The sequence below is a fragment of the Streptomyces sp. NPDC001920 genome (genome assembly GCF_053594495.1).
Window position 1 is genome coordinate 111,625 of the sequence record NZ_JBSFEP010000014.1, and the last position, 57,671, is coordinate 169,295.

General features: G+C 71.1%; 43 protein-coding genes and 5 pseudogenes (2 of these 48 only partly in view). 31 read left to right on the top strand and 17 right to left on the bottom strand.

What is annotated here, in order from left to right; all coding sequences use genetic code 11:
* Together ACWCPI_RS24495 and ACWCPI_RS24500 are read left to right on the top strand one after the other, a co-directional pair.
* On the top strand, positions 1-595 hold the 3' portion of the coding sequence (locus ACWCPI_RS24495) for a carbamate kinase (protein ID WP_451040126.1). 329 nt of this gene lie to the left of the window's left edge; 595 of the gene's 924 nt are visible here — the last part of the coding sequence; its start codon lies off the left edge, out of view; it ends in the stop codon at positions 593-595.
* A gap of 320 nt (positions 596-915) precedes the next feature.
* Positions 916-1,914: an Acg family FMN-binding oxidoreductase gene (locus ACWCPI_RS24500; protein ID WP_451040127.1), complete on the top strand. Its 999-nt coding sequence runs from the start codon at positions 916-918 to the stop codon at positions 1,912-1,914.
* A 15-nt stretch (positions 1,915-1,929) separates the two neighbouring features.
* Here the strand turns inward: ACWCPI_RS24500 and ACWCPI_RS24505 are convergent, their stop codons facing one another.
* The gene (locus ACWCPI_RS24505; protein WP_451040128.1) at positions 1,930-2,061 is read right to left on the bottom strand and encodes a hypothetical protein; all 132 of its coding nucleotides are present in this window, start codon (positions 2,059-2,061) and stop codon (positions 1,930-1,932) included.
* A 182-nt stretch (positions 2,062-2,243) separates the two neighbouring features.
* On the opposite strand from ACWCPI_RS24505, the gene ACWCPI_RS24510 reads away from it, so the two are divergent.
* The 4 genes and pseudogenes from ACWCPI_RS24510 (at position 2,244) to ACWCPI_RS24525 (ending at position 4,128) form a co-directional block, all read left to right on the top strand.
* Positions 2,244-2,684, top strand: coding sequence for a pyridoxamine 5'-phosphate oxidase family protein (locus ACWCPI_RS24510; RefSeq protein WP_451040268.1), 441 nt, complete (start codon positions 2,244-2,246; stop codon positions 2,682-2,684).
* 24 nt (positions 2,685-2,708) lie between these two features.
* Positions 2,709-3,106 (top strand): annotated as a pseudogene (locus ACWCPI_RS24515) (universal stress protein); the annotation flags it as partial.
* A 141-nt stretch (positions 3,107-3,247) separates the two neighbouring features.
* A pseudogene (locus ACWCPI_RS24520) lies at positions 3,248-3,355 on the top strand (phosphoketolase family protein); the annotation flags it as partial.
* A 149-nt stretch (positions 3,356-3,504) separates the two neighbouring features.
* Positions 3,505-4,128, top strand: a complete 624-nt coding sequence (locus tag ACWCPI_RS24525) for a hypothetical protein (protein ID WP_451040129.1) — start codon at positions 3,505-3,507, stop codon at positions 4,126-4,128.
* A 335-nt stretch (positions 4,129-4,463) separates the two neighbouring features.
* Here ACWCPI_RS24525 and ACWCPI_RS24530 read toward each other — a convergent pair whose 3' ends face one another.
* The 3 genes from ACWCPI_RS24530 to adhP all read right to left on the bottom strand — a co-directional run bounded on the left by ACWCPI_RS24530 (position 4,464) and on the right by adhP (position 9,137).
* A complete protein-coding gene (locus ACWCPI_RS24530; protein WP_451040130.1) occupies positions 4,464-5,126 on the bottom strand; it encodes a DUF4389 domain-containing protein in 663 nt (220 codons plus the stop codon).
* 211 nt (positions 5,127-5,337) lie between these two features.
* Positions 5,338-8,022, bottom strand: coding sequence for a pyruvate, phosphate dikinase (gene ppdK, locus ACWCPI_RS24535; protein WP_451040131.1), 2,685 nt, complete (start codon positions 8,020-8,022; stop codon positions 5,338-5,340).
* A gap of 104 nt (positions 8,023-8,126) precedes the next feature.
* Positions 8,127-9,137: an alcohol dehydrogenase AdhP gene (adhP, locus tag ACWCPI_RS24540; RefSeq protein WP_451040132.1), complete on the bottom strand. Its 1,011-nt coding sequence runs from the start codon at positions 9,135-9,137 to the stop codon at positions 8,127-8,129.
* A 557-nt stretch (positions 9,138-9,694) separates the two neighbouring features.
* On the opposite strand from adhP, the gene ACWCPI_RS24545 reads away from it, so the two are divergent.
* From ACWCPI_RS24545 to ACWCPI_RS24555, 3 genes are all read left to right on the top strand, one after another.
* Positions 9,695-10,387, top strand: coding sequence for a response regulator (locus tag ACWCPI_RS24545; protein WP_451040133.1), 693 nt, complete (start codon positions 9,695-9,697; stop codon positions 10,385-10,387).
* Between the two features lie 128 nt (positions 10,388-10,515).
* The gene (gene gap, locus ACWCPI_RS24550; RefSeq protein ID WP_451040134.1) at positions 10,516-11,544 is read left to right on the top strand and encodes a type I glyceraldehyde-3-phosphate dehydrogenase; all 1,029 of its coding nucleotides are present in this window, start codon (positions 10,516-10,518) and stop codon (positions 11,542-11,544) included.
* Positions 11,545-11,620: 76 nt separating this feature from the next.
* Positions 11,621-12,202 (top strand): NifU family protein, encoded by a 582-nt coding sequence (locus tag ACWCPI_RS24555; RefSeq protein WP_451040269.1) that lies wholly within the window; start codon positions 11,621-11,623, stop codon positions 12,200-12,202.
* Here the strand turns inward: ACWCPI_RS24555 and ACWCPI_RS24560 are convergent.
* Genes ACWCPI_RS24560 through ACWCPI_RS24580 form a run of 5 tightly spaced genes read right to left on the bottom strand, consistent with a single transcriptional unit; the run spans position 12,181 to position 19,648 of the window.
* Positions 12,181-12,816, bottom strand: coding sequence for a vitamin K epoxide reductase family protein (locus ACWCPI_RS24560; protein ID WP_451040135.1), 636 nt, complete (start codon positions 12,814-12,816; stop codon positions 12,181-12,183). The genes ACWCPI_RS24555 and ACWCPI_RS24560 overlap by 22 nt on opposite strands.
* Positions 12,817-12,821: 5 nt before the next feature.
* Entirely contained in the window at positions 12,822-13,595 is a 774-nt protein-coding gene (gene narI, locus ACWCPI_RS24565; RefSeq protein WP_451040136.1) for a respiratory nitrate reductase subunit gamma, read from the bottom strand.
* Complete coding sequence (gene narJ / locus ACWCPI_RS24570) at positions 13,592-14,383, bottom strand: nitrate reductase molybdenum cofactor assembly chaperone (RefSeq protein ID WP_451040137.1); 792 nt, start codon at positions 14,381-14,383, stop codon at positions 13,592-13,594. The genes narI (ACWCPI_RS24565) and narJ (ACWCPI_RS24570) overlap by 4 nt, the downstream gene beginning before the upstream one ends.
* The gene (gene narH, locus ACWCPI_RS24575; RefSeq protein ID WP_451040138.1) at positions 14,380-15,948 is read right to left on the bottom strand and encodes a nitrate reductase subunit beta; all 1,569 of its coding nucleotides are present in this window, start codon (positions 15,946-15,948) and stop codon (positions 14,380-14,382) included. The genes narJ (ACWCPI_RS24570) and narH (ACWCPI_RS24575) overlap by 4 nt, the downstream gene beginning before the upstream one ends.
* 1 nt (position 15,949) lies before the next feature.
* Positions 15,950-19,648, bottom strand: a complete 3,699-nt coding sequence (locus tag ACWCPI_RS24580) for a nitrate reductase subunit alpha (RefSeq protein ID WP_451040139.1) — start codon at positions 19,646-19,648, stop codon at positions 15,950-15,952.
* A 404-nt stretch (positions 19,649-20,052) separates the two neighbouring features.
* On the opposite strand from ACWCPI_RS24580, the gene ACWCPI_RS24585 reads away from it, so the two are divergent.
* The 6 genes from ACWCPI_RS24585 (at position 20,053) to ACWCPI_RS24610 (ending at position 27,697) form a co-directional block, all read left to right on the top strand.
* On the top strand, positions 20,053-20,886 hold the full coding sequence (locus ACWCPI_RS24585; protein WP_451040140.1) for a DUF2249 domain-containing protein: 834 nt from the start codon (positions 20,053-20,055) through the stop codon (positions 20,884-20,886).
* Positions 20,887-20,979: 93 nt separating this feature from the next.
* Entirely contained in the window at positions 20,980-21,483 is a 504-nt protein-coding gene (locus ACWCPI_RS24590; RefSeq protein WP_451040141.1) for a hypothetical protein, read from the top strand.
* A 307-nt stretch (positions 21,484-21,790) separates the two neighbouring features.
* Complete coding sequence (locus ACWCPI_RS24595; protein WP_451040142.1) at positions 21,791-23,065, top strand: TIGR04053 family radical SAM/SPASM domain-containing protein; 1,275 nt, start codon at positions 21,791-21,793, stop codon at positions 23,063-23,065.
* On the top strand, positions 23,046-25,676 hold the full coding sequence (locus tag ACWCPI_RS24600; RefSeq protein ID WP_451040143.1) for a multicopper oxidase domain-containing protein: 2,631 nt from the start codon (positions 23,046-23,048) through the stop codon (positions 25,674-25,676). The genes ACWCPI_RS24595 and ACWCPI_RS24600 overlap by 20 nt, the downstream gene beginning before the upstream one ends.
* Positions 25,676-26,122 carry a hypothetical protein gene (locus tag ACWCPI_RS24605; protein ID WP_451040144.1) on the top strand — a complete coding sequence of 149 codons (447 nt, stop codon included), beginning with the start codon at positions 25,676-25,678 and terminating at the stop codon, positions 26,120-26,122. The genes ACWCPI_RS24600 and ACWCPI_RS24605 overlap by 1 nt, the downstream gene beginning before the upstream one ends.
* A gap of 555 nt (positions 26,123-26,677) precedes the next feature.
* Entirely contained in the window at positions 26,678-27,697 is a 1,020-nt protein-coding gene (locus ACWCPI_RS24610) for an Acg family FMN-binding oxidoreductase (protein WP_451040145.1), read from the top strand.
* A gap of 91 nt (positions 27,698-27,788) precedes the next feature.
* On the opposite strand, the gene ACWCPI_RS24615 is transcribed toward ACWCPI_RS24610, so the two are convergent.
* Positions 27,789-28,211, bottom strand: coding sequence for a pyridoxamine 5'-phosphate oxidase family protein (locus ACWCPI_RS24615; protein WP_451040146.1), 423 nt, complete (start codon positions 28,209-28,211; stop codon positions 27,789-27,791).
* 289 nt (positions 28,212-28,500) lie between these two features.
* Here ACWCPI_RS24615 and ACWCPI_RS24620 point away from each other — a divergent pair, with 289 nt between their 5' ends.
* From ACWCPI_RS24620 to narI (ACWCPI_RS24645), 6 genes and pseudogenes are all read left to right on the top strand, one after another.
* Positions 28,501-29,784: an MFS transporter gene (locus ACWCPI_RS24620; protein WP_451040147.1), complete on the top strand. Its 1,284-nt coding sequence runs from the start codon at positions 28,501-28,503 to the stop codon at positions 29,782-29,784.
* A 51-nt stretch (positions 29,785-29,835) separates the two neighbouring features.
* On the top strand, positions 29,836-30,309 hold the full coding sequence (locus ACWCPI_RS24625) for a hemerythrin domain-containing protein (RefSeq protein ID WP_451040148.1): 474 nt from the start codon (positions 29,836-29,838) through the stop codon (positions 30,307-30,309).
* A gap of 309 nt (positions 30,310-30,618) precedes the next feature.
* A pseudogene (locus ACWCPI_RS24630) lies at positions 30,619-34,303 on the top strand (nitrate reductase subunit alpha).
* A complete protein-coding gene (narH, locus tag ACWCPI_RS24635; protein WP_451040149.1) occupies positions 34,303-36,033 on the top strand; it encodes a nitrate reductase subunit beta in 1,731 nt (576 codons plus the stop codon). The pseudogene ACWCPI_RS24630 and the gene narH (ACWCPI_RS24635) overlap by 1 nt, the downstream one beginning before the upstream one ends.
* Complete coding sequence (gene narJ, locus ACWCPI_RS24640) at positions 36,030-36,701, top strand: nitrate reductase molybdenum cofactor assembly chaperone (protein ID WP_451040150.1); 672 nt, start codon at positions 36,030-36,032, stop codon at positions 36,699-36,701. The genes narH (ACWCPI_RS24635) and narJ (ACWCPI_RS24640) overlap by 4 nt, the downstream gene beginning before the upstream one ends.
* Positions 36,698-37,467, top strand: a pseudogene (gene narI, locus ACWCPI_RS24645) (respiratory nitrate reductase subunit gamma). The gene narJ (ACWCPI_RS24640) and the pseudogene narI (ACWCPI_RS24645) overlap by 4 nt, the downstream one beginning before the upstream one ends.
* Before the next feature lie 312 nt (positions 37,468-37,779).
* On the opposite strand, the gene ACWCPI_RS24650 reads toward narI (ACWCPI_RS24645), so the two are convergent.
* Entirely contained in the window at positions 37,780-39,528 is a 1,749-nt protein-coding gene (locus ACWCPI_RS24650; protein ID WP_451040151.1) for a GAF domain-containing protein, read from the bottom strand.
* Between the two features lie 222 nt (positions 39,529-39,750).
* On the opposite strand from ACWCPI_RS24650, the gene ACWCPI_RS24655 reads away from it, so the two are divergent.
* On the top strand, positions 39,751-40,239 hold the full coding sequence (locus ACWCPI_RS24655; protein ID WP_451040152.1) for a GNAT family N-acetyltransferase: 489 nt from the start codon (positions 39,751-39,753) through the stop codon (positions 40,237-40,239).
* 617 nt (positions 40,240-40,856) lie between these two features.
* Here the strand turns inward: ACWCPI_RS24655 and ACWCPI_RS24660 are convergent.
* Entirely contained in the window at positions 40,857-41,063 is a 207-nt protein-coding gene (locus ACWCPI_RS24660; RefSeq protein WP_451040270.1) for a MerR family DNA-binding transcriptional regulator, read from the bottom strand.
* A 419-nt stretch (positions 41,064-41,482) separates the two neighbouring features.
* Here ACWCPI_RS24660 and ACWCPI_RS24665 point away from each other — a divergent pair, with 419 nt between their 5' ends.
* Entirely contained in the window at positions 41,483-42,898 is a 1,416-nt protein-coding gene (locus tag ACWCPI_RS24665) for a DEAD/DEAH box helicase (RefSeq protein ID WP_451040153.1), read from the top strand.
* A gap of 208 nt (positions 42,899-43,106) precedes the next feature.
* On the top strand, positions 43,107-43,349 hold the full coding sequence (locus ACWCPI_RS24670) for a DUF5302 domain-containing protein (RefSeq protein WP_053663526.1): 243 nt from the start codon (positions 43,107-43,109) through the stop codon (positions 43,347-43,349).
* Between the two features lie 348 nt (positions 43,350-43,697).
* Here ACWCPI_RS24670 and ACWCPI_RS24675 read toward each other — a convergent pair whose 3' ends face one another.
* Both ACWCPI_RS24675 and ACWCPI_RS24680 read right to left on the bottom strand, forming a co-directional pair.
* Positions 43,698-45,383 carry a ribonuclease J gene (locus tag ACWCPI_RS24675; protein WP_451040154.1) on the bottom strand — a complete coding sequence of 562 codons (1,686 nt, stop codon included), beginning with the start codon at positions 45,381-45,383 and terminating at the stop codon, positions 43,698-43,700.
* A 396-nt stretch (positions 45,384-45,779) separates the two neighbouring features.
* A pseudogene (locus ACWCPI_RS24680) lies at positions 45,780-45,851 on the bottom strand (spherulation-specific family 4 protein); the annotation flags it as partial.
* 257 nt (positions 45,852-46,108) lie between these two features.
* Between ACWCPI_RS24680 and ACWCPI_RS24685 the strand changes: the two are divergent.
* The 4 genes from ACWCPI_RS24685 (at position 46,109) to ACWCPI_RS24700 (ending at position 49,737) form a co-directional block, all read left to right on the top strand.
* On the top strand, positions 46,109-46,312 hold the full coding sequence (locus tag ACWCPI_RS24685; protein WP_014670069.1) for a cold-shock protein: 204 nt from the start codon (positions 46,109-46,111) through the stop codon (positions 46,310-46,312).
* Between the two features lie 619 nt (positions 46,313-46,931).
* Positions 46,932-48,227, top strand: a complete 1,296-nt coding sequence (gene pcaDC / locus ACWCPI_RS24690) for a bifunctional 3-oxoadipate enol-lactonase/4-carboxymuconolactone decarboxylase PcaDC (RefSeq protein WP_451040155.1) — start codon at positions 46,932-46,934, stop codon at positions 48,225-48,227.
* A gap of 38 nt (positions 48,228-48,265) precedes the next feature.
* On the top strand, positions 48,266-48,901 hold the full coding sequence (locus tag ACWCPI_RS24695; protein ID WP_451040156.1) for an MBL fold metallo-hydrolase: 636 nt from the start codon (positions 48,266-48,268) through the stop codon (positions 48,899-48,901).
* A gap of 56 nt (positions 48,902-48,957) precedes the next feature.
* The gene (locus ACWCPI_RS24700; protein ID WP_451040157.1) at positions 48,958-49,737 is read left to right on the top strand and encodes an exodeoxyribonuclease III; all 780 of its coding nucleotides are present in this window, start codon (positions 48,958-48,960) and stop codon (positions 49,735-49,737) included.
* Positions 49,738-49,790: 53 nt separating this feature from the next.
* Here the strand turns inward: ACWCPI_RS24700 and ACWCPI_RS24705 are convergent, their stop codons facing one another.
* Positions 49,791-51,557 carry an SGNH/GDSL hydrolase family protein gene (locus tag ACWCPI_RS24705; protein ID WP_451040158.1) on the bottom strand — a complete coding sequence of 589 codons (1,767 nt, stop codon included), beginning with the start codon at positions 51,555-51,557 and terminating at the stop codon, positions 49,791-49,793.
* A gap of 216 nt (positions 51,558-51,773) precedes the next feature.
* Between ACWCPI_RS24705 and ACWCPI_RS24710 the strand changes: the two genes are divergently transcribed.
* Both ACWCPI_RS24710 and ACWCPI_RS24715 read left to right on the top strand, forming a co-directional pair.
* Entirely contained in the window at positions 51,774-52,181 is a 408-nt protein-coding gene (locus ACWCPI_RS24710; protein ID WP_451040159.1) for a DUF6278 family protein, read from the top strand.
* Between the two features lie 161 nt (positions 52,182-52,342).
* Complete coding sequence (locus ACWCPI_RS24715; RefSeq protein WP_451040160.1) at positions 52,343-53,086, top strand: amino acid ABC transporter ATP-binding protein; 744 nt, start codon at positions 52,343-52,345, stop codon at positions 53,084-53,086.
* A 225-nt stretch (positions 53,087-53,311) separates the two neighbouring features.
* Here the strand turns inward: ACWCPI_RS24715 and ACWCPI_RS24720 are convergent, their stop codons facing one another.
* The gene (locus ACWCPI_RS24720) at positions 53,312-54,877 is read right to left on the bottom strand and encodes a CocE/NonD family hydrolase (RefSeq protein WP_451040161.1); all 1,566 of its coding nucleotides are present in this window, start codon (positions 54,875-54,877) and stop codon (positions 53,312-53,314) included.
* 115 nt (positions 54,878-54,992) lie between these two features.
* Positions 54,993-55,757, bottom strand: a complete 765-nt coding sequence (locus ACWCPI_RS24725; protein ID WP_451040162.1) for a hypothetical protein — start codon at positions 55,755-55,757, stop codon at positions 54,993-54,995.
* A gap of 119 nt (positions 55,758-55,876) precedes the next feature.
* On the opposite strand from ACWCPI_RS24725, the gene ggt reads away from it, so the two are divergent.
* Positions 55,877-57,671: the 5' portion of a gamma-glutamyltransferase gene (ggt, locus tag ACWCPI_RS24730; RefSeq protein WP_451040163.1), read on the top strand. It continues 5 nt past the right edge of the window; the window shows 1,795 of its 1,800 coding nt (coding positions 1-1,795); it begins with the start codon at positions 55,877-55,879; its stop codon lies off the right edge, out of view.

The following is a 57,671-nucleotide window of genomic DNA, read 5'->3' on the forward strand; positions in this document are numbered from 1 at the left end:
ACGGGCCGACGATCCCGCCTTCGGCCGGCCCACGAAGTTCGTCGGCCAGGTGTACTCCCACAAGATCGCCGAGTCCCTCGCCCGCAGGCACGGCTGGCACATCGCCAAGGACGGCAGGGGCTGGCGACGCGTGGTCCCCTCACCGTCGCCCGAACGGATCCTGGAGATCGAGACCATCCACGAACTACTGGGCAGCCGCGCGCTGGTCCTGTGCGCCGGCGGGGGAGGCGTCCCCGTCATCGCCGACAACGACACCGGTGCGCTGACCGGCGTCGAGGCGGTCGTCGACAAGGACCTCACGGCTGCTCTGCTCGCCGAGGACCTCAAGGCCGACTTCCTGCTCATCCTCACCGACGTCCCGTGCGTCTACGCCGGTTACGGCACCCTCGACGCGCAGCCCGTCCTCGACGCGACCCCCGACGACCTGCGCCGCGGAGGCTACCCCGACGGCTCCATGGGCCCCAAGGCGGAGGCAGCCGCCCGGTTCGTCGAACGTACCGGAGGGCTGGCGGCCATCGGCGCCCTCGACGCGGCGTACGAGATCGTTCACGGGAGGTCGGGGACGCTTGTGCGTCCTGACTTCATCGTCGGCTGATATGCCGCCGACGAGTCTCGGCATGGGCCGACCAGGCAGCACGCGCGGGCGGCCTCGGCCCGTGGTCCGCCACCTCCGCCTGGTTGCGGCCACGCGTCGGCAGGGACCAACTCGCCGCCAGTGGTGGGCCGTTGCGCCCATGCCCGGACGGGGACCGGAGGCGGGAACCGCGAGGGTGCTCCCGCATGCCGCGCACTCGGTGAGGTATGGCCCGTCCGGGCCCGGCGGCAGGACCATCGGCCCCTCACAGGACCGTGGCCGGGCACCCACGCTCGTAGGGCAGCACCCCCTGTCCTACGCCGACGCGTGAGGAGGACATCATGCACAGCACAACCCTGGACGACGTGATTCCGGAGACCTGCGTGCCGGCTGCGGTCGCCGCACCCTCGATCCACAACACCCAGCCCTGGCGCTTTTGCCCGGATGCCGAGCCGGCCACGCTCCAGGTGCGTGCCGCCCCCGAACGCGGCCTGCGGTACACGGACCCGACCGGTCGCGCCCTGCACCTCTCGGTGGGGGCGTGCCTGTTGAACCTCCGGGTCGCGATCGCGCACTGCGGATGGTCGCCGGTCAGCCGCCTGTTGCCCGCCCCGGAGGACCCCGGCCTGCTCGCCATGGTGCGCTTGGCCGGGTCCGCTCCCCGCCCCACAGGGCACCGCGCCGACCTGTACGAGGCGATCTGGCGCAGGCGCAGCAGCCGTCTGCCGTTCTCGGGCCGGCCGCTGGCACCGTCTCAGCGCAGCGAACTCGGTGAAGCCGCCCGTGTGGAGGGCGCGCGGCTGTGGTTCCCCGACCCCGTCGAGACGGCGCGACTGCTCCGCCTGACCGCGGAGGCCGAGTGCCGCAACCGCATCGACACAGACCGCGCCGCGGAGAGCAACCGCTGGGTGCACCACGACCTGCAGCCGACTCCCGATGTGGGCCTGCCGCAGGCGGTGCTCGGCCCCCAGGACGCCCGTGAGCAGCTTCCCCTGCGGGACTTCACCGCGCAGCGGCACCCCGAGCGGCTGGTCGCCCGGCCCTTCGAGGCGGCACCCGTCCTTGCTGTGCTGATCACCGAGCACGACCGTCGCGCCGACTGGCTGCGGGCCGGACAGGCACTCCAGCACGTGTGGCTCCTCGCCACCGCTCACGGTCTGCGCGCCTCCCTGCTGCACCAGGCACTGGAGTGGCCGGATCTGCGCCGTTCCCTGAGCCCGACGCCCGGTCGGACCGGGCATGCGCAGATGCTCATCCGCCTCGGATACGGCCCCGGAGGCGCTGCGAGTCCGCGGCGCGCCCCGGGCGCGGTGCTCGACGGGGCGCTGCCGAGCCGGTAGGCCCCGATCCGGTCATCAGCCCGTGGCGACGACCGCGGACGTACCGGCCAGGGCGTCGTTCAGGCTGGAGTGCAGCTCGCAGACACCCGCCAGGCCCACGGCGCGAAGGATCCGCCGGAAGCCGGCGCTGTCGGTGACCAGCCGCAACCGGCCGTACCGTGACTCGGCTCGGGTCCGTGCCCGGCCCAGGATGCCCGGGCCGGTGCAGCGGCGTGACGCAGGTCGTTCTCCGGGGAAGCCGGGACCGATGGCCCCTCGTCTGCGGTCTCACCCGGCTCAGGATGGAAGAGACGCAGTACCGCTGCACCCGGCGAAAGACAGGTTGGCTGATGTATCCCGACGACGGTTTCCGCGAACTCGGGCGGCAGGAGTGTCTGCGGCTGATGGCCAAGGTGCCCGTCGGCCGCATCGTCTTCACGCGCCGGGCCCTGCCCGCCGTGCTGCCGGTCAACTTCAGCCTCGACAACGACGGCGCGGTCCTGCTGCGCACCTCCGCGGCCTCGGATCTGGTCCAGGCGATCGACGGCGCGGTGGTCGCCTTCGAGGCGGACGACGTCGACGAGGCCCGGCACTCCGGCTGGAGCGTTGTCGTCACAGGCACGGCCACGGTCGTGACCGATCACGCCGAGCACGAACGCCTGGCCCGCACCGGCCCGGCCTCCTGGGTGCCCGCGCCGCAGGAGGTCTTCGTCCGTATCGAGCCGGAACTGGTCACCGGGCGTGAGCTCATCGGCGGACGCACCGTGTATGGCGTGGACCTCACCGCTTGAACGTCGCCTTCCCCTCCCCGGGCCGCGGCTGCTCATGCCTTCCAGGAAGCGGCCCGGCGGGGGGTCCGGCTGCGGGTGGTGCACGCCGCGAGGCACCGGCACATCACACCCGAACTGCCCTCGCTGCTGGCCGCGACGAGCCCCGGCCAGGAACGCCAGGCCCGCAACGACCGGGCGGAAGAAGCCGTCCCGCGGTTCGGCGTCGCCCGGCTGAGGGAGGCGTATCCCCAGGTCGCGGTCGACAGCCGCACCGTCCGCACCGGACCGGCCCACGCCCTGCTGGCGGGCACGCGCGAGGCCGGAGTCGTGGTCATCGGCACGCGTCGGCGCGCGGCCGGGTCGGTCCACCGGTCGGCCCGGTCGCGCACGTCCTGTTGCAGCACTCCCACTGCCCTGTCGTGCTCGCGCCGACGACCGGATGACGGACACAGCGGTCCCGGCGGACCGGGGGGAGGGTGGGGAGGTACGGACCCGCATGCACCTTCGGCCGACCCCGATCCGGAAGGGACCCGGTGATGTCCGCCGACACGCGGCGGACGCCGACCCCGCTCTCCGACGACGAGCTGATCCACCGACTGGCCCACCGCCGCACCGGTCACAAGAACCTGCACGTGCGCGGCTGCACGGAGATCGGCACCACCACCACGCCCTTCGACATGGTCGTCCGCAACGGTGCCAACGGGACCCGGACAGGGGGCCGTTCGGCCCGCATGCCGGGCCCTGCAGCCCCTCTGCCGGGCGCTGACGACGCGGGACATTGAAGGCGCAACGAGAGTCGTCCACCTTCTGCGCGTCGCACCCCTCGAAAGGGATGAGCATCATGGCAGTGCACGACCACCCCCATCGGCATCCGGGATTCCGCTTCCCGTCCCTGCGCAGGGCGGGGACGGCTCCCGCCTCCGCCGCCGAGACGACCGCCGCCGCGACGGCGACCCGTGCGTACGTGTTCGCCGGGCTGCGGCTGCTGACCGGCTTCGTCTTCCTGTGGGCGTTCCTCGACAAGACCTTCGGCTTCGGCTACGCCACGCCGTCGGGCAAGGGCTGGATCGACGGCGGCTCGCCCACCAAGGGCTTCCTCAGCGGCGTGGCGGTCGGCCCGATGGAGTCCACCTTCCACGACTGGGCCGGCGCCGCGTGGGCGAACTGGCTGTTCATGCTCGGGCTGCTCGGTATCGGCCTCGCCCTGATCGCCGGCATCGGCTTGCGGCTCGCCGCGGTCGCCGGCACCGCCATGATGGCGCTGATGTGGATCGCGGAATGGCCGCCGGCCAAGCACCTGTCGGACGGGTCGGCGAGCATGTCGACCAACCCGTTCGCCGACTACCACCTCGTCTACGCCGTCGTCCTGATAGCCCTCGCGGCCGCGGGCGCCGGCGCCACCTGGGGTCTGGGCAGGGTCTGGGCGCGGCTGCCGTTCGTCAGCCGCAACCGCTGGCTGCTCTGAGGGCCGCTTGCTCGTCGGACCCGGGGCACACCCGCTCGTCGGCGGGTGTGCCCCGGTTGCCTGTCCCCGTCGCTCGGCGAGATGAAGGTCAGCCTGACCGGGCTCAAGGCCCCGCCGCGAGGGACGGATGGCGTGCGCCGGGTAAGCCGACAGGCCCTCCTACCAGGCATCGCGAGCGACGAGCGTCGACAGTCTCGACTTCGCCACCCACCTGGACCGGCTCGGCGTCCCGGTGTGGGTCCGCTACGTCCTCGTGCCCGGCTGGGCCGACGCCCCGGCGGTCGTCGACGCACGGCCTGCGGGCGCTGGGAGTGGTCGGCGGTACGAGCCGTCACTCACGATGCCTCCGGTTCGCTCGGCTCGGTGCCGCCCATGTCGAGCCGGAAGGGCGGGTAGGTGTCCGTCATCAGGGCGGCGTAGGCGGCGACGCGCAGCACCCACCGGTTGAGGCCGAGGATCAGATCGAACAGGCCCTTGGGGTACTTCTCGGTGAAGGTCAGGGTGACAGCGGCGATCACCGCCAGCACGGCGACGAGCCCGCCGTTCCACCATCCGAGGTGCCAGCCGCCGAGGAAGAAGCCGATGACGACGTAGTGCGGGACGGCCAGGAGCCACCACTTCACCAGCACCAGGCCGCGGGAGAGCCGTTCGGGATGGGCGATGTCCAGCCGCGCCGGGTAGTCGGGCTCCTCGCCCAGGCTGAACGGCGGATACCGGTCGGTGCCCAGGGCGCCGTACGAGTAGTAGGCGACCCGCCAGGTCCAGCGCAGCACCCCGAGGTTGAAGTCGAACAGGGTGCGCGGATAGCGCTCGGTGAACACGATGCCGAAGAACGCGATCACGCTCACCACGGTGAAGGCGGTCCAGAGGAAGAACAGCACCACGTAGTGGGGAATGAGCAGGATCCACTTCACCAGCCACAGCCATCGGGACAGTGGCGCATCCAGCACCGCGCTCACCCGGACCGGACGGTCCGGTGTTCCCGCCAGGGTTGTCATGGCGATCAACTCCTTCGGCCCAGGGCGTCGGCTGTCGAGCCGGGCCCATGACCAGCCTGGGCACCGGCCGGGCCCTGGGAGGAGGGCCGATCGGGGTCGACCTGGAGGCCGCGGGTCCCGTGCTGCTAATCGGGTCAGCCTCGCCCAGCGCTCGGGGCTGCCTCTTGTCGCGGGGGTCGCCAGGCTGCCTTTCCCAGCACCGGGCGCCCCGTCACCTGCTGTCGCTTGCCTCTGTCTCAGGCAGGGCGGCGCGTCCGGCCTCCAGTCGTGCGACCGGGACGCGGAACGGTGAGCAGGAGACGTAGTCGAGCCCGGCAGCGTGGAAGAAGTGCACCGACTCCGGGTCTCCGCCGTGCTCGCCGCAGACACCGATCTTCAGGTCGGGCCGTGCGGCGCGGCCCTCGGCGACCGCGATCTCGACCAGGCGCCCCACACCGTCGCGGTCGATCGTCTCGAACGGGGAGACCTTGAAGATGCCCTTGTCGAGGTAGGCGGAGAAGAACGCCGCCTCCACGTCGTCGCGGGAGAAGCCCCACGTGGTCTGGGTCAGGTCGTTGGTGCCGAAGGAGAAGAACTCCGCCTCCTCGGAGATGCGGCCCGCGGTGAGGGCGGCCCGGGGCAGCTCGATCATGGTGCCGACCGGGCAGTCGACCGGGACACCCGATGCCTTGGAGACCTCGGCCAGTACCTGCTCGACTTCCTCGCGGACGAGCCGCAGTTCCTCGACCGTGTCGATCAGCGGCACCATGATCTCGGCTCGCGGGTCGCCGCCGGCCCGCTTGCGCTCCACGACCGCCTCGGCGATCGCCCGCACCTGCATGGCCACCAGGCCCGGTGCCACCAGCCCCAGGCGCACCCCGCGCAGGCCGAGCATCGGGTTGGCCTCGTGCATGCGGTTCACGGCGTCCAGCAGTTCGGCGTCGTGCGCACTGGGTGAGGTGCCGTGGGCCTCGGCAGCCGCGAGACGCACGGCGAGTTCGGTGCGGTCCGGGAGGAACTCGTGCAGAGGCGGGTCGAGGAGCCGGATCGTGACCGGCAGCCCGTCCATCGCTTCCAGGATGCCGACGAAGTCCTGCCGCTGCAGCGGCAGCAGCGCGTCCAGCGCCCGTTCGCGCTCGCCGTCGGTACGGGCCAGGATCATCGCCTCGACCAGCTGCCGACGGTCGCCGAGGAACATGTGCTCGGTGCGGCACAGACCGATGCCCTCAGCGCCGAACCGGCGGGCGCGGGCGGCGTCCTCGGGAGTATCGGCGTTGGCCCGCACGCCCAACTTCCGCGCCCCGTCTGCCTGCTCCATGGCCCGGGCCACGGCGTCGACCAGGCCCGCCGACCGTTCGCCGGTCTCGAAGTAGCGCATCACCGAGGAGTCGACCAGCGGCGCGGCGCCGAGGTACACGGCGCCGTCGGAGCCGTCGACCGAGAGGACGGTGCCTTCTTCCACGGTGGCGCCGTTGGCCGTGAACTTCCGCGCCTGCGTGTCCACGGCGAGTTCCTCGGCGCCGCAGACGCACACCTTGCCCATGCCGCGGGCGACCACGGCCGCGTGGCTGGTCTTTCCGCCCCGGCTGGTCAGCACGGCCTGGGCGGCGACCATGCCGGGCAGGTCGTCGGGAGTGGTCTCCTGCCGGACGAGAACCACCTTCTCGCCCGCTGCGGCGCGACGCACCGCCTCGGCCGAGTCGAACACCGCGGCCCCGACGGCGGCACCCGGCGAGGCGGGAATGCCGTGGGCGAGCGCCGAGCCGACCGCGTCGGTGTCGAAGCGCGGGAACATCAGCCGGGCCAGGCCGTCTCCGCCGACCCGGGCCAGAGCCTCGGCCGGGGTGATGAGTCCCTCGTCCACCAGCTCGGCGGCGATGGCGAACGCTGCCTCCGCGGTGCGCTTGCCCACCCGCGTCTGCAGCATCCACAGCCGACCGCGCTCGATGGTGAACTCGATGTCGCACAGGTCGCGGTAATGGCTCTCCAACAGCCCCATGTGGTCGCGCAGTTGGACGTACGCCTGCGGGTTGATGTGCTGGAGCTCGTCCAGTGCGACGGTGTTGCGGATGCCGGCGACGACGTCCTCGCCCTGGGCGTTGGGCAGGTAGTCGCCGTACAGGCCCGGGCGGCCGGTGGCCGGGTCGCGGGTGAAGGCGACGCCGCTGCCGGAGTCGGTGCCGAGGTTGCCGAAGACCATCATCTGAACGTTGACGGCGGTGCCCAGGTCGTCGGGGATGTGCTCGCGGCGGCGGTAGAGCCGGGCGCGCTCGCCGTTCCAGGACTCGAAGACGGCCAGGATCGCCCGGCGCAACTGCTCGGCCGGGTTCTGCGGGAAGTACTCGCCGGTCTCCTGACGGATCAGGTCCTTGTAGACCTCGACGAGAGCGGCCAGGTCGGCCGCGTCCAGGCCCAGGTCGTCGGCGGCGCCCCGCGCCTCCTTCAGCCCGGTCATGGCGTCCTCGAACCGCTCGCCGGCGACGCCCATGACCGTGCTGCCGAACATCTGCACAAGGCGGCGGTAGGAGTCCCAGGCGAAGCGTTCGTTCCCGGAGGAGTTCGCCAGTCCGAGAACGGTCTCGTCGTTGAGACCGATGTCCAGGATCGTGTCCATCATGCCGGGCATGGAGAAGCGGGCCCCGGACCGGACGGACAGCAGCAGCGGATCGTCGCGCTGCCCCATCCGCCGACCGGCCGTCCGCTCCAGGACGGTCAGCCGGTCGGAGACCTCGCGCGCCAGTGCGTCCGGCTCGTGCCCGGTGGCGAGAAAGGCACGGCAGGCTTCGGTGGTGATCGTGAATCCCGGAGGCACCGGCAGACCCATCCGGGTCATCTCGGCCAGGTTGGCACCCTTGCCGCCGAGCAGGTCGGCCATGTCACGGCCGCCCTCGGTGAACGCGTACACGTAACGGACCATGACAGTGCTGTTCCTTCCTGAATGAGCGGGGGCGGGTGCGGGCCCGGCCCCTGGCCGAGCTGCACCCCGGTCGGTGCACCAGGCGCAGCGGCCATGCCGGAGGGTCACATCTCGAAGACGATGCGTGCCTTGATCTGGCCGTTCAGGACTTCCGCGATGGATTCGTTGACGGTCTCCAGCGGCCGGGTCTCGTAGATCACCTTGGTGCGTCCGGCGGCGTGCAGCTGGAAGACCTCGTCCAGGTCCTGGCGGGTGCCGACGATGGAGCCGATGACCGAGGTGCCGTTCAGGACGGTGTCGAAGATCGGCACCTGGATGGTGCCGCCGGCGGGCAGAGCGACCATGACCAGCTTGCCGCCACGCCGCAGACCGCCGTAGACGGAGGCGAACGCCTGCTCGTTGACGGCCAGCGCGATCGCGGCGTGGGCGCCGCCGTGCCGCTTGAGCACCTCGGCCGGGTCCTCCTTGCGGGCGTCGATCAGGATGTCGGCGCCGAGCTCCCGGGCGAGGTCGAGCTTGTCGTCGGTGACGTCGATCGCGGCGACCGTAGCTCCGGCGATCTTCGCGTACTGCACGGCCAGGTGGCCGAGGCCACCGATGCCGGAGATCGCCACGAGCTGGGTCGGGCGCACGCCTGCGACCTTCAGCGCCTTGTACGTGGTCACGCCGGCGCAGGTCAGCGGGGCGGCGTCGCGCGGGTCGATGCCGTCGGGGACCACGGCGGCGAAGTCGGCCGGGGCGAGCATCTTCTCGGCGTACCCGCCGTCCACGCTGTAACCGGTGTTCTGCTGCCGCTCGCACAGGGTCTCCCAGCCGGACAGGCAGTGCTCGCACCGCCCGCACGCCCAGCCCAGCCACGGCACCGCGACGCGCCGGCCGACGGCCAGGTGGGTCACGCCGTCGCCGAGCGCCTCGACGATGCCGACGCCCTCGTGGCCGGGGACGAACGGCGGGGTCGGCTTGACCGGCCAGTCGCCGTGCGCGGCGTGGATGTCGGTGTGGCACAGCCCGGACGCCTCGAGCCGGATGCGGACCTGGCCGGGACCTGGCTCCGGATCCGGCCGTTCCTCGATCACCAGCGGTTCACGGAAGGACCGGACGACTGCTGCCTTCATGGAATGCTCCTCGGACTCTGTCGGTGCGGTGCGGTTCCAGGGTCGACCGCGGCCTGGTGCTGCGGCAGGTGCTGGACGTCCTCACGAGGGGGGCCGGTCGGCCCTGAACCGCGCGCGGCACCCGACCCCTGTGTCCGACGGAGATCACTGCCGTGGGATGAGCCATGGCGTTCGGGGGCTTGGTGCAGCGCGGCCGGCAGCCCGCGCCCTCGTGCCGATCCGGCCCGCCAGGCGACCCGCGGGCAGCCGGACCGATCCGCCGCGAGTCGAGCCGCGCGGTGCTGTGACGCGCGGGACGGCACGGCGCTGCCGACCACCCGGCCGGTGATCTGGCCGACGCACGCACGTGGTCACTGTTCGGCAGCGGTGGCTACCGGCGAGGCGATCCGGTCCGATGGAGTACCCCGTGGGCAGACGGCGCGCCGGTGCCAGAGGGGCCGACCGGCCCTGGCCCTTCGTCCTGGGATCGCGCAAGATCTGCGATGGACGGACCGCGCCCATGGGCGAAGTCCGGTGCGGGATTCAGACGGCGCGGAACGCAGAACAAGGAGTATCCGATGGCGGACGGCGAGCAGCCCGGACCCGACGACCCGATCCGGGTCTTCCTGCTGGACGACCACGAGGTGGTACGGCGCGGGGTGCACGACCTGCTGGACGACGAGCCGGACATCACCGTGGTCGGCGAGGCCGCCAACGCAGAGCAGGCCCTGACCCGTGTGCCCGCCCTGCGCCCGCAGGTCGCGGTGCTGGATGTGCGCCTGCCGGACGGCGACGGGGTGAGCGTGTGCCGTGAACTGCGTTCGCGCATGCCGGAGTTGGCCTGCCTGATGCTGACCTCGTTCGACGACGAGGAGGCCCTGCTGGACTCGATCATGGCGGGCGCCTCCGGGTACGTGCTGAAGCAGATCCAGGGCTCGGACCTGGTGTCGGCCGTGCGCACGGTGGCCAGGGGCCAGTCCTTGCTCGACCCCAGCGCCACCGCCAAGCTGATGGCCCGTCTGCGTCAGGGCCAGGAGCCGGAACCCGAGCCCGACGCCCTGCCGGGCCTGACCGACCGGGAGCGGGAGATCCTGGCCCTCATCGGCGAGGGACTGACCAACCGCCAGATCGGTCAGCGGCTCTACCTCGCCGAGAAGACGGTGAAGAACCACATCTCCCGGCTGCTGGCCAAGCTCGGTGTGGAGCGCCGCGTCCAGGCCGCCGTCATCGCCACCCAGGCCCAGGACCGGCTGAAGCAAGAAGGCCACTGACACTCGCGTGGCGAGCCCTGGGGCCGAACGTCCCCCGGCTCGCCCCCGTACGGCCCATGCCCGATCGCATCCCCGGCCAGCAGGCTGGCAGCGCATACAGACGCGGATCGATCGGGAGGACGACGGACATGAGCGTGCGCGTGGGAATCAACGGCTTCGGCCGCATCGGACGCAACTACCTGCGCTTGGTGCTGCAGCGCGCGGAGACCGAGGCCGGCACGGCCGTGGAGGTCGTGGCGGTCAACGACCTCACCTCGCCGGCCGCGCTGGCGCACCTGCTGGCGTACGACTCGACGTACGGCCGCATCGGCCGCACCGTCGAGCACGACGACACCTCGATCACCGTCGGCGGTCACCGCATCGCCGTGACCGCCGAGCGCGACCCGGCCGCCCTGGACTGGGCCGGCCTCGGCGTCGACATCGTCATCGAGTCCACCGGCCGCTTCCGCACCCGCGAAGAGGCCGGGCTGCACCTGAAGGGCGGCGCCCGCAAGGTGCTGCTGTCCGTGCCGGGCAAGGGCGTCGACGCCACCGTCGTCATGGGCATCAACGAGGACACCTACGACCCGCAGCGGGACCACGTCGTCTCCAACGCCTCCTGCACGACCAACTGCGTGGCGCCCATGGTGAAGGTGCTCGACGAGCACTTCGGCCTCGTCAAGGGGCTGATGACCACCATCCACGGCTACACCAACGACCAGGTCGTCCTCGACGGCCCGCACAAGGACCTGCGGCGCGGCCGCAGCGCCGCCGTCAACATCATCCCCACGTCCACCGGAGCCGCCCGCGCCGTCGGCCTGGTCCTGCCGGAGCTGGCCGGCACCCTCGACGGACTCGCCGTCCGCGTCCCCGTCGAGGACGGCTCCCTCACCGACCTGAGCGTGGTCCTGGACCGGCCGGTGAGCGCCGACGAGGTCAACGCCGCCTTCCGGGAGGCCGCCGACGGGCCCCTCAAGGGCATCCTGCGCGTGTCCGACGCCCCGATCGTCTCCCGCGACGTCGTCGGCGACCCGGCCTCCTGCGTCCTGGACGCCCCGCTGACCCAGGCGCACGGCGACCTGGTGAAGGTCTTCGGCTGGTACGACAACGAGTGGGGCTACACCAACCGGCTGCTCGACCTGACCGAGTACGTCGCCGGGACGCTCCCTCGCGACTGACCGAACGGGCCGTGGAGCGAGAGCGCCCCGGGCTCGTACCGCACTCCGCGCCGCCCTCGACGACCCCGCCGGACGGATCACGGGCACCGGGACCGTCTGCCACGATGACGGCGCAGAGCTTTTCGCCGCGGCACAAGAGGTTCTCGCCGGGGAGGTGGGCGAGCTCGCCCGGTCCCACGGCGGCGGCATCGGCGTCGTCGAGGTACGCGCCGGCATCGTCACCGTCCGGCCCGGCGGTGCCTGCCACGGCTGCCCCGCCTCCTGGTTCACATTGAGACCAGCGTCTGGAGCGCCATCTGCGGCGACGCCGTCCCGGGCTAGGTCGTGTCCGCAACGCCGCCTCACCGGTGGGCCTGTTCGGTCGGCCGTACGACTCCCGTCGGGCGTCCGTCTGACCGTGCCGGCGTCACCCGATGCTCCTGTGCCCCTGACCTCGCGAATCATCTCCGCGAGGTCAGGGGCACAGGAGCATGGGGCGTGGTCCGCGGCCATGCAGCTCCGGGGCTGCTGTCGGCCTCGCCGGCCCACCTGGCGGCGAGATCTCCGGCGCGCCGGGCTGCGTCGGCCACCGCTTCGGGCCGGCCGCCTGACTGCCCCGCGGCATACCCGACGCGGATGGTGGGATGCTGTGGTCGGTTACAGGAGGCCACTCCAGTAGGGCCAGAAGCGGGTGAGGACGAGCAGGATGATCACCCCGTACCAGGCGCCGAGGAGCAGCCCGTGCGTGTCCCGGACGACCTCCAGCACACCCCGGGGCACCGGGATGATCCCCCGTTCCAGGCAGTGCACGGTGACGTACCAGAACAGGGCGATGGTGGCGACCCAGACCACGGCGCAGTAGGGGCAGAGCTTGTTGAGTTCGTAGAGCGACTGCACGATCAGCCAGTGGACGAATGCCGCCGCCGTCAGCGCCCCGGCGTCCAGCGCCAGCCACAGCCGGCGGTGCAGCCGCGCACCCGAGAGCACGGCGACGCCCAGGGCGACCACGGCGGCGAAGGCGCCCAGTCCGAGCAGCATGTTGGGGAAGCCGAACAGGTTGCCCTGCAGACTCGACATGACGCTGCCGCACCCCACGACGGGGCTGATGTTGCACGGCGGCTGGTAGGCGGGATCGCGCAGGAGCCGCCAGTCGTCCACGGTGAGCTGGAAGGAAGCCAGCCAGCCGACGAGGCCGGTGAGGACCATCACCCAGCCCGTGCGACGGCTCGCGCCGACCGCGCGCCGGCGCCGGACGGTCGTCGTGTCCGGCGCCGGCGCGAGTTCGTGACTCATGCGGCTCACCGGGAGCCGGAGGCCGGCCGGGGCCGCCCCGTGGTCGTCGGGGCCGGGGCTGTCGCGGCCCGCCGCCGGTAGACCAGGTACGGGCGGGCGAGGTACCCGATGGGGGCGCTCCACACATGGACCAGCCGGGTGAAGGGCCAGGCGGCGAAGAGCAGGAAGGCGCTCAGGGCGTGCAGTCGGAACAGCAGCGGTGCCCCGGCGATGGCCTCGGGCTGGGGCTGGAGGACGAACAGTCCGCGGAACCAGACGGATACGGTGGAGCGGTAGTCGTAGCCGGCGCCGAAGACGTTGTGGGCGGCGGTGGCGGTGATACCGAGCAGGACGGTGGCGGAGAGCAGGGGGAAGAGGAGTTTGTCGCTGCGGTCGGTGCCGAGCCGGATCTGGCGGGTCAGCAGCCGGCGGGCGCACAGCATGCCGAGTCCGGCGACCATGGCGACGCCCGCCACGGAACCCGCCCAGACGGCCGTCGTGTGGTAGGCGTGCTCGGTGATGCCGACGGCTTCGGTCCATGAGCCGGGGATGGCGAGGCCCACGACATGCCCGGCGATCACCATGAAGGCGCCCAGGTGGAACAGCGGGCTGCCCCAGCGCAGCCACCGGTGTTCGAGGAGCTGGCTGGTGCGGGAGGTCCAGCCGAACTGGTCCTGCCGGTAGCGCCAGACGTGCCCGACCACGAACACGGCGAGACAGATGTAGGGAACGGCGACCCACAACAGGAGGTCGGCGCCGCTCGTGGACGCGGCAGCCAGAGGGGTGGGTACGGCGTTCATCGGGGGCCTTCCGTACGGTTGGTCGGAGCGGGTGGCACACAGGTCGGCGGAGCGGGCACGGGCGGCACGAAGGTGCCCGGAGGCGCGAACTCACCGTGCCCGTAGGTGCCGTAGGGGTCGAGGCCGACCTCCTCGTTCGGCGGGCCTTCGGCGACGAGCAGGGCCACCGCCGCGCGGTCCGCCTCGGTGGGCGGCGGAAGCAGGGTGAGCAGCGCGGCCAGTACGTGCCGGTAGGGGGAGTCGGCGTCGGTCAGCGCCCGGTGGATCAGCTCCAGCCCGCGTCGGTGCTGGCGCAGCGGTGCCTCGCCACCACCCGGGCCCACAAGGGCGGCGAACTCAAGCACGACCGGCAGGTGGTCGGGGAGTTCTCCCCCGTCGGTGTCCCAGCCCGTGGCCCTGTACCGCTGGTTCAGGGTGAGCAGGGCCATGCCGCGGCGGCGGGTGTCGCCGTGCAGGTAGTAGGTGAGGTACAGGCTGCTCTTGCGGCGCAGGTCGAACATTTCGACGTAGTGGCGCTCCAGTGCCTCGGGATCCTGTGCGGCGAACCAGTCGGAGAACCGGGCCAGGTGTTCCGCCGCGGGCGTGGCCGGAAGGGATTCCACCACGGTCGTCAACTCCGCGCGTGCTGCGGTCAGTTCGGAGTCGGGGTACTGCAGGAGCAGCGACACGAGCCGCAGTATCAGGGCTCGGCCCGCCGTCTCCTCAGGGGTGAGCCGGGCCGGGCGGCGTACGGCCGCGCGGACGCGGGTGCGGACGAGGGCGGGGATGGTGGCGGGCAGCGGGCTCACGGACGTCCTCCGGCGGGGGCTTCGGGTGTACGGCGGCGCAGAGTGGGGATGCCGAGCATCACGCGGCGGCCGTCAGCGGGCTGCGGGTCGCCGGAGGACTCGACCGGGCAGCGGTTCTCCATCGCGGTCAGCGCGGCGGCGTCCTCCTTGTGCGCGGCCGGGACGACGTAGCGGTCCTGGTACTTGGCGACGGCGAGCAGCCGGTGCAGGTCCTCCGCCTCGCGTGTGGTGAGGCCGACGGCCTTGAGCAGGGCCTCGTCGCCGTCCTCGCCGAGGGTGCGCTCCCGCATGTACGAGCGCAGCGCGGTGAGCTTCATCAGCACGCCGGCCACCACGTCGGTGTCTTTGGCGGTGAACAGTTCCGCCAGGTACTCCAGCGGGATGCGCAGCCGGGTGACGGCGGCGAAGACGTGGTCGGGGTCGTCCTGGTCGCCGCCCGCCGCGTCGACGGCGTCGAGGACGGGGGACAGCGGGGGCACGTACCAGACCATGGGCATGGTCCGGTACTCCGGGTGCAGCGGCAGCGCCACCTTGTAGCGCATGACCAGGTCGTACACCGGGGAGCGGCGAGCCGCGTCCAGCCAGTCCTCCGGGATCCCCGACTCCCGCGCGGCCGCGATCACTTCGGGGTCGCGGGGGTCGAGGAAGACACCGCGCTGGGCGTCGAGGAGATCCTTCTCGTCCGGGGTCGCGGCGGCCTCTCCGACGCGGTCGGCGTCGTACAGCAGCAGCCCGAGGTAGCGCAGCCGGCCGACGCAGGTCTCGGAGCACACGGTGGGCTGGCCGGCCTCGATGCGCGGGAAGCAGAAGGTGCACTTCTCGGCCTTGCCGGTGGCGTGGTTGACGTAGACCTTCTTGTACGGGCACGCGGTCACGCACATCCGCCAGCCCCGGCAGCGGTCCTGGTCGACGAGAACGATGCCGTCCTCGACCCGCTTGTACATCGCGCCGGACGGGCAGGCCGACACACAGGCGGGGTTGAGGCAGTGTTCGCACAGGCGGGGCAGGTGGAAGAGGAAGGTCTGCTCGAACTCGAACTTCACCTTCTGCGCCCACTCACCGCTGAGGTTCGGGTCGCCGCCGGCGTGCTCGGGCGCACCGCCCAGACCGTCCTCCCAGTTGGCACCCCAGGTGATGGCGGTGGGTCTGCCGGTGAGGACCGAGCGCGGCCGGGCGACGGGGATGTCCTTCTGGGCGGGGGCGTTGACGAGGTTGTCGTAGTCGTAGGTGACCGGCTCGTAGTAGTCCTCGATGGACGGCAGGTCGGGGTTGGAGAAGAGGGACAGCAGGCGCTTGATCCGTCCGCCGGAGCGCAGGACGAGACGTCCGCGCTTGTCGAGCATCCAGCCGCCCTTCCACTGCTGCTGGTCCTCGTAGCGGCGGGGATAGCCGACACCGGGTTTGGTCTCGACGTTGTTGAACCAGGCGTACTCGACGCCGGTGCGGTTGGTCCACGTCTGCTTGCAGGTGACCGAGCAGGTGTGGCAGCCGATGCACTTGTCGAGGTTCATCACCATCGCGATCTGTGCCATCACCCGTCCGATGGTGACTCCGTCACGGGGCATGTCAGTACTCCACATCCTGCGAACGGCGGCGGATGACGGTGACCTCGTCACGCTGGTTGCCGGTCGGACCGTAGTAGTTGAAGGCGTACGTGAACTGGGCGTAGCCGCCCGCGAGATGGGTGGGCTTGAGCAGCAGCCTGGTCAGCGAGTTGTGGATGCCGCCGCGCCTGCCGCTGACCTCGGTCTTCGGCACGTTCACATTGCGGTCCTGGGCGTGGTACATGTACACCGTGCCCTCGGGCATCCGGTGCGTGACCACCGCACGCGCCGCTACGACCCCGTTGCGGTTGTACGCCTCGATCCACTCGTTGTCCTTCACGCCGATCTTCTCGGCGTCATCCAAGGACATCCAGATCGTGGGTCCGCCGCGCGACAGATCGAGCATGTACTTGTTGTCCTGGTAGTTCGAGTGGATGGACCACTTGGAGTGCGGGGTCAGATAGCGGACGGTGACCTCCGCCCGGCCGTCCTCCCGCAGGTGCTCGTCGCCGTAGTGCTTGGGCGCGTTCAACGGGGGCCGGTACACGGGGAGTTGCTCGCCGAGTTCGGCGATCCAGTCGTGCTGGACGAAGAAGTGCTGGCGGCCGGTGAGGGTGTGCCAGGGCTTCTTGTGCTCGGTATTGATGACGAACGGCGAGTAGCGGCGCCCGCCCGTCTCCGAGCCCGACCACTCGTACGACGTCATCACCGAGCGGGGCTGGGTACGGGTGTCGGCGAACGTGATCCGCTCCGCCTCGCGCTCGGAGGCCAGTTCCACCAGGCCCTCGCTGCCGGTCAGCCGCTGAAGCTCGCGGAAGCCCTCGGTGGCCAGGCGGCCGTTGGTGGTGCCGGACAGCGCGAGGATCGCCTCGCACATGTCGCTCGCGGTGGCGAGCGAGGGCCGCCCGGCGGCGACGCCGTCCCGGACGGTGCCGTTGCGGTGCCGGAGGTCGTCGATCTCCTGGTTCGGGTGGACGGTGACGCCCTTGGTGGTGGTGCCCAGGGTGTCGAGCAGCGGACCGACGGCGCGCATCTTCTGCGCGATCGCGGCGTAGTCGCGTTCGATGACAACCAGCTTCGGCATGGTCTTCCCGGGGACCGGTTCGCACTCGCCGGCCTTCCAGTCCCGTACGGCCCCGCCGGGCTGGGCGAGTTCGTCGGGTGTGTCGTGCAGCAGCGGCACGGCGAGCACGTCGGTCCGGGTGCCGAGGTGCTCGGCGGCCAGTTCGCTGAACCGGTCGGCGATGGTCAGGAAGGTGTCGTAGTCGGTGCGGGCCTGCCAGGGCGGGGCGATGGCGGGGGTGAAGGCATGGACGAAGGGGTGCATGTCCGTCGAGGACAGGTCGTCCTTCTCGTACCAGGTCGCCGCCGGCAGGACGACGTCGGAGAGCAGACCGGTGGAGGTCATCCGGAAGTCCATCGTGACCAGCAGGTCGAGCTTGCCCTCGGGGGGCTCCTCCCGCCACACCACGTCCTTCGGCCGGTGCTCGGGCGGGGTCTCCTCGGAGCGGACCGCCGCGTCCGTGCCCAGCAGGTGGCGCAGGAAGTACTCGTTGCCCTTGCCGGAGGAACCGAGCAGGTTCGCCCGCCAGACGGTCAGCACACGGGGGAAGTTGGCCGGGTCGTCCGGGTCCTCGGCGGCGAACCGCAGCCGCCCGGACTTCAGCTCGTCGACGATGTGCTCGGCGACCGGACGGCCCGCCGCCGCGGCCTCGTCCGTCAGGTCGAGCGGATTGCGGTTGAAACCGGGGTGACCGGGCGTCCAGCCCAGCCGCACGGCCTGCGCCAGGCAGTCCGCGAACCCCTTGCCCTTGAAGCGCCCCTCACCGAGCGGGGATGCCAGCTCCTCGGGCCCGAACGCCTCGTAGCGCCACTGATCGGAGTTCAGGTACCAGTACGAGGTACCCGCCATGTGCCGGGTCGGCCGCTGCCAGTCGAAGGCGAACGACAGGTGCTGCTGTCCGGTGACCGGGCGGACCTTCTCCTGGCCCACGTAGTGCGCCCAGCCGCCGCCGTTGACGCCCTGGCAGCCGGTCATGGTGGTCAGCGCAAGGAAGGCGCGGTAGATGGTGTCGGAATGGAACCAGTGGTTGGTACCGGCGCCCAAGGCGATCATCGACCGGCCGTTCGTGCGCTCGGCGTTGCGGGCGAACTCCCGGGCGATCCGCGCCGCCTGCTCGGCCGGGACCGAGGTGATCGTCTCCTGCCAGGCCGGAGTGTAGGGCTGCGACGCGTCCTCGTACGACGTCGGCCAGCTGCCCGGAAGACCGGGACGCCGCACCCCGTACTGGGCGAGCATCAGGTCGAAGACCGTGGTGACCAGACGCCCGCCGATCCGGCGCACCGGCACGCCGCGCACCACGACGGAGCCGCCCTCCGTGCTGCCCTCGTCGAACCGGGGCAGCGCGATCTCGGCGGTGTCCTCGGCCCGCTCCAGCAGGCTCAACTCGGGCACGACACCGTCCAGTTCGAGGTTCCAGCGGCCTCGCCCGGCTTCCCCCCACCGGAAGCCGAGCGAGCCGCCCGGGACCACCGGTTCGCCCGTGGCCCCGTCCAGGAGGACTGTCTTGGACTCGGAGTGCTCCGTGTCGTGCCCGAGGTCGGCGGCGGTCAGGAACCTGTCGGGGACCAGTCCGTGGTCGTGCTCGCGCAGGGTCACCAGGAACGGTGCGTCGGTGAACTTGCGCAGGTAGTCCTGGAAGTAGGGCACTTCGCGGTCGACGAGGAACTCGCGCAGGATCACGTGGCCCATGGCCATCGCCAGCGCCCCGTCCGTACCGGGGTGCGGGGCCAGCCACTCGTCGGCGTGCTTGACGTTGTCGGCGTAGTCCGGGCTGACCGCCACGACCTTGGTGCCGTTGTAACGCGTCTCGGTGAGGAAGTGCGCGTCGGGTGTGCGGGTGACGGGGATGTTGGAACCCCACATGATCAGATAGCCCGCGTTCCACCAGTCCGCCGCCTCCGGTACGTCCGTCTGGTCGCCGAAGACCTGCGGCGAGGCGATCGGAAGGTCCGCGTACCAGTCGTAGAACGACAGCAGCGTGCCGCCGATCAGCGAGTGGAACCGCGCACCGGCCGCGAACGACGCCATCGACATCGCCGGGATGGGCGAGAAGCCCGCGACACGGTCGGGGCCGTACGCCTTGACGGTGTGCACCTGCGCGGCGGCGATCAGCTCGCCGACCTCGTCCCAATCAGCGCGCACCAGGCCGCCCTTGCCGCGCGCCCGCTTGTAGGCGCGCGCCTTGGCCGGGTCGCCGGTGATCTCGGCCCAGGCCGCCACCGGGTCGCCCAGCCGCTTGCGGGCCTCGCGCCACAGCTTCAGCAATGCGCCGCGCACGTACGGGTAGCGGACCCGGCTGGGGGAGTAGGTGTACCAGGAGAACGACGCCCCGCGCGGGCAGCCGCGCGGCTCGTACTCGGGACAGTCCGTGCCGATCGACGGGTAGTCGGTGGCCTGGTGCTCCCAGGTGATGATGCCGTCCTTGACGTACACCATCCAGGAGCAGGAGCCCGTGCAGTTCACACCGTGCGTGGAGCGCACCACCTTGTCGTGGGCCCACCGGTCCCGGTAGAAGCCCTCCCACTTCGGGTCGCCCGTGCCGAACACGGCGCGTCCGTCGGCCGACACCTCGCTGCGTGTGAGCAGCCGACGGGCCGCCAGCGGCCAGCCTTCAGCGGCGCGCGACTCCCGCTGCCGTGCGTTCTGATCGTTCTCCATGGCCAGGACGCTAAGCGGCGCACGGCATCCGGCACCCGGGGCTGGCGGTCCCTGGCGGATGGCCTACCGGCCCCATGTTGCCGGTGGCAATAGGGACCAATGGTCCCGGTGCCGGGTCCGGTCGGCCGGGGAGGCAGGTGTGCCGGGCGTTGCATGCTGGCTGTGATCGAACCGCAGATGCCCGTCTGTCCGTACGACCGCATCTCGTGCCTGTCACAGGCGGCCCATCCCCCGTCCCGGCCGCCGCGGGCACAGCGCGTACGGCGCGTGGCGCCCGGCTCGGTCGTGCGTCCGGCCGCCCCTGCGCGGCCGGACGCGGCGTCCCCTCCGGAGTCGGTAGCCGGACATGCCATCCACCGCCCACATCGGCCGGCCGAGCCGGCCCGACCCGCTGGAGAGACCTCATGAGCGTGCTCACCCTCGCCTCGCACCCCCGAGACGCCACGGCCCTGGAAAGCGCCGAGGCGCATCACGCACGACTGGCCGGGGAGCTCGCCGGACGAGTGAAGATGCTGCTCACCGCCGTGGACCGGGACCCGACCGCCGCCGAGAAGATTTACACCCGTCTCGTCGCCTTCTGCGACCGCTCGCTCCTGCCGCACGCCGCAGCCGAGGAAGGCGCGCTCTACCCCGCCGCCCACCACATGCCCGAGGCCCGGCTGCTGATCGAGAGCCTGATCGGTGAACACCGCTGCCTCACCACGCTCGTCGACGCCCTGCGCGCCGCACCGAGCCCGGCGGCTGCCGCGGCTGACGCCAGGGCCCTGCAGGTGCTCTTCGAGGAGCACCTGGCCAAGGAGAACGGCCTCGTCCTGCCGCTGCTCGCCATGACGCCCGAGATCTCCCTGGCGGACCTGCTGGCGGACATGCACCACCGGCTCGCGGACGACTCGTCCGACAAGAACCCCCCAGAAGGTCGGCACAACGAGGAAGGGCACGACGTGTACGAAGCGCAGATCGAGGAGACCGGCGGCTGCGGCGGTGCGTGCGGCTGCGGTGGTGCCGAGGAGACGAACGAACCCGAACTGGACGTCAGGGACGTGCCGCATGCCATCCGTCACGCCACGGTCTTCGGCGCGCTCGACGCCGTCCCGGCGGGGACCGCCATGGTGCTGATCGCCCATCACGACCCGCTGCCGCTGCTCGCGCAGATCGAGCAGCGCAGCCCGGGAGTCTTCGCCGTGGAGTACCTGCAACGCGGCCCCGAAACCTGGCGGCTGCGGCTCAGCCACCGCTGACCCGGCGCCCATCACCCCGCGCGGCGCGTGCACCTGGCTCAAGCCGATGTCCGCGGGCCGCACCCGCAAGCAAGGAAAGAAGGACAACACGTCATGGACGGATCGCATCGCCGGGCCGGCACCCTGCTCGGGACGGTCGGTATGGCCCTGATCGTCGCCGGACCGGTCATGCTGTGGCGCGGGCGCAGCGGGAGGAAGGAGATCCGCACGGAGCTGGCCGCCCAGAAGATCACTTTCCCCGAGCGCGGGCTGCCCGCCGAACTCGCCGTCTACACCGGCCGCCGGGTGGAAACCGGCCCCGAGGCGCACGCCTACGCCGAGTTCATCAAGGGCAACCTCGCCCATGCCACCGGTGGCCGCACCTACGCCGAGATCACCGCGCAGCTGCACGCTGCCGGAGGCGACGACGAGAAGCTCGCCAAGCTGCGCCAGACCGCGTTCATGGGGCAGTCCCTGCGCGCCTCGCTGATGTCCGCCTACCAGGCATGGCATCTGACGACCCTGGTCACGGGCCTGGGAGCCGCACTGACCGGTGTGGGAGCCGCGATGGTGGCCACTGCGGACGCCCTGACCCCCTGCTCCTCGAACCACTCCTGACCCCGTCCCAGTACGGCGACTGACCGTTCGGGTCGTGCGCGGCTCCCGTGACGAGGGACCGTCGGCCCTGCAGTCGAAGACCATCGGCCGCCGCGCCGACCACCGCCGCCGGTGGATGCTGACGGCGACCGATCCGGAGGTATCCCGTGTACGACCACATCGACCACCCTCGAGGCCGATTCCATCGCTGCCGCTCGCGGTGGGTGCCGCGCACGGTCCGGGCCGGTCACCGTCCGGCCGCCCGCCTCGTCTGCCCTGACTCCAGGGCGGCCGGACACAGCCCCAGGGCGCTGGGAAGGGCCGGACGATGAGCGTCGCCGCCCATGCCATCCGCCGCCAGCGGCACGACGCGGGGGAGCGGCCGTTCATCGTCATCTGGGAGTCCACCCGGGCCTGCCCGCTGGCCTGTCTGCACTGCCGTGCCGAGGCCGTGCCCGACCGCGACCCGCGCGAGCTGGACACCGCCGCGGCCAAGGATCTGCTGCGCCAGGTGGCCGCTTTCGGGCAGCCCGCTCCGCTGTTCGTGATCACCGGCGGTGACCCGTTCCAGCGCCCCGACCTGACCGAGCTCATCGCATACGGCCAGGAGGCCGGGGTCCGGGTCGCGGTGTCCCCGTCCGGTACCCCGACGCTCACCGCGGAGCGCCTGCGGGAGCTGCACGCGGCGGGCGCGGTCGGCCTCTCGCTGAGCCTGGACGGGTCCACCGCCGAGATCCACGACACCTTCCGTGGCGTGCCCGGGGTGTTCCGGTGGACCCTGGACGCCTGGGACACCGCTCGCGCCCTGGGCATGAAAGTGCAGATCAACACCACGGTCGCCCGGCACAACCTGCACGACCTGCCCGACATCGTCCGCCTCGTCGCCGAGCACGGGGCGATGCTGTGGAGTGCCTTCTTCCTGGTGCCCACGGGCCGTGGCCGTGCGCTCGGCGCGCTGACGCCGGGCGAGGTGGAGGACGTCCTCAACTTCGTCCACGACGTGGGCCTGACCGTTCCCGCCAAGACCACCGAGGCCCACCAGTTCCGCCGCGTCGCCCTGCAACGCCAGGTCCTCGCCACCACCGGCGACGACCACGTGGCGGTACTCGGGCTCGGCCCGCTCTACCGCGAACTGCGCGATCGAGCAGCCGAGTTGGGTCTGGACGCCCGAGCGCGCCGGGTGCGGCGCCCGCCGCTGGACGTCAACGCGGGCCGCGGCTTCGTCTTCGTTTCGCACACCGGCACCGTGCACCCGAGCGGCTTCCTGCCGCTGGGCGCCGGAAGCGTCCGGGAGAAGCCGCTGACGGAGATCTACCGCACCTCGGAGCTGTTCACCGGGCTGCGGGACGCCGACCGGCTGGGCGGCCGGTGCGGTGCATGCGAGTTCCGCCGCGTCTGCGGCGGCTCACGCTCGCGCGCCTACGGCGTCACCGGCGACCCGTTCGCCGAGGAGCCGTGGTGCGGATACCGGCCCGGATCCTTCCCCTACCAGCGGGAACTGGCCGCGCTGCTGATCGGCGGCACGGACTCGGAAGTGCCCGTCCGTCCCAGTCCGAACGCCGCCCCGGGCGGCAAGGAGCACCGTGTACACCAAGAACGATGACCCGGCCACGGGCGGTGGCCCTCCGCCCAGCAGGTTCAAGGGGTCCGGCCTGCGCAGCCGGCACCTGACCGCCCACGCCCTGGTCGCGGCCTGGGTCATGCTTGCGCTGCTGGCAGCAAGCGCGCAGCAGACGCTGCCCGCGGCACGCTGGCTGGCCATCCACCTGTTCCTGCTGGGTGCCGCCACCACCGCGATCGTGGTGTGGAGCGAGCACTTCGCCGTCGCCATGCTCCACGCCCCGCTCCCCGACCGGCGGTGGAGCAACACCCGGCTGGCCGGCGTCGACGTCGGCGCCGTCGGCGTCCTCACCGGCATGTGGGCCGACCTGCCCGTCCTGACCGGCGTCGGCTGCCTGTTGCTGATCAGCGCGATCGGCGCGCACCTGTTCGTTCTCGTCCGCATGGGCCGGGGCGCGCTGGGCGGAAGGCTCGCCCCGATCGCCGACTACTACCGGGCCGCCGCGGTGGCACTGATCATCGGGGCGGTACTCGGCTGGCTGCTGGCCACCGGCAAGGCCGGCCCGCACCACTACAGCGGGCTGAAGCTGGCCCACGTGCACGCCACTCTCCTCGGCTGGATCGGACTGCCCGTGCTGGGCACGCTGTTCATGCTCTGGCCCACCGTGCTGGGTGTGCGCATGGCCGAGCGCACCACCCGGCTGGCGCGCCGGGTGCTGTTGCTGACCGGGGGTGGCCTGCTGACCGCCGTCGCCGGACTGTCGGCCGGCCGGCGCGCGGCCGCCGTACCGGGCGTCGCCCTCTACGCGGCCGGCGTCGCCGTCGCGGCGTACCTGTTCGCCCGGACGGTGCGCCGACGGCCCGCGATCTCGGCGGCCGCCGCGTGGATGCTGGCCGCCGCCCTGGGGTGGCTCCTCGTCGGTGTGGTCGTGGACCTGGTGCTGCTGGCCGCACGGCCGCTCGACGAAGTACGGGACGCCATCGGGTCCCTGGTCCTGCTCCTGCTCGTCGGCCTGGTCGCGCAGGTCCTCATCGGGGCACTCACCTATCTGCTGCCCATCGTGCTCGCCGGCGGCCCCGAGGAACGGGCTTCGCTGCGGGCGGTGCTGGAGCGGGGCTGGGTGCCGCGCCTGGTCGTGCTCAACCTGGGCGTGGCCCTGTCGGCGCTGCCGTTTCCCGACCCGGGTGGCTCGGCGGGCACGCTGCTGGTCGCGGCGGCCGGGGGCGCGTTCCTTGCTCTCGTGGTGCGTGTGCTGGTGCACAGCGGGCGGGGACTGTTCACGGACGACGACAAGGCTGGTGCCCTGCGGCGCCCCGTCCTGTGGGGAACCGCCGCGGGGGCCGTACTGACAGTGCTGGCCGTGCTCGTGGCCAACAGCGGCGGGGACACGACCAGCCGGACAAGCGGCCCCAAGACTGCGGCCGCGGGCGCAGGGGTCACCCGCACGGTCGCCGTCACCCTGGCCGACATGCGCATCCGCCCGGCCCGGATCGAGGTCGCCGCCGGCACCGTGCTGCGGTTGGAGGTCACCAACACCGACACCCAGCGCCACGACCTCAAGGTCGAGGACGGTCCCGCCACCCCGATGCTCGCCAAGGGCGACACCCGCACCCTCGACCTCGGGCAGGTCACCGAGAGCCGCGAGGCGTGGTGCACCCTGCCGGGCCACAAGGCGGCCGGGATGACCATGGACATCGTCGTCACCGGCGACACCAGCACGTCCGGCGACACCACTCACGCGAGCGGGCACGACGGCCACTCCAAGACGACCACCGCGGGCGGCCCGGACCTGTCCGCCGACTTCTCCACGGCCTGGAAGCCACGCCAGGCCGACCTGGCGCCCGCGCCCGGCGGGACGGTCCACGAGGTCGAACTGCACGCCGCGCACACCACGGTCGAAGTGGCCCCGGGCAGGAAGCAGCAGATGTGGACCTTCGGCGGCACCGCACCCGGCCCCACCCTCCACGGCAAGGTCGGCGACGTCTTTGAGATCACCCTCGTCAACGACGACGAAGACATGGGCCACGGCATCGACTTCCACGCCGGCTCCCTCGCCCCGGACAAGCCCATGCGCACCCTGCAGCCCGGTGAGCGCCTGGTCTACCGGTTCCGCGCCGAGAAGGCCGGGGCCTGGCTGTACCACTGCAGCACCGCACCCATGCTCCAGCACATCGGCAACGGCATGTACGGCGCCGTCGTCATCGACCCGCCCGGCCTGGCGAAGGTCGACCACGAGTACGTGCTGGTCTCCTCCGCGCTCTACCTCGGCACTCCGGGCAGCACGGCCCAGGTGGCGAAGATGACCCATGGCACCCCGGACGCCTGGGTGTTCAACGGCATCGCCTCCCAGTACGCCAAGCGCCCCCTGAAGGTGAAGGCCGGTGAGCGGGCCCGCTTCTGGGTCGTCGCCGCCGGGCCGTCCGACGGCATCGCCTTCCACATCGTCGGCACCGTCTTCGACACCGTGTACAAGGAGGGCGCCTACCTGCTCAAGCCCGACCAGCCGGGCGGCTCGCAGGTACTGGATCTGACCACGGCGCAGGGCGGCTTCATCGAGACGACGTTTCCCGGGGCCGGCCACTACGCCTTCGTCGACCACGACATGCGCCACGCCCAAGCCGGCGCGCACGGCACCGTCGAGGTGAGCGACTGATGGACACCGTCGGCTGGTGGTCCCTGGTCCGATTCGTGCACGTGGCCGGCGCCGCCCTGTGGGTCGGCGGCCAACTGGCCCTGTCCCTGGTGATCCTTCCGCTGGCCCGCCACCTGCTCGCTCCGGAGGCCAAGGACAGCTTCACCGCCGCAGCCGGCCGCCGGTTCGGCATGCTGACCGGGGCCGTGTTCCTGCCGGCCCAGTTGGCGACCGGCTGGGCCCTGGCCTGGCACCGGGGCGTCACCTGGGCCTCGCTCGCCGAACCCGGCTACGGGCGTACCCTCGCGGCCAAACTCGCCCTGTTCGTCCTGGTGATGCTCGCCGCGGCCGGGCACGGCATCGCCCACGCCAAGGGCCGAGCCGAACTTGCCCGCGTCCTGGCGGTCGCCTCCCTCGTCGGCTCGCTCGGCGTCGTCCTGCTGGCCACCGCCCTGCCCTCCACCTGATCCGAGGTCAAAGAGAAAGAGGAGGCCTCATGCGCCCCCGAGCCCGGCCGGACACCGCCACCGCGGAGCCGCTCCTGGCGGCGGCCGTGGCAGCCCCGTCGATCCACGACACACAGCCCTGGCGCTTTCTCCCGGACCCCGGCAGCCAGGTACCGGGGAGGTCCCTTCGGCGCACGCGCGCACTTTGTCACGGACCGACCCGACGCACCGCGCCCCGTACCCGTCCGTGGGCGCCGCGGTCTTCGACCTTCGGCTCGCCACCGTCCACCAGGGCTGGCGGCCCGAGGTGAGACTGCTGCCGGATCCAGTGGCCGCTAAGACCAGTCGCGCGGGGCGGTTGCCAGCCGGCCTGCTGCGATCGCGCGGAGTGCGTCACGCGGGCCGAACAGGCGCAGTGCGTGCTGCTGGTCTCCTGGCACGTGGTGCCGCCTGGCGTCTTCCCACTCGCCGAATGAGGCCGGACGGCCCGCAGTGCAGGGCCGGTCAACCCTCGTCCCCGACGGGCCGGCGGCACAAGGTGGACGAAACAGAGGAGAGTTCGGTGAGGGAGCCGTGATGCAGATCCGGGAAGTCGACGCGCCGGCCGTTCAGGCCTTGCTGGCCGCGGCGGTGGCGGCGCCGTCGATCCACAACACGCAGCCCTGGCGGTTCGGCCTGGACCCGGACAGCAGGACGATCCTTGTTCATGTCGACCGAGGACGACGACTACCGATGACCGATCCCCATCTGCGTGCCCAGTACCTGTCGGTGGGCGCTGCTGTCTTCAACATCCGGGTGGCCGCGGAGTCCCTGGGCTGGAAGCCCGTTGTCCGGCTGCGGCCTGCACCAAAGGATCCGGATCTGCTCGCCACGGTGCAGTTGACCGACCCCGTTGAGGGCGGGCAGCTGTCCTTGAGCGAGCTGTACGGGGCGGTCGAGCGGCGCCACACGAGCCGGATGCCCTTCACGGGCCGTCCCGTGCCCGACCCGATCGTGACCGAGATGATCAGCTCGGCCCGGGCTGAGGGCGCGCACCTGGAGGTTCCCGACATCATGGCGACGCGGCGCCTGCTGCGCCTGACGGCGGTGGCCGAGGCCCGCAACACCGGCCACCCGGCCCGCGCGGCCGAGGCGCGTACCTGGATCACCGCCCCGGGTGCGGACGCCGCCTACGGCATTCCCTTCACGGCCCTGGGCCCGCGGGATGCGTCCGGACGGATACCGGTGCGGGACTTCACCGGTGCGCTGCCTGTGCCGCAGCTGCCCGCCCTGCGCTTCGAGCGCCATGCCCAGGCGGCCCTGCTGTGGACGTCCCACGACGGACGGGACGACTGGCTGCGGGCGGGGCAGGCCCTGGAGCGCCTGCTGCTGACGGCGACCGTGCACGGGGTGCGGACCTCGATGCTGCACCAGGCGATGGAGTGGCCGGACCTGCGGGAGGCGATGGCCGGATCGAGGAAGCGCTGCAGCCCACAGCTGTTGATCCGGTTCGGCTACGGCCCGGACGGCGCGCGTACGCCCCGCGCGTCCGCGAACGGCGTGGCTGATGCGCTGGAGATGGGGGGCCACCGCGGGGGTACCGGGCCGGCGGAGTGACCTCCCGCCGTCGGCCCGGGACGCTGCCCGCGCTGTCCGGACGCCTGCCCGTGTCGGAGGGCCGCACCGCACAGCGGCTACTCGCTGCGCCTCAGCGCGGGCCGGGCATTCCCTTGAGTTCGCGTCCGGTGACCATCTCGGACTCGATCCGTACGAACACCGACTCCCGCAAGGGCATCCAGGAGCTCGGGCCGGTCTGCGTCAGGCGCTCGTGCTCGGCGGGATCGGTCACCACGGTGGCTCGTCCGGTGACGACCACACTCCAGCCGGACCGGGTCGCCGCATCGAACTCGTCCGTCTCGAAGGCGACCACCACGCCGTCGATGGCGCGGACCAGGTCCGATTCCGGCGAGGTGCACAGCAGGACGGAGGCGTCCGTGTCCAGGGAGAAGTTGATGGGGAGGACCGCGGGCAGTGCCTGTCGGGTGTAGACCACGCGGCCGACCGGCACCTTGGCCAGCAGGCGCAGGCACTCCTGCCGGTCGAGTGCGCGAAAGCCGTCTGTCTGGAACATCGGTCCATCGTCCCCAGCCGGCGCTGGGCGGGGTAGGGCCGACCGGCCCTACCTCGCTGTGAAGCAGCGGCTGCACGCGGTGGCCTCGGGTACACGGGACCACGGCAGGGACAGTCGGGTCCGAACCGGGGGCCGGTCCGGCCCTCAGGAGGGACGGATGGCCCATGCGGGCGGCGAGCCCGGATGCGGACAGTGGTTATGGGACGCCGTCGGACAGGCAAGGGGCCCGCCCACGTGCTTGCGATCCCGGTGGTGCCGCACCACCATCCAGAGGAAAGGGACGGACAACATGGTCCAGCCGTTGAAGCCGAAGGGCGACAGCTCACCGTCAGGTGCTCCGGTATCCCGCCAGGCGTGGCTGATGCTGGCCTTGGCCACGGTCGGCTTCGCCGTGAACTTCTGGGCGTGGGCGCTGCTGAGCCCGCTCGGCCCGCGGTTCAAGGACAGTCTCGACCTGTCGTCGTTCGAGCAGTCGCTGCTGGTGGCAGTGCCGGTGGTGGTCGGTTCCCTGGGCCGAATACCAGTGGGCGCTCTGACCGACCGGTTCGGCGGGCGCGTGATGTTCCCGATCGTGTCGGCGGCCACCATCGTGCCGGTGCTCTACCTCGGCCTGGCCGGGCACTCCTCCCTCGCCACGCTGCTGATCGGCGGGTTCTTCCTCGGTATCGGCGGCACCGCCTTCGCCGTCGGCGTGCCCCTCGTGAGCGCCTGGTTCCCGCCCGAGCGGCGGGGCCTTGCCATCGGCGTCTTCGGCGCCGGCATGGGCGGCACCGCGATCAGCGCCCTGACCACCGTGAAGCTCGTCGACGCGAACACCATGGCGACCCCGTTCCTGATCACCGCCGGGGTGCTCGCCGCGTACGCCGTGTCCGCCGCGCTGCTGCTGCGCGACGCGCCCGGACGCACCGTGCCGACCGAGTCGCTGGGCCGCCGGCTGGCCGCCACCGCCCGTCTGGGCATCACCTGGCAGGCGTCCGCGCTGTACGCGGTGGCCTTCGGCGGCTACGTGGCCTTCTCCGTCTACCTGCCCACCTATCTCAAGACCGGCTATGGCCTGACGCAGGCCGACGCCGCGAACCGCATGGCCGGCTTCGTACTGCTGGCGGTGGCGATGCGCCCGGTCGGCGGCTGGCTGTCCGACCGGCTGGGCCCGGTCCGGGTGCTGGCCGGCTCGCTGAGCGTGGTGGTCGCCGGAGCGGTCGTGCAGTCGTTCACCCCGGTCCTGGCCCCGGTGGGCACGATCGCCTTCCTGTCGATGGCCGCAGCGCTCGGCGCGGGCAGCGGGGCGACCTTCGCCCTGGTGGCCCTCTTGACCCCGGCGAACCAGGTCGGCTCGGTCACCGGCGTGGTCGGCGCCGCGGGCGGGCTGGGCGGCTTCCTCCCGCCGCTGGTGATGGGCTCGCTGTACGGGCAGTACGGAACGTACGCGGCCGGTCTCGCCCTGCTCGCGATCGTGGCCGCGGCGGCGCTGGCCTACACCCTCACCGGCGTCCGCACCGCCGTCCACGGCGGTGACCGGGCTCCGCGCACCGGCCGTGGGCGCCGGCACCGCACCGCGCACACCACCGTGTGAGAACGCCCGGCTGAGAACGACGGACTGAACAACCGATAAGGAGCATCACCGGTGTGCGAGTACTGCGGCTGCCAGGCGCTGGAGACCATCGACGAACTGACCCAGGAGCACGAAAGGGTCGTGAACCTCATCAGCCACGTACGCGACGCCCGGCGTGACGGCGCGATCACCCGGATGGCCGAGCTCGCGCGCGAGATCACCTCCGTGCTCGGCCCCCACACCCAGGTGGAGGAGCACGGCTTGTTCCCCGCGATGGCCACGGAGTTCCCGGAGCAGATCGCCGCGCTGGAGGCCGAGCACCGCCGCATAGAAGCGGTGCTGGCGGAGGCGGACGGACCGTTCCTGACCGACCCGGGCTGGCCGGACCGGCTGATCGACACCCTCGACCTGCTGCGCGAGCACATCCTCAAGGAACAGGACGGCGTCTTCCCGGCCGCGCTCGCCACCCTCGGCACCGAGGAGTGGGAAGCGGTGGAGAAGGCGCGCGCAGAGGCAGGCAGGGCCCTGTCCCGGCCGGCTGCCTGACCGCTCATGCACGGCCCACCGCCGGACAGATCCGGCGGTGGGCCGCCTGTGCACTGCATTTCGGCCCGGCCGGGCTGCCTGCCGGGACGGCACCTCCCGGCATGGCCCTGTGGAACCCGGGTAACCGCCTCGGCGCGCTGACGATCTCCACGGGCCCTGTTTTGCCCGCTTGTGGTGCGGCTGTTGACCTTTGGGGGGATTGCGGTCGTAGAGTCGTGTGCGGCCAGACTCGATCACGACTCGAACGGGCCGGGACGCCCGGGGCGGAGTGGCACGGTGGGCACGGAAACCAGCCAGGCACGGGCGGGCATGGACGGCGAGCTGGCGGAGGCGCTGGTGCGCAGCCGCCGGTTCTTCACCCGGGCAGAGGTCTCTGAGGATCTGCGCACGCTGCACCGAAAGGGCGGGCGCCGGGCGGACGAGTTCTACCGGGACCGCTGGTCGCACGACAAGGTGGTCCGCTCGACCCACGGCGTGAACTGCACCGGCTCATGCTCGTGGAAGGTGTACGTCAAGGACGGCATCATCACCTGGGAGGCCCAGCAGACCGACTACCCGTCGGTGGGCCCGGACCGGCCGGAGTACGAGCCGCGCGGCTGCCCGCGCGGAGCGGCCTTCTCCTGGTACACCTACTCGCCCACGCGGGTGCGGTATCCGTACGTACGGGGCGTACTGCTCCACATGTACCGCGAGGCCAAGGCCCGCCTCGGCGGTGACCCGGTGGCAGCCTGGGCGGACATCGTCTCCGACCCGGAGCGCTCCCGCCGCTACAAGCGGGCGCGCGGCAAGGGCGGCCTGGTGCGGGCCGGTTGGGACGAGGCGGTCGAGATGGTCGCCGCCGCGCACGTGCACACCATCAAGGAGTACGGCCCGGACCGGCTGGCCGGGTTCTCGCCGATCCCGGCGATGTCGATGGTCTCCCATGCGGCCGGGGCCCGCTTCTACTCGCTGCTCGGCGGGGCGATGCTGTCCTTCTACGACTGGTACGCGGACCTGCCGGTGGCCTCACCGCAGATGTTCGGCGACCAGACCGACGTACCGGAGTCGGGGGACTGGTGGGATGCCGGCTATCTGATCATGTGGGGTTCCAACCTGCCGGTGACCCGTACCCCGGACGCGCACTGGATGGCCGAGGCCCGCTACCGCGGCCAGAAGGTGATCGCGGTCTCACCGGATTACGCGGACAACGTGAAGTTCGCCGACGAGTGGCTCGCAGCCCAGCCGGGCACCGACGGGGCGCTGGCGATGGCCATGGGGCATGTGATCCTCAAGGAGTTCTTCGTAGACCGGTTCACGCCGTACTTCACCGAGTACGTCAAGCAGTACACGGATCTCCCCTTCCTGGTCACCCTCGACGAGGCGGAGGGCGAGCCGGGCACGTACACGCCCGGCAAGTTCCTCACTGCCGCCGACCTCGGCGGCGAGGCTGCCGCGGCTGAGCACGCGGAGTTCCGGACCGTGCTGCTGGATGCGGCCACCGGGCAACCGGTGGTGCCGAACGGAACGCTCGGCGACCGCTACGGCGATGCGGGTGCCGGGAAGTGGAACCTGGACCTGGGCGACACCCGGCCCCGGCTCTCCGCCGAGGGCGGCGACGAGGTACCGGTCGCTGTCGAACTTCCCCGCTTCGACGCCCCCGACGGCGGCGCCGGCCGGCTGCGGCGAGGCGTGCCGGTACGCCGGGTCGCCGGACGCCTGGTGACCACGGTCTACGACCTGCTGCTGGCCCAGTACGGGGTGGCGCGCGACGGTCTGCCGGGGGAGTGGCCCACCTCGTACGACGACGCCACCCAGCCGTACACCCCCGCCTGGCAGGCGGCCATCACGGGCGTGGGCGCGGAGAAGGCGGCCCGGATCGCCCGGGAGTTCGCGGCCAACGCGGAGGAGTCCGGCGGCCGTTCGATGATCATCATGGGCGCGGGGACGAACCACTGGTTCCACTCCGACACCATCTACCGGGCGTTCCTGACCCTGACCACGCTGACCGGCTGTCAGGGCGTGAACGGCGGCGGCTGGGCCCACTACGTCGGGCAGGAGAAGGTCCGCCCGATCACCGGCTACTCCGATCGCGACCGCTGCCGACTGGAACCGTCCGGCCCGGCTGATGATCCAGACCGCGTACTGGTACCTGCACGGTGACCAGTTCCGCTACGACCCGTTCTCCGCCGACACTCTCGCGGCGGCCGGGTCCGGCGGCCCGTTCGCCGGCAGAGCCACGGCGGATGTGATCGCGCAGTCGGCGCGGATGGGCTGGATGCCGTCGTATCCGACGTTCGACCGCAACCCCCTCGATCTGGCCGACGAGGCCGAGGCCGCGGGCCGCCCGGTCGCCGAGCACGTCGTGGAGGAGCTCAAGGCCGGGCGGCTGGGGTTCGCAGGCGAGGATCCGGACGCCCCGGAGAACTTCCCGCGCGTGCTCACCGTGTGGCGCGCCAATCTGCTGGGCTCCTCGGCCAAGGGCAACGAGTACTTCCTCAAGCACCTGCTGGGCACCGACGCCTCCGTGCGGGCAGCCGAGGCGCCGCCGGATGCCCGCCCGCGTGACGTGGTGTGGCGGGAGGAGGCCCCGGAGGGCAAGCTCGACCTGCTGCTGAGCCTGGACTTCCGCATGACCAGCACGACCGTCTTCTCCGACGTGGTGCTGCCCGCGGCCACTTGGTACGAGAAGCACGACCTGTCCAGCACGGACATGCACCCGTTCGTCCACGCCTTCAACCCGGCGATCGCCCCGCCGTGGCAGACCCGCACCGACTGGGACGCCTTCCACACCCTCGCCGAGGAGTTCAGCCGCCAGGCCGCCGGCCACCTCGGCGTCCGCAAGGACGTGGTCGCCGCCCCGCTGCTCCACGACACCCCGGACGAGCTGGCCAACCCGCACGGCCGGGTCCGTGACTGGAAGGCGGGGGAGTGCGAACCCGTGCCCGACCGGACCATGCCCAAGCTGATCACGGTCGAGCGTGACTACGGTGCCGTCGCCGAGAAGATGGCCGCCCTCGGCCCGCTGCTGGACAGCCTGGGCGCCACCACCAAGGGAGTCACCTTCAAGCTGGAGCGCGAGCTGGAGTACCTGCGGCACAAGAACGGTACCGTGCGCGGCGGAGCGGCGGACGGCCGGCCGTCGATCGCCCGCGACGTGCACGCCTGCGAGGCGATCCTCGCGATGTCCGGCACCACCAACGGCCATCTGGCCACCCAGGGCTTCCGCACCGTGCAGGCGCGCACCGGGATCCGACTGGCCGATCTGGCCGCCGAGCACGAGGGCAAACAGATCACCTTCGCCGACACCCAGGCCGCCCCCGTCCCGGTGATCACCAGCCCCGAGTGGTCCGGCTCGGAGACCGGCGGGCGCCGCTATTCGCCGTTCACCGTCAATGTCGAGCGCCTCAAGCCCTGGCACACCCTCACCGGGCGGCAGCACTTCTACCTCGACCACGACTGGATGACCGCGTTGGGCGAGCAGCTTCCCGTGTACCGGCCGCCGTTGAACATGCACGCCTTGTTCGACGAACCCCACATCGGTGAGACGGGTGAACTCGGCGTGACCGTGCGCTACCTGACCCCGCACAACAAGTGGTCCATCCACTCCGAGTACCAGGACAACCTGTTCATGCTGTCCCTGTCCCGTGGCGGGCCGACGATCTGGATGAGCACGCAGGACGCGGCCAAGGTCGGAGTGAAGGACAACGACTGGGTCGAGGCGGTCAACCGCAACGGCGTGGTCGCCGCCCGCGCGGTCGTCTCGCACCGCATGCCGGAGGGCACCGTCTACATGCACCACGCCCAGGACCGGCTCATCGACGTGCCGCGCACCGAGACCACCGGCCGGCGCGGCGGCATCCACAACTCCCTCACCCGCCTGCTGATCAAGCCGAGTCATCTCATCGGCGGCTACGCGCAACTGTCGTACGCCTTCAACTATCTGGGACCGACCGGGAACCAGCGGGACGAGGTCACTGTCATCCGCCGCCGCGGCAACCAGGAGGTGACCTACTGATGCCCCGTGGCGAAGCCACCATCGGACGCGTCATGGCCCAGATGGCGATGGTGATGAACCTCGACAAGTGCATCGGCTGCCACACCTGCTCGGTCACCTGCAAACAGGCGTGGACCAACCGCACCGGCGTCGAGTACGTCTGGTTCAACAACGTCGAGACCCGCCCCGGCCAGGGCTACCCCCGCCGCTACGAGGACCAGGACACCTGGAAGGGCGGCTGGGAGCTGAACAAGCGGGGCAACCTTGCGCTGAAGGCCGGCGGCCGGTTCAAGAAGCTGATCCAGATCTTCTCCAACCCCAAACTCCCGGCCCTCGACGACTACTACGAGCCCTGGACCTACGACTACGAGACCCTCACCAACGCGCCACTGCAAGAGCACACCCCGGTCGCCCGCCCCAGGTCCCTGATCACGGGCAAGGACATGAAGATCTCCTGGTCGGCCAACTGGGACGACGACCTGGGCGGATCGTCCGACCACGGCGACAAGGACGTGCTGCTGAACGAGGTCTCGGAGAAGATCAAGTTCGAGTTCGAGCAGACGTTCATGTTCTACCTGCCGCGGATCTGCGAGCACTGTCTCAACCCGTCGTGCGCGGCCTCCTGCCCCTCGGGGGCCATCTACAAGCGGGAGGAGGACGGCATCGTCCTCGTCGACCAGGACCGCTGCCGCGGCTGGCGCATGTGCGTCACGGGCTGCCCGTACAAGAAGATCTACTTCAACCACCGCACCGGAAAAGCCGAGAAGTGCACCTTCTGCTTTCCGCGCGTCGAGGTCGGCCTGCCCACCGTCTGCTCCGAGACCTGCGTGGGCCGGCTGCGCTACATCGGCCTCGTCCTCTACGACGCCGACCGCGTCCTGGAAGCCGCCTCCACCCCCGACGACACCGGCCTGTACGAGGCCCAGCGGCAGGTCTTCCTGGACCCGAACGACCCGCAGGTGATCGCCGAGGCGGAGAAGGCGGGCATCCCCCGTGACTGGGTCGAGGCCGCCCAGCGGTCCCCGATCCACGCCCTGATCAACACGTTCAAGGTGGCCCTGCCCCTGCACCCGGAGTACCGGACCATGCCCATGGTCTGGTACATCCCGCCGCTGTCCCCGGTGGTCGACGCCGTCCGTGACACCGGCCAGGACGCCGAGGACCACAGCAACCTCTTCGCCGCGGTCGACTCGCTGCGCATCCCCGTCGACTATCTCGCCCAGTTGTTCTCGGCCGGCGACCCGGCCCCCGTGGATGCGGTCCTGCACCGGCTGGCCGCCATGCGCTCGTACATGCGCGACATCAACCTCGGCCGCGAGCCGAACGACACCATCCCGCAGTCGGTCGGCATGACCGGCGAGCAGCTCTACGACATGTACCGGCTGCTGGCCCTGGCGAAGTACGACGAGCGGTACGTCATCCCGCCCGCCCACGCAGAACAGGCCCACAAGCTGGAGGAACTCGCCACCGAGTGCAGCCTCGACTACGAGGGCGGCCCCGGCATGGGAGGCTCGGGCCCCTTCGGCGAGACCTCCGGCGGCGCCGCCCCGATCGCGGTGGAGAACTTCCACGCCCTGCGCGACCGGCAGACCTCCGACACCCCGGCCATGCCCACCGACAAGGCCACCCGCGTCAATCTCCTCAACTGGGACGGCAAGGGCTCCCCGCCCGGCCTGTTCCCGGACCCATCATCCGGCGGCGGCAGCGGTGCCGGCGCCAGCAGCGGCGGGGAGGCCGAGCCGAAGCCATGAAAGCCCGCACGAGGAAGACCACGCGCACAGCCCGCACCGAGCACTGGCACCCCTGTGCCTGGCAGGCCCAGTCCCTGCTGCTCGCCTACCCCGACGAGCAGTTCGAGCAGAGCCTGACCCTGGCCGGCCGGGTCGCCGCCACCCTGCCGGAACCGGTTGCCCACCCCCTGCTCCGGTTCACTGCACACGCCGAGCAGACCGCCACCGCCGACCTGGCCACCGCCTACGTCGCCACCTTCGACCACCGCAAACGCTGCTGCCCGTACCTGACGTACTACGCGCACGGCGACACCCGTAAGCGCGGCGTCGCCCTGCTGCGGCTGAAGCAGACGTACGCGGCGGCCGGCTGGCGCCTGAGCGACGACGAACTGCCCGACCATCTCGCCGTCGTCCTGGAGTTCGCCGCCACCGACCCGGGCACGGGAGCGCGCCTGCTCACCGAACACCGCGCCGGGCTGGAGCTGTTGCGTCTGGCCCTGAACGACGACGGCTCGCCCTGGGTCCACGTGCTGGACTCCGTCTCGGCCACCCTGCCCGTCCTCGCCGGCGACGACCGCGAAGCCGTCATGCGCCTCGCCGCCCAGGGCCCGCCCGAGGAACAGGTCGGCCGCGACCCGTACGCGTCCCCCGTGTTCCTGCCCGACCCCGTCGTAGGAGGTCCCCGATGAGCGCGCCCGCGCAGCCCCTCACCCTGGCGGCGGAGGCAGGCACCGGCGGCATCCTGCTGTGGGTCGTCCTGCCCTACGTGTCCCTCGCGGTCTTCGTCCTCGGCCACATCTGGCGCTACCGTTACGACAAGTTCGGCTGGACCACCCGCTCCTCCCAGCTTTATGAACGGCGCCTGTTGCGGATCGGCAGCCCGCTGTTCCACTTCGGCATCCTCGTCGTGCTCCTCGGCCACATCGGCGGCCTGGTCATCCCCAAGAGCTGGACGGAGGCGGCAGGGGTCAGCGAGCACACGTACCACATCGGCGCCGTCGTCCTCGGCACGATCGCGGGCGTCGCCACGCTCGGCGGGCTGGCCATCCTGATCTACCGGCGTCGCACCGTCGGTCCGGTCTTCTCCGCCACCACCCGCAACGACAAGGCCATGTACGTCTCCCTGACCGTGACCATCGTGCTCGGCCTGGCCGCCACGTAGCCGCGAACGTCGTCGGCGGAGGGTACGACTACCGCGAGACCATCTCGCCGTGGTTCCGGACGATCTTCTACTTCCAGCCCGATCCGGACCTGATGACCGGCGCCCCGGTGCTGTTTCAGTTGCACGCGATCAGTGCCCTGCTGCTGTTCGCGGCCTGGCCCTTCACCCGCCTCGTTCACATGCTCACCGCACCGCTGGGCTACCTGACCCGCCCCTACATCGTCTACCGCAGCCGCGATGCCCGGCTCGGCGCCCGCCCTCCGCGCCGTGGCTGGGAACGCGTGGGGTCATGAGCGACATGGTCCACCGCCGCGCGGCCCGAGTGGGTGAGGCCGCCGTCCAGGGAGCTGATGAAGCCGAGTGCCAGGGCGGCCGTCACCGGTGGCGGTGGCGGCTGCCAGAAAGGCGGCGTACCGATCGCAGACGGGAGCGCTGCAAGGGGTCGGGCATTCGGCCGGGGCTGCCGGGCCCAACGGCCCCTTCAGCAGGGGATGAGCCACTCGGCCACACCCGCCGCATGCGAGGAGTCGCTGTGTTCGTTGCCGGAAGGCGCGGGGCAGGAGGACTCGGGCGCCCAGTGGAGCGGCTCCTCGCGAGGCGGCGACCTACAGGGCTCTGCCTTCCGCCTGTACGGAGAGGGGCACCGTCCATTCCACGATGGTGCCGGTGGGATCGTTCGGCCTGAGAGTGCAGCTGCCCCCGAGGTCGGTGGCGCGCTTGCGGAGGTTGTCCAGGCCACTGCGGCGGGTGACGGCCGGGTCGACACCTGTGCCGTTGTCGGCGATGCGCAGGTGGAGCCGGCTGCCGTCCGTCTCGGCGGTGACCTCGACGGCGGTGGCGTGTGCGTGCCGGGCCGCGTTCGAGAGGGCCTCGCGCAGCACCGCCAGCAGGGCCTCGGCATGGTCGGCGGGGACATCGGTGTCCAGCAGGCCGGTCATGCGCAGGGCAGGAGTGAAGCCGAGTACGGCGGCGGCCTGATCGGTCTCGACCAGCAGTCTCCCGCGCAGACCGCCGCGGCTGTCGGCACGGTCGCGCTCGCGCAGTGCGTAGATCGTGCCGCGCACGGTCTTGATGGTGTCGTCGAGGTCGTCGACGACGCGCTGCACACGCTCGGCCACCTGGGGCCGGTCGGAGATGCGGCCGAGCACCGAGTTCAGAGTGAGCCCGGAGGCGAACAGCCGTTGGATGGCCAGGTCGTGCAGGTCGCGGGCGATCCGGTCGCGGTCGCTCAGGACCAGCAGGTGCTCGGCCTCGCGCCGGTGCTCGGCAATCTCCAGGGCCAGTGCGGCCTGGTCGGCGAAACTGCTGATCATGGCCATGGTGGCCTCGGAGAACTCTGTGCCGCCAGCCAGGCTGGCGACCTGCAGAACCCCCAGCACGTGCTCGCCGCCGCCCAGGGGGAGCAGGAATCCGGGCCCCAGGCCGATCTTGGCCGCGGAGCCGCCCCCGGCCTGTGGTTCGTCGGACAGCGCACTGCTGGTGATCCGCTCGTTGGATCGGTAGACCTTCGCGGCGAGCGTGGTAGCCGGCAGTACCAGCCCTTGGACCTGCTCGGCACCTTCACCGTCGGCGGCCTCGATCACCAGCTCGTCGCCGCCATCGAACGGCACCGCCAGCGTCACCAGATCCGCTCCGGACAGAGCCCTGACGGTCGAGGCGACCTTGTACAGCACCTGGTCCGGGTCTGTGCCCGACAACAGGCTGCGGGTCAGGTCGCTGCTCGCCGCCAGCCACTGCTCCCGGCGGCGGGAGTCCTCGTACAGGCGGGCGTTGTCGATCGCGACGCCGGCCGCGGCCGCCAGCGTGCGCAGAACCGCCTCGTCATCCTCGTCGAACTCCGCCCCGCCGCGCTTGTCGGTCAGGTACAGGTTGCCGAAGACCTGGTCGCGCACGCGCACCGGCGCCCCCAGGAACGTGGTCATCGGCGGATGCCCGGCGGGGAAGCCGACGGAGTCGTGATGGCGGCCCAGGTCGGCCAGGCGCAGCGGCTCCGGTTCGCGGATCAGCAGCCCGAGGATGCCCTTGCCCTCGGGATAGTGCCCGATCTCCTCGATGGTGCCCTCGTCCATACCGACCGTGATGAACTGCCGGATCTTCCCCTCTTCGCCGAGCACTCCCAGGGCCCCGTACTGGGCGTCCACCAGGGTCACGGCGGACTCGGTGATCCGGCGCAGCACCACGTCGAGATCCAGATCGGTGCCGATGGAGAGGACCGCGTCCAGCAGCGTGTGCACCCGGTCCCGGGTCGCACGCACCTGTTCCACCTGTGCCTGCAGACCCTCCAGCAGCTCATCCAGCCGCAAGTGGGGCGCCGCCGGACCGCCCTTCCGCCCCTGCGCCGGACTCTCCGCCATTCCCGCTCCCTCCAGAAAGGTGCCTTCCAGCACCCTCCCCATCATGCCCGAACGGCCCTGCCGGACATGCGAACGCGTGTTTCACATGGGGCCGCCCAGTAGTCAAGATTCTTCGGGCTCCGCCCGGGGGCCGTTCCGGGCGGAGCCTGGCCGCTCGACCCGCGTAGCCGAGCAGCCGACCCCGCCGCACGGCGGCACGCTCCGGTGCGAAATGCTCTCCCGATGAGTTCACGCACTTCCCCGATCAGCCAGCCGGTCACGATACGGAGGGCCGTCGCGCGGGATGCCAAACGGCTCACGCGGCTCGTGCGTGGCTCAGGCGCCTACGAGGGTAAGTACGCAGCCGCAGTCGCGGGCTACCGCGTCGGTCCGGATTACATCGAGGCCCACCGCGTCTTTGTGGCCGTCGGCGCCGACAAGCATGGAGACCGGGTCCTCGGGTTCTACTCGCTTGTCCTTGCTCCACCGGAGCTCGACCTGCTGTTCGTTGCCGACGAAGCGCAAAAACGGGGTATTGGACGGCTGCTCGTCGCGCACATGGGGTCCGAGGCCCGTGCCGCCGGGCTCGACCGTGTCAAGGTCGTGTCGCATCTTCCCGCCGAGGACTTCTACCACCGTGTCGGCGCGGTGCGGACCGGGACCGCGTTTGCGAACCCGCCCGCCGTGCCGTGGGACCGTCCCGAATTCGAGTTTCGCATTCCTTCGGGATGACGCGGTGTGCCGGTTGGCGAGGCACCGGCTTCGCTGCGTGGTGGCCGGCTTGCAGGAGCCGCTGTATGCCGCGCTCTGCGTGTGTGTGGTCTCCTCTGCCCTGGCGCCGTGATCGCCTGCGCCAGCGGTCTGGCACCCAAGGCCCGGACGTCCCAGGCCAGGGCCTGGGCGGGATCTTCACAGAGATCTGCCAGGTGGTGAGCGAGAGAGCAGCGGTGAAGCGGGTCTACCGAGACACCGACCGCGGACCACAGGGTCAGAAGTCTGACGGGCAGAAGCGATGTCACCGGCTCGGCCTTCGGTGTCGGTTTGGCTTATGGCTTCCACGGTCGGGTCGGGGCTGGTGGGTGCGGTGGTCACGGGTGTTCCTCGTCGCCTTTCCCAGGCGGAGCGGCCGGGCTTGATGGGCATGGCCAGGGTGGTAGATCGCCGCGGTCGGCGGAGCGGATCGTGACGGGCTGGTCGTTTCCGCTCAGGTCGAGCATTACGTCGGGGCCGGATCGCGGTGCTCATGGCGGGATAGAGCGTGGTCGGCTCGAAGCAGATCTGGAGGGTCTGCCCCCGTCGCGGTAGCCGGGAGCGGGATGTCGGGGTGCTCCTCATCTGCTGACACGACGTCACTTCCTCGGCGGCAACATGCAGCGAGATGCGCTCGCCGGGGTGTTCTTCCAGGGCTCGCAGGAGCAGTTCCTAGATGTATTGACCCGCCAGCGGCAGCCCGAGATCGGCTCGACTCCGGCAGGGGGCAGCAGCCCGGAGTCGGCGTAGAACCGCAACGCGCTGGAGGTCACACCACTGCGCTGGGCAAAGACCCCGATCGGCATCACCGTGCACAAGTCCAAGATCTAGCGTTTGAGAGCTTCCGCAGCTCGAAGCGCTGATCGCCGCGTCCGGGTCAGCAAATGGTCAGCATCGCGCCGGACGGCGTCCGGCTTGCAGACCTGCACCCGCAGCACGGGCCTGCTGCCCCGCCCGGCGCCCCGCTCGTAAGGTTCGATGCGTGGCTCGACAGCTCACCGGTGGGGCCGTTCTTCAAGGGGAACGGTTGTTCCATGCCGACCCGCTGCCAGCACCCTTACACAGGGGCGATCGGTATCAGCGGCGCGAGGTTATGCCATGTGTTAGTCTCACGCGTTTACGTGGTCGTCGCGGTGGGCGATTCTGCCTGTTCCGTTCGGCTTGTGCGTGGGCTGTTCAAACCTGCCGGGCCTTCCTCGGTACGTTCCCCTGCGGAAGGCTGTTCATGAATCATCCCCATGACTCCGGCATCGCTCACGGCAGTCCCGCCCAGCCCGGGGCAACGACCCCGGCGCTGCTCCCGGCCGTCACCTTCGCGGGTCTGGACCTGCCGACGGAGGTGCTGCGGACACTGAGCGAACTCGGGATGCGCGAACCCTTTCCGATCCAGGCCGCCACACTGCCCGATGCCCTGGAGGGGCGCGACATCCTGGGACGCGGGCGCACCGGATCAGGCAAGACGCTCGCTTTCGGCCTGCCGCTGCTGACACGTACAGCCGGGCGGCGCGCGGAACCGAAGCAGCCCCTCGCTCTGATCCTCGTGCCCACCCGGGAGCTGGCCCAACAGGTCACCCAGGCGCTGGCGCCGTACGCCGAGGCGCTGCGGCTGCGGATCGCCACGGTCGTCGGCGGAACGTCGATCGGCCGGCAGGGCGCCGCGCTGCGCCTGGGAGCCGAGGTGGTCGTCGCCACCCCCGGACGCCTGCACGACCTGATCGAGCGCAACGCCTGCCGCCTGGGACGGGTGAGAATCACCGTGCTGGACGAGGCCGACCAGATGTGCGACTTGGGATTCCTGCCGCAGGTTGCCGACGTGCTCGACCAGGTGCACCCCGACGGTCAGCGGATGCTTTTCTCGGCCACTCTCGATCGCGAGGTCGATCAACTGGTCCGCCGCTACCTCCACGACCCCATCGTCCACTCGGTCGACCCGGCCGCGGGCACAGTCACGACGATGGAGCACCACGTTCTGGTCGTCCACGGCCCTGACCGCTACGCCGTCATCACGGAGATCGCCGCCCGCGACGGCCGCGTACTGCTGTTCCTCGACACCAAGCACGCCGTCGACCAGCTCACCCGGCATCTGCGGGCCAGCGGGGTGCGCGCCGGGGCCCTGCACAGCGGCAAGTCCCAGCCACAGCGCACACGGACCCTGGCGCAGTTCAAGAACAGCCAGATCACCGTTCTGGTGGCGACCAATGTCGCGGCCCGTGGCCTGCACGTCGACGACCTCGATCTCGTGGTCAACGTCGATCCGCCCACCGATGCCAAGGACTATGTGCACCGGGCGGGCCGCACCGCCCGCGCCGGTGAGTCCGGCAGCGTGGTCACGCTCGTGCTGGCGGGCCAGCGCCGTGAGACGAGCCGCATGATGGCCGGGGCCGGCATCGAGCCGACCGTCACCAAGGTGCGCTCGGGCGAGGCGGAGCTGAGCCGGATCACCGGCGCCAAGACTCCCTCCGGGATCCCGCTCGACGGCGAGCCCGCCGTCCCCCGAGCCAAGAACACCAACGCTCCCTTCCGCGGCCTCGGCACCAGCAAGGGCACCTCCCGCGGCTCTGGCGGCAAGTCCCGAAAGGCGGGCGAGGCCCGCAAGCTCGCCGAGGCCCGCAGGGCCGCCCTCGTGCGTCGCAACGGCTGAGAGCCGTTGCCCTGGCAGCCTGGCCACGGGATCGACGACCCTCGGCCCGGACCGAAGCCGTCCTGTGTGCCTCACCTACGAAGTCAACGCCTTTGGCCGCGAGAGGGATGCCCGCCGAAACGGAGCAGGATGATGTTGCCGGCGCCTCGCACTGCGCCCAGCATGACAAGCTGTGCTTGCCCACCCCCCCCGAACCCAGGAGGTCACCATGACCGCAGAGCCCGTGTCTACGGAAGGTTCGGAGCCGGCTGCCCCCGAGACGTCCCCTCTGGAGCCGGACAGCGACGGCAACTACGACCTCAAGCGCAAGTTCCGCGAAGCCCTGGCGCGCAAGCGCGGTGCGCAGGCGGATGCCGCTGATGTTGCCGCCAAGTCCGACGCATCGAAGGTGCGTTCGGCGCACGGCCCGGCTGCGAGCCAGCGGTCGTTCAGGCGCAAGAGCGGCGGCTGAGTCGGTGGGTCCCGCGATCTAACCGCTTGACCGGCACGCGCGCTATCCACTCGCGCGTCCCGTGCAGTGGCCCGCGACGTGCGCATGGCCCGTGCGCGCGTTGCGGGTGGGGCGTAGCCGGCGGGCTTGATGGGGGAACAGCCGCGAGTTCGCGCAGGCGGCCCTGGAGCGCGGGGACAGGGCCGTCGCCCGCAACGCCGACTCCCTCGCGGACCTGCCGGCCGCCCACGGCGAGGCGATCCGCCTCGTCGAGCCCGGCGGCTTCGCCTCCGTCCGGTCCGGGCGTGTCCGACCTCGATGCTCGCGGGGCCGCCACCGGAACCGCGGCCCGTGCTGCCGGGCCGCGGTTCAGGCGTCGATGATGACGGGGATGATGAGGGGCTTGCGGCGGTGGGTGCGGAATGCCCAGTTCGCCACGGCCCGGGCGACGAGTTGTTCGAGTTGGCGCGCGTCCCCGACGCCTTCCTCCGCCGCGGTGGCCAGGGTCTTCTCGATGACGGGGATGACCGGCTCGAAGGTGGTGTCGTCGTGGACGAAGCCCCGGGCGAGGAAGTCGGGGGCCTCGGCGAGGGCGCCGGTGTCCGCGTCGACGATCGCCACCACCGTGACCACGCCTTCGGCGGCGAGGGTGAGGCGGTCCTTGAGGGACGCTTCGGTGGCGCCGCCGACTTCCATGCCGTCCACGTAGACGTTGCCGGCGGGGACCTTGCCGGTGATGGATGCGCGCCCGTCGACCAGGTCGACGACGACGCCGTCCTCGGCGATGACGACCCGGTCGGGGTCGACACCGGTGCGGATGGCGAGGTCGCCGTTGGCCCGCAGGTGGCGCCATTCGCCGTGCACGGGCATGACGTTGCGGGGCTTGACGATGTTGTAGCAGTAGACGAGTTCGCCGGCGCTGGCGTGTCCGGAGACGTGCACCTTGGCGTTGCCCTTGTGGACCACGTGGGCGCCCCACCGGGTGAGTCCGTTGATCACCCGGTAGATGGCGTTCTCGTTGCCGGGGATGAGGGAGCTGGCAAGCAGGACGGTGTCGTCCTTGCCGATGCGGATCATGTGGTCGCGGTTGGCCATCCGTGACAGCGCGGCCATCGGTTCGCCCTGGGAGCCGGTGCACACCAGAGCGATCTTGTGATCCGGGAGCTTCTCCAGCTCCTTCGTGCTCACGACCAGACCGGAGGGGACCTTCAGATAGCCCAGGTCACGGGCGATGCCCATGTTGCGGACCATCGACCGGCCGACGAAGGCGACCTTACGGCCGTGCTGGTGGGCGGCGTCCAGGACCTGCTGGATGCGGTGCACATGGCTGGCGAAGCTGGAGACGATGACCCGGCGCGGCGCGGTGCGCATCACCTGCTCGATCGCCGGGTTCAGCTCTCGCTCGGAGGTGGTGAAGCCGGGTACTTCGGCGTTGGTGGAGTCGGTGAGGAACAGGTCCACGCCCTCCTCGCCGAGGCGGGCGAAGGCGCGCAGATCGGTGATGCGGTCGTCGAGAGGGAACTGGTCCATCTTGAAGTCGCCGGTGTGCAGAACCATGCCGGCCCGGGTGCGGATCGCGACCGCGAGGCTGTCGGGGATGGAGTGGTTGACCGCCACGAACTCGCAGTCGAAGGGCCCGAAGCCACGCCGGTCGCCCTCCCGCACCCGCACCGTGCGCGGCCGGATGCCGTGTTCCTTGAGCTTGGCCTCCAGGAACGCCAGCGTCAGCTTGGAGCCGACAAGGGGAATGTCGGACCGCTCGCGCAGCAGGTACGGCACGCCGCCGATGTGGTCCTCGTGGCCGTGGGTGAGGACCACGGCCACGATGTCGTCCAGCCGGTCCCGAATCGAGGTGAAGTCCGGCAGGATCACGTCCACGCCGGGCTGGGTCTCCTCGGGGAACAGCACGCCGCAGTCGACGATGAGCAGCTTGCCCGCGTGCTCGAAGACGGTCATGTTGCGGCCGATCTCACCCAGGCCGCCCAGGGCGATGACCCGCAGCCCTCCTTCGGGAAGGGGCGGGGCGGCTTTCAACTCAGGGTGCGGATGACTCATACCCTGACGGTACCCGGAGAGCGGGACAGGGTGATCCATTGCCTGTGCGATCTCCTTTTCCCGACGGAGCGGGGCACCCGCAGCGGGTGCCTCGGCACGATCGGATCACGCCGGCGACCGGGGACAGGGAGCGGTGAAAGCGGTACCACCTGCCGTGACGGAACCGTTCGCCTGGTGCCGGAGAAGATCTCGTGCACCCTGACGTGTTTTCCGGCGTTCGCTGCCTCCCGGCGGGCCTCGGCACTGGTCCACTCGCAGTAGTCGAGACTCGGGTGCAGGTGCCCTCGGCGCTCAGGAGCAAGTGGGCTGAGACGTCCCCGAGGCAGCTTCCTTCGCCAGGCAGACACAGCCCGGCCCGTGGAGCGACTGCCGCTTCTCGCAGGCGGCCCAGTGGAACCCGAGGACGCTGATGCCCGCGTTGCGGAGACGTCCGGCCGCCTCCAGGCAGTGCGGTGATGGCGGTGTCCCCGAAGCGCTCGCCGCCCCGCCCGCCATGCAGGAAGCCGATGCCGTGCCCCATGAAACTCGGCCCGGATGCCGGCGCGTTTTCGCTGGCGGCTTCCGTCATGCCGTTATAGCGTTGTGATCAGCAGTCGTGGTTCCGAAGTTCCGTTCGCCCGTGATCGCCTCACGGGCGTTTTTGCTGTTCAGCGCCTCTCCGGACCAGGGCGATCACCTCCCGGTCGCGCAGGATGCGTGCCCGGTTTCCCTCAAAGGAGACAGTCATGGCCAAGGGCACAGTGAAGTGGTTCAACAGCGAGAAGGGCTTCGGCTTCATCGAGCAGGAGGGCGGCGGCCCCGACGTCTTCGCCCACTACTCCAACATCGCCAGCCAGGGCTACCGCGAGCTGCAGGAGGGCCAGAAGGTCGAGTTCGACGTCACCCAGGGCCAGAAGGGCCCGCAGGCTGAGAACATCCGCCCCGCCTGAACGCGCGCCCCGGTAAGGGCCCGGCATCCCGGCTTCGGGACGCCGGGCTCTGACCGTCTGCCGCAGTGGTCAGCGGGCCAGAGCCGATCGGTGTCTCGCGTGTCCCAACGAGCCATTGGCAGGGCAGGAAAAGTGCGCGGAACTGCCGGTACGACGGCGCCAGGCAGGTGACGGGGCAGTGTCGGACGGTGGCGGACTGCGGCGGTTCGACCGTCGACAGCGATAACGCGGTGGCGGAGTCGGGCCGAGGACTACCTTCCGGTTCGTGGAACTCCGGCCGGCCAGGGGCGTTCTTCATTTCGGGTCGGGCGAGTCGACCCCGCGCCCGCGGTGATGCTCCGCAGGGCCACAAGCCGTTCGTCAATGCCGGTCACGAATGGGCGAGAGTCAACACAGCGTCAGCCAACGCGGTCCTGCCCCGGATCGTGCAGACCCGCCTGCGCGTTGACCCGCGTACCCAGGACGACCACGAACGCCGCGGCAAGGAGGGCAAAACCCGGCGCGAGATAGTCCGAACCCTCAAGCGCTACGCGGCCAGGGAGGTCTTCCACCTGGTCAGACCAGTGCAGTCGCAGCCTCCGTTATAGGGGCAGTCGTGAGACGTGAGAGGGTCTGACGCGTGAGTGAGACACCGTCGAACACCCTGCAATACCGCTTTGACGGGCCAGAAGAGGCTCCCGTCCTGATCTTGGGTCCCTCCCTGGGCACCACATGGCACATGTGGGACCGGCAGGTACCGGAGCTGACCCAGCAGTGGCGGGTCTTCCGGTTCGACCTGCCGGGACACGGTGGCGCGCCGGCCTACCCGGCGGGCTCGGTCGCCGACCTCGCCGACCGGCTGCTCGCCACCCTCGACGGCCTCGGCGTGCAGCGCTTCGGTTACGCGGGCTGCGCGCTGGGCGGTGCCCTCGGTATAGAACTGGCCCTGCGTCGCCCGGAGCGCGTCGCCTCGCTCGCCCTGATCGCCGCCTCGCCGCGCTTCGGCACGGCAGACGAGTTCCGGCAGCGGGGCGTGATCGTGCGCACGAACGGCCTCGACCCCATCGCCCGCACCTCGCCGGACCGCTGGTTCACCACCGGCTTCGCCGCCGCCCAGCCCGCGATCACCGAGTGGGCCGTGCAGATGGTGCGTACCACCGACCCCGGCTGCTACATCGCCGCCTGCGAGGCGCTCGCGTCCTTCGACGTACGCCCGCAGCTCGCCGGCGTCGCCGTGCCCACCCTCGTCCTGGTCGGTTCGGACGACCAGGTCACCGGCCCCGCCGAGGCCCGCACACTGGTCGCAGGCATACCGGACGCCCGTCTCGCCGTGGTCCCCGGTGCCTCCCATCTGGTGCCGGTCGAGCAGCCCGCCGCCGTCACGGACCTGCTGGTCCGGCACTTCTCCACCGCCTGGCAGCCCGGCTTCGACACCACCGGCCAGATCGCCGTCCCGGCCGTCGCCGTCAAGCCCGTCCTGTCCGCCGCGCCCGCGCAGCCCACGCCGGTCGCCGAGATAGCCCCCGCCGTCGTGGTGCCGCAGCCGGCGGGCCCGCAGGACCCGTACGACGCCGGGATCAAGGTCCGGCGCGAGGTGCTCGGGGACGCGCACGTCGACCGGGCGCTGGCGCAGGCGGACGAGTTCTCCGGGGACTTCCAGGAGTTCATCACGCGCTACGCGTGGGGCGAGATCTGGAACAGACCGGGCCTCGACCGGCGCTCCCGCAGCTGTGTCACCCTCACCGCCCTGGTCGCGGGCGGCCACCTGGACGAACTCGCCTTCCACACCCGTGCCGCCCTGCGCAACGGCCTCACCCCGAACGAGATCAAGGAAGTGCTGCTCCAGGCCGCCGTCTACTGCGGCGTACCGGCGGCGAACAGTGCGTTCAGGGTTGCCCAGAAGGTCATACGCGAGGAGACCACGCCCGAGGAGTGAAGGCTCGGCGGCGAGCCTCGGCGCGGCAGGATGGTGTCATGAAGCTCACGAAGATGTCGCACGCCTGCGTCCGGCTGGAGAAGGACGGCCGGACGCTCGTCCTCGACCCCGGAGGGTTCAGCGAGGAGGACGCCGCGCTCGGCGCGGACGCGATCCTCGTCACCCACGAGCACCCCGACCACTTCGACGAACCGCGCCTGCGCGCGGCCATGGAGCACAACCCGGCCGCCCGGATCTGGACTCTGAAGTCGGTCGCGGAGAAGCTCTCGTCGGCCTTCCCTGGCCGTGTGCACACGGTCGGCCACGGCGACACCTTCACCGCTGCCGGCTTCGACGTCCAGGTCCACGGCGAACTGCACGCCGTCATCCACCCGGACATCCCGCGCATCACGAACGTCGGCTATCTCGTGGACGGTGGCAAGGTGTTCCACCCGGGCGACGCCCTCACCGTCCCCGACCACCCGGTGGAGACGCTGATGCTCCCGGTCATGGCTCCCTGGAACAAGATCTCCGAGGTCATCGACTACGTCCGCGAGCTCAGGCCGCAGCGCGCCTACGACATCCACGACGCCCTGCTCACCGACCTGGCCCGCCCCATCTACGACCGCCAGATCGGCGGCCTCGGCGGCTCCGAGCACCTGCGCCTGACGCCGGGGGAGTCGGCGCAGGTGTGAGGGGACCCACCCCGGGCGGGGCCGGGTTGTCAGTCCCGCCCGGTAGGTTGTGAGACATGCGCATCGCCACCTGGAACGTGAACTCGATCACCGCCCGCCTGCCGAGGCTCCTCGCCTGGCTGGAGAGCAGCGGCACCGACGTGCTGTGCCTCCAGGAGGCGAAGGTCGCCGAGGAGCAGTTCCCGTTCGACCCGCTGCGCGACCTCGGCTACGAGGCGGCGGTGCACGCCACCGGCCGGTGGAACGGCGTGGCGGTGCTCTCCCGAGTCGGCCTCAAGGAGGTCGTCAAGGGGCTGCCCGGCGACCCGGGCTACGACGGTTCCGTGGAGCCCCGCGCCATCTCCGCGACCTGCGGCCCGCTCCGCGTCTGGTCGGTGTACGTGCCGAACGGCCGTGAGGTGGACCACCCCCACTACGCGTACAAGCTCCAGTGGTTCGAGGCGCTCAAGGCGGCCGTCGCGGGCGACGCCGGCGGCAGCCGCCCCTTCGCGGTGATGGGCGACTACAACGTGGCGCCGACCGACGACGACGTCTTCGACCGCGCCGCCTTCGAGGGCTCCACCCATGTCACCCCCGCCGAGCGCGCCGCCCTCGCCGCCCTGCGCGAGACCGGCCTGTCCGACGTGGTCCCGCGCCCCCTGAAGTACGACGCGCCGTTCACGTACTGGGACTACCGCCAGCTCTGCTTCCCCAAGAACCGGGGCATGCGCATCGACCTGGTCTACGGCAACGAGCCGTTCGCCAAGGCGGTCACCGACTCCTACGTGGACCGTGAGGAGCGCAAGGGCAAGGGCGCCTCGGACCACGCGCCGGTCGTGGTCGACCTGGACGTGTAGCGGAGGCCGCTCCCACCGGCCCGCCCGGCGTCACGACACCGGCCCGCCCGGTGTCACGGCACCAGCGCCCGCAGATCCACCGACCGGGCGAGTGCGGCGAGCCCCTCGTCCCCGGGATGCAGATGGTCCCCGCTGTCGTAGGCGGGCAGCATCCGGGAGGGCCGCGCGGGATCCCGTACCACCGCGTCGAAGTCGAGCACGCCGTCGAAGCCGGCGCCGGAGCGGATCCACTGGTTGACCTTGACGCGCTCGGCGTCGACCGCCGGCGTGCACCGCACCTCGCCCTCGCACGGCAGGATCGTCGCCGCGAGCATCCGCAGCCCCCGTGCACGCCCGCGGTCGGCGATCTCACGCAGCCCGGCGATCACCTGTTCCGCTGTCGTGCCCCAGCGCACATCGTTCACGCCCTCGAAGACCACCGCCGTACGCGCGGCGGTCTGGGCCAGTACATCCCGGTCGAACCGGTACAGGGCGCTCACCCCGGCCGTGTCCGTGGAGACGCCGTCCCCGGGATAGCGGTCGGAGACCACACGGTTGCCGGAAATCCCCTGGTTGAGCACCCCATATCGCGGCACCGCACTCTGGTTCAGCAGTCGTGTGGCGAGCACGTTGGGCCAGCGCCGGTCGGCGTCCACCGTGGACTTGTCGCCGTCGGTGATCGAGTCGCCCAGCAGCACCACGGACCCCGGTCCGCCGCCCACGTCGACTCCCGTCAGCAGCGGCCAGCTGGTCAGGACCGTGGGATAGGAGGCGGCGGAGGCGTCCGCCGTGTGGTCGCCCGGAGCGCTCACGTACGACCGCTGCTGCGCCAGCCGGTGCACGGGCGCCGCGGGCACCGTCCCGGGCAGATGGAAACTGACCAGCAGACTGGTGTCCGCGGGCACCTGGAAGGCGAGCGGATCGCTGTAGGCCTGCGCCCCCGCGGGGATCTCGACGCCCCGCGCACCCCGGAAGGACACCTGGACCGGCGTGCCCCGCGAAGCCGCGCCCGCCGCCTGTACCGCCACGGTGGCGCTCCCGATCCGCACCGGTGCCGCCGCGAAGGTGTTGTCGAACCGCAGCCGGACCCGCGGCCCGCCCGCCGACGTGTGCACCACCAGCCGCAGGGTCCGGTCGGTCCACGGCCCCACGGCCGCGTAGCCGCCCGTCGCCGTCGTCCAACTCCCCGTCCAGCCGGGGGCGGGCGTCCGCACCGCCACCGCGAACACATGCAGCCCGCGGTGGTGCGGCAGCCGTACGGCGGCCACCTCGCGTCCGGTGAGGAGCGGCACGGTGACGACGTACAGCCGTGTCCGCCAGGCGAGTTGACCGCCGGCCGTGTTGATGTGCGGCAGGGCCACCGCCTTGGTGGCGAGCGGGCCGGTGCGCCAGTCGGGGGCGGACACGTGATACGCGGAGCGGCTGCCGTCGGCGTAGAACACGGTTCCCGGGCCGCCCGCGAGGGAGCCCGACGTACCCGCCACCAGGAAGGCCAGGGCGTCGCCCCGGCCCCGCACCCGTACGTCCTGCCCGGCGGCCACGACGTTGTTCGGCTCGCCCGGACGACGGTTCGGCCAGGTCAGCCTGGCGCCCTGCACCGTCAGCGCGCGGCCGGGCGTCCAGCCCGCCGCCGCGAGGTCCTGCGCCGACAGGGAGGCGCCCGTCCCGTCGAAGTTCCCCGTGCCGGGCCGGGCGTCGTCACTGACGGCCGTGTTGTCGAAGAGCCGCTCCAGCGGGAGCGGCCCGACTCTGCGCTCGGGGGCCGCCTGTGCGGAGACTCCCGGCACCAGGACCGCGAAGAGAGCGAGAACGACCGTGGAACTCCACACACGTCGGCGCAACTCCGACTCCTCCCGCTCACGACTGCTCAGGACTGCGTACGGCTGCACATGACAAGTTCGGGTGTGACGTCCGGACGAGACGCAAGACGCTCGTGAAGTTAGAGAGGCACCCGTGACCCGTCAACGAGCCATGCCCGAACTCGGCGTGAACTCGACCGGAATCGGCGGTTGGCGCGCCTGTGGTGCGTTCGGCCGTGCGAATGACACGCTGGAGGTATGAAGATCCCTTTTCTGGGCGACCGGCCCGAGAAGCGCGGGGCCCCCGACCCCGAGGGCATCGCCGAACTCCTTGCCGAATGCGAACTGCTGCGCTCCCACGCTTTCCGGGCGGGGGTGCAACTCGACGATACCGCGGCCTCCTTGGAGGCGCTCGACCAGCTGGTGCCGCGCTGGCGCGACGACGCGGAGATCCTGCCGTGGCTGGGCAACGACGCCGGGCTGTACCTCGGCACCGTGATCGTGCGCACCGTGCCCGGCGCCGCCTGGAGGATCTGGCCGGACGGCCAGCCGATCATCCGCCTCGCCTCCGGCCGTGAGTTCGATGTCGTGGCCTCGGGGCAGGAGTGGGCCACGAGCGGGGTGCCCGAGCTGTCGCAGCTGTACGCGGAGGTCGCGGAGGCGTGACGGCGCTGGTGGAGCCGTCCGGGCGGCACCGTGTGAGCCGCGCGTATAAGTTCGGCGTAAATACGGCTTATGCCCGAAAAGTGCGTGTCGGGTATTAAGTCCATCTTTGTCTGGATAGTTTGCGGCCACCGCTACACAGCTGAACATGACTGGGGCTGGGCATGGCTGGCGATCCACTGATCGAGCTGCGCGACGTCAACAAGTACTTCGGGGACCTGCATGTCCTTCAGGACATCGACCTCACCGTCGGCAGGGGGGAGGTGGTGGTGGTCATCGGCCCGTCGGGGTCGGGGAAGTCGACGCTGTGCCGGGCCATCAACCGGCTGGAGCCGGTCCAGTCCGGCACCATCCTGCTCGACGGACAGCCGCTGCCCGACGAGGGCAAAGGGCTCGCGCGGCTGCGCGCCGAAGTCGGCATGGTCTTCCAGTCCTTCAATCTCTTCGCCCACAAGACGGTCCTGCAGAACGTCTCGCTGGGCCAGGTCAAGGTCCGCGGACGCAAGAAGGAGGACGCCGACCGGCGCTCCCGCGAACTCCTCGAACGCGTCGGCGTGGCCGACCAGGCGGACAAGTACCCGGCGCAGCTCTCCGGCGGCCAGCAGCAGCGCGTGGCCATCGCGCGTGCCCTGGCCATGGAGCCCAAGGTGATGCTCTTCGACGAGCCGACCTCCGCACTCGACCCCGAGATGATCAACGAGGTCCTGGAGGTGATGCGGCAACTCGCCCGCGACGGAATGACGATGATCGTCGTCACCCATGAGATGGGCTTCGCCCGCTCGGCCGCCAACCGCGTCGTGTTCATGGCCGACGGCCGTATCGTGGAGGACCGCACCCCCGACGAGTTCTTCACCAACCCCAGCAGTGAGCGTGCCAAGGACTTCCTGTCGAAGATCCTCCACCACTGAGCGGGGAGCGCGACCCGTGCCGAGACGAACGGGGTTTCCCGCACCGGAATCCGCGCCGGGCACGACCTCGACTACGATGTTCCGTCCGTCCCCAAGGCCGTGGAGGTGGCCCCGGCCGCGACCAGGGACGCTGCTGCCGGGTGGGGATCCCCCCACGGCCCCTGGACCCAGGGGCAGCAGGGGGCAGCAGTCATAGAGCCATACCCGCCCGGCGCCGGCCGGAGATCACTGCTCGCGCAGTGGAATCGACACGTACGACGGGTCGTTCGCCGGTGAGGAGAAGGTCAGCCGCGCGCCGGACGGGTTGTGCTCGATGTAGAGGGGGTCGACCGTGTCGACGACCAGGGCGAGCCGGTGGCCCGCCGGGACGTCGTAGGCCGTGGAGAACAGCTCCAGGTCGACGCCGAACGGCTGGCCGGGCGTTCGTCCGTGGAAGGTGTACGGCGCGTTGCTGACCAACTTGCCGAGGCCGAGCGGGCCCACGTCGTAGAGGTAGGCGACGAGGGTGCCGCTCTCCTCGGTCGGGGTGACGGTCGTGTGCAATCTCGCCGTGCCCCGTACGCGTTGGGTCGTCGGGTACTTCTCCGACTGCCAGACGGCCGCCCACCGGCGCGGGAGCAGCGGGATCGACGCCATCGGGGGCAGCTGGGCCACCTGGTCGAGGATGCTGGACAGGAAGACGATCCCCCCGTCGGCGCCGGAGTTGACGTTCGTGCGGATCGTGGTCGTGCCGTCGAGGGCGATCTTCCTGTTCGTCGCGGCGACCGACTTCCAGTCCGGGTAGCCCTCGTAACCGCCCGTGGAGCGGGACTTGAGCCGGACGGGCAGCTCGCGGTCGATGCCGTTGGCCTCGCCCTTGAGGTAGTGGTCGAACCAGCGCTCGGTGTCCTTCCACACGTCGTTGGGCAGTCCGAACAGGCCGGTCAGCTCGGCGGTGGCGTGGTCACCGGGCCGGAACTCCAGGCGCTTGGGACCGGTCAGCTTCTCGTAGAAGTCCGCGTACTGGTTGGGCGGGAAGACCGTGTCGCCCCAGGCGTTGGCCATCATGACCGCGGTGCCGTACTTGTTCAGTTGGTCCACGTACGTAGCGACCGAACGTTTCTTCCCCCAGTTGATCATGTCCTGTTCCTTGGACAGGTTGGAGGCGTAGAAGTTGTCGAAGATCTGCCGGAGTTCGGCGCTCTGCCGGCCGGTGACCACGCTCGCGCCGTCCAGCAGCGCACCGGCCTGGACGTGCTGGGTGCGGCCGGAGTAGATCGAGTCGATGAGGTCGGCCCAGCCGCTGAGGGCGGCGACCGCCCTGACCCGTTTGTCGTGCGCGGCGGTCAGCAGGCTGATCCCGGCGCCGTACGAGACGCCCGCCATGCCGATGCGGCCCGCGTCGGCCGGGGTGTTGGCGAGTGCCCAGTCGATGACCTTGGACGCGTCGGCTGTGTCGGGCGGGCCCGCCACTTCTATCTCGCCGCCCGACTGCCAGAAGCCGCGCACGTTGTAACTGACGACCACATAGCCCGAGTTCGCGAGTTTCTGTGCCTGGGCGACGTACTCGACCTGGGGCAGGCCCCAACTCGTGGGCAGCACGAGCAGCGGGTAGCGGCGGGAGCCGTCGGCGCCGGCCGGAGTGATGACGTTCGCCTTGAGGACGGTGCCGCCGTCGCCGGTGATGTCGACGAACCGCACGCTGTCGATGGCCGCCTGGGCGGTGGGGGCGAACCCGAGGGCGCCGGCGACCATGGTCGCGGAGACGGCGCCCACGGCGGTCGTACGCAGGGCCTTGCGTTGGGTTCCCACGGTCACTCCTCACTCGTGTCAATGCAAAGTGACCGAACGGTAACCGTGACTCCTTACCGCAAGTAACCCGTCGGTAAGTTACGTGGGAGTAACGATTGTTGGGGTGTGAATGAATTCAGGGGGCGCGGTGTGAGTTCCGTGCGGGAACCGCCTCCGCGGCCGGCAGCGGAGCCTGCGCGGCCCGGGTGACGTCCGCGACCAGCTCGACCACGTCCGGGCCGTACGCCTGCGAGTTGACGACCTTCAGCAGCAGGACGAACGACTTGGTGCCGTGCTTGCGGGCCAGCCGTTCGTGGTTGCGGGCGAGATAGCGGGTCGCGGCCTGATTGGTGATCGCGCGCTGCCCGCAGAAGAGGAACACCGGCCGGGCCTCGCGGCGCTCGCCCGCGGTGAGACGGGCCAGCAGGACGTACTCCGTCACGCCGGGCTCCATCCGGTAGTGCTCGCCGCCGATCCGGAACGCGCCCCGGTCCGGGCCCGGTTCCGGGTCGATGTTCACGCGCACCCCGGGCAGCATCGCGGCCATGTGGGCGAGCATCCGCCGGTTGGAGCCGGGGCCGCCGACGCAGAACTCGGTGCGCTCGCCGAAGCCCTGCTGGACGTTGTCCTGGGTCACCATCTGCAGGTGCGCCCCGCAGTCCTTGATCAGGGCGGCGAGTTCCAGCAGGGCGAACACGTCGAACCGGTGGACGGCCGGTTCGGAGGTGGCCGGGTCGCGGTTGACGACGAGCAGCGACTCCGAGTTCTGCGGCAGCCCCAGGAACGCCTGCTTGCGGCGGAGCTTGCGCCGCCACAGATAGGTACGGGCGAGCCAGCCCAGCGCGGCGCTGATGCCCGCCGCGACCACGCCCAGCACGATGTTGCGCACGTCGTCATTCATGGGCGCGCATGGTAGCGGGCGAACGCAAACCCGTGTTCGACAACGGTCTGGCGTGGCCGGGCTGACGGGGGCATGCCGATCGAATAGGCTGCGCGAACGGTTCCTGACTGGAGGTGCGGATGCGTCGCCCTGTCGCGCGGAAACTGTCGGTCCTGGTGGTCTCGGCCGCCGTGGTCTCGGTGGGGGCGGCGGCGCCGCCGGGTTCCCCCACCGGCAGTGTGCAGAAGGTGCCGGTGGCCGTCGGCTACGGCGGCGCGGTGTCGAGCGTCGACCCGGACGCCTCCGCGGCCGGCATCGAGGTCCTGCGCAACGGCGGCAACGCCGTCGACGCCGCCGTGGCGACCGCGGCCGCGCTCGGCGTCACCGAGCCCTACTCCGCCGGCATCGGCGGAGGCGGCTACTTCGTCCACTACGACGCGAAGTCCCGTACGGTGCAGACCCTCGACGGCCGCGAGACCGCACCGCTGAGCGCCGGCTCCGATCTGTTCGTGGAGAACGACAAGGCGGTCCCGTTCGCCGAGGCCGTCAGCAGCGGTCTGAGCGTCGGGACCCCCGGCACGCCCGCCACCTGGCAGAAGGCGCTGGACAAATGGGGGAGCAGGCGGCTCGACACCCTGCTGAAGCCCGCCGAACGGCTCGCACGGGACGGGTTCGTCGTCGACGAGACCTTCCGGGCGCAGACCGCCGCCAACGAGACCCGGTTCCGCTACTTCCCGGACACGGCGGAGCTGTTCCTGCCGAACGGGGCGCTCCCCGTCGTCGGCTCCACCTTCAAGAACCCCGACCTCGCCCGCACCTACGCCGAGCTGGCGAGGAAGGGCGTGGACACCCTCTACCGGGGCGACCTCGCCCAGGACATCGTCGACACGGTCAACAAGCCGCCCGTCGACCCGGGTTCCGGCTGGAACGCCCGCCCCGGCGACCTGTCCGCCCGTGACCTGGCCGCCTACCGCGTCAAGTCGCAGGCGCCCACCCGGACCTCGTACCGCGGTCTCGGCGTCTACTCCATGGCGCCCTCCTCCTCCGGCGGTACCACGGTCGGCGAGGCCCTCAACATCCTGGAGCGCACGGACCTGTCGAAGGCCACCAAGGCCCAGTACCTGCACCGCTCCATCGAGGCCAGCCGCATCGCCTTCGCCGACCGGGGCCGCTGGGTCGGCGACCCGGCCTTCGAGGACGTACCGACGAAGGAACTGCTGTCGCAGCGCTACGCCGACTCCCGCGCGTGTCTGATCAAGGACGACGCGGTGCTGACCAGCCCCGTCGCCCCGGGCGACCCGCGCAACCCGGCCGCCTGCGACGCGAGCGGCACGGCGGCCCCGACCACCTACGAGGGCGACAGCACGACCCACCTCACGGTCGCCGACAAGTGGGGCAACGTCGTCTCCTACACCCTCACCATCGAGCAGACCGGCGGCAGCGGCATCACCGTCCCGGGCCGTGGCTTCATCCTCAACAACGAGCTGACGGACTTCTCCTTCACCCCGGCGAGCCCCGCCGTGCACGACCCGAACCTGCCGGGCCCGGGCAAGCGCCCGCGCTCGTCGATGTCACCGACGATCGTGCTCGACAGGCACGGCAAGCCCGTGGTGGCACTCGGCTCGCCCGGTGGCGCCACCATCATCACCACCGTGCTGCAGACCCTGACCGGGTTCCTCGACCGGGGTCTGCCGCTGGTCGACGCGATCGCCGCACCGCGCGCCAGCCAGCGCAACCAGACCACCACGGAACTCGAACCGGGCCTGTGGAACAGCCCGCTGCGGGCCGAGCTGGAAGCGATCGGGCACGGGTTCCGGCAGAACCCGGAGATCGGCGCCGCGACCGGGGTGCAGCGGCTGCCGAACGGGAAGTGGCTGGCCGCCGCCGAGACGGTACGGCGGGGCGGCGGCTCGGCGATGGTCGTGCGGCCGGCGT

Excerpts from the sequence above, each read along its gene's own strand:
- ACWCPI_RS24500 (WP_451040127.1), top strand. The coding sequence starts at position 916 with ATGCACAGCACAACCCTGGACGACGTGATTCCGGAGACCTGCGTGCCG.
- ACWCPI_RS24510 (WP_451040268.1), top strand. The coding sequence starts at position 2,244 with ATGTATCCCGACGACGGTTTCCGCGAACTCGGGCGGCAGGAGTGTCTG.
- ACWCPI_RS24525 (WP_451040129.1), top strand. The coding sequence starts at position 3,505 with ATGGCAGTGCACGACCACCCCCATCGGCATCCGGGATTCCGCTTCCCG.
- ACWCPI_RS24530 (WP_451040130.1), bottom strand. The coding sequence starts at position 5,126 with ATGACAACCCTGGCGGGAACACCGGACCGTCCGGTCCGGGTGAGCGCG.
- ppdK (WP_451040131.1), bottom strand. The coding sequence starts at position 8,022 with ATGGTCCGTTACGTGTACGCGTTCACCGAGGGCGGCCGTGACATGGCC.
- adhP (WP_451040132.1), bottom strand. The coding sequence starts at position 9,137 with ATGAAGGCAGCAGTCGTCCGGTCCTTCCGTGAACCGCTGGTGATCGAG.
- ACWCPI_RS24545 (WP_451040133.1), top strand. The coding sequence starts at position 9,695 with ATGGCGGACGGCGAGCAGCCCGGACCCGACGACCCGATCCGGGTCTTC.
- gap (WP_451040134.1), top strand. The coding sequence starts at position 10,516 with ATGAGCGTGCGCGTGGGAATCAACGGCTTCGGCCGCATCGGACGCAAC.
- ACWCPI_RS24560 (WP_451040135.1), bottom strand. The coding sequence starts at position 12,816 with ATGAGTCACGAACTCGCGCCGGCGCCGGACACGACGACCGTCCGGCGC.
- narI (WP_451040136.1), bottom strand. The coding sequence starts at position 13,595 with ATGAACGCCGTACCCACCCCTCTGGCTGCCGCGTCCACGAGCGGCGCC.
- narH (WP_451040138.1), bottom strand. The coding sequence starts at position 15,948 with ATGCCCCGTGACGGAGTCACCATCGGACGGGTGATGGCACAGATCGCG.
- ACWCPI_RS24580 (WP_451040139.1), bottom strand. The coding sequence starts at position 19,648 with ATGGAGAACGATCAGAACGCACGGCAGCGGGAGTCGCGCGCCGCTGAA.
- ACWCPI_RS24585 (WP_451040140.1), top strand. The coding sequence starts at position 20,053 with ATGAGCGTGCTCACCCTCGCCTCGCACCCCCGAGACGCCACGGCCCTG.
- ACWCPI_RS24590 (WP_451040141.1), top strand. The coding sequence starts at position 20,980 with ATGGACGGATCGCATCGCCGGGCCGGCACCCTGCTCGGGACGGTCGGT.
- ACWCPI_RS24595 (WP_451040142.1), top strand. The coding sequence starts at position 21,791 with ATGAGCGTCGCCGCCCATGCCATCCGCCGCCAGCGGCACGACGCGGGG.
- ACWCPI_RS24605 (WP_451040144.1), top strand. The coding sequence starts at position 25,676 with ATGGACACCGTCGGCTGGTGGTCCCTGGTCCGATTCGTGCACGTGGCC.
- ACWCPI_RS24610 (WP_451040145.1), top strand. The coding sequence starts at position 26,678 with ATGCAGATCCGGGAAGTCGACGCGCCGGCCGTTCAGGCCTTGCTGGCC.
- ACWCPI_RS24615 (WP_451040146.1), bottom strand. The coding sequence starts at position 28,211 with ATGTTCCAGACAGACGGCTTTCGCGCACTCGACCGGCAGGAGTGCCTG.
- ACWCPI_RS24620 (WP_451040147.1), top strand. The coding sequence starts at position 28,501 with ATGGTCCAGCCGTTGAAGCCGAAGGGCGACAGCTCACCGTCAGGTGCT.
- narH (WP_451040149.1), top strand. The coding sequence starts at position 34,303 with ATGCCCCGTGGCGAAGCCACCATCGGACGCGTCATGGCCCAGATGGCG.
- narJ (WP_451040150.1), top strand. The coding sequence starts at position 36,030 with ATGAAAGCCCGCACGAGGAAGACCACGCGCACAGCCCGCACCGAGCAC.
- ACWCPI_RS24650 (WP_451040151.1), bottom strand. The coding sequence starts at position 39,528 with ATGGCGGAGAGTCCGGCGCAGGGGCGGAAGGGCGGTCCGGCGGCGCCC.
- ACWCPI_RS24655 (WP_451040152.1), top strand. The coding sequence starts at position 39,751 with ATGAGTTCACGCACTTCCCCGATCAGCCAGCCGGTCACGATACGGAGG.
- ACWCPI_RS24660 (WP_451040270.1), bottom strand. The coding sequence starts at position 41,063 with ATGCCGATCGGGGTCTTTGCCCAGCGCAGTGGTGTGACCTCCAGCGCG.
- ACWCPI_RS24665 (WP_451040153.1), top strand. The coding sequence starts at position 41,483 with ATGAATCATCCCCATGACTCCGGCATCGCTCACGGCAGTCCCGCCCAG.
- ACWCPI_RS24670 (WP_053663526.1), top strand. The coding sequence starts at position 43,107 with ATGACCGCAGAGCCCGTGTCTACGGAAGGTTCGGAGCCGGCTGCCCCC.
- ACWCPI_RS24675 (WP_451040154.1), bottom strand. The coding sequence starts at position 45,383 with ATGAGTCATCCGCACCCTGAGTTGAAAGCCGCCCCGCCCCTTCCCGAA.
- ACWCPI_RS24685 (WP_014670069.1), top strand. The coding sequence starts at position 46,109 with ATGGCCAAGGGCACAGTGAAGTGGTTCAACAGCGAGAAGGGCTTCGGC.
- ACWCPI_RS24695 (WP_451040156.1), top strand. The coding sequence starts at position 48,266 with ATGAAGCTCACGAAGATGTCGCACGCCTGCGTCCGGCTGGAGAAGGAC.
- ACWCPI_RS24700 (WP_451040157.1), top strand. The coding sequence starts at position 48,958 with ATGCGCATCGCCACCTGGAACGTGAACTCGATCACCGCCCGCCTGCCG.
- ACWCPI_RS24710 (WP_451040159.1), top strand. The coding sequence starts at position 51,774 with ATGAAGATCCCTTTTCTGGGCGACCGGCCCGAGAAGCGCGGGGCCCCC.
- ACWCPI_RS24715 (WP_451040160.1), top strand. The coding sequence starts at position 52,343 with ATGGCTGGCGATCCACTGATCGAGCTGCGCGACGTCAACAAGTACTTC.
- ACWCPI_RS24725 (WP_451040162.1), bottom strand. The coding sequence starts at position 55,757 with ATGAATGACGACGTGCGCAACATCGTGCTGGGCGTGGTCGCGGCGGGC.